The 56,454-nt window shown below is 70.4% G+C and carries 60 protein-coding genes (2 of these 60 running past the window's edge); 29 read left to right on the plus strand and 31 right to left on the minus strand.

The genetic code is table 11. From position 1 onward, the window contains the following. Positions 1–12, minus strand: the 5' portion of a protein-coding gene (locus tag VH914_18580; GenBank protein ID HEX4493215.1) for a class E sortase. Its footprint begins 744 nt before the window's first position; 12 of the gene's 756 nt are visible here — the first part of the coding sequence; the start codon lies at positions 10–12; the stop codon falls past the left edge of the window. A gap of 51 nt (positions 13–63) precedes the next feature. Here VH914_18580 and VH914_18585 point away from each other — a divergent pair, with 51 nt between their 5' ends. Then, positions 64–747, plus strand: coding sequence for a HEAT repeat domain-containing protein (locus tag VH914_18585; protein ID HEX4493216.1), 684 nt, complete (start codon positions 64–66; stop codon positions 745–747). Between the two features lie 108 nt (positions 748–855). On the opposite strand, the gene VH914_18590 is transcribed toward VH914_18585, so the two are convergent. Genes VH914_18590 through VH914_18600 form a run of 3 tightly spaced genes read right to left on the minus strand, consistent with a single transcriptional unit; the run spans position 856 to position 2,532 of the window. Continuing rightward, complete coding sequence (locus VH914_18590) at positions 856–1,869, minus strand: rod shape-determining protein (protein ID HEX4493217.1); 1,014 nt, start codon at positions 1,867–1,869, stop codon at positions 856–858. Further along, complete coding sequence (locus VH914_18595) at positions 1,862–2,053, minus strand: hypothetical protein (GenBank protein HEX4493218.1); 192 nt, start codon at positions 2,051–2,053, stop codon at positions 1,862–1,864. The genes VH914_18590 and VH914_18595 overlap by 8 nt, the downstream gene beginning before the upstream one ends. Beyond that, positions 2,041–2,532, minus strand: coding sequence for a molybdenum cofactor biosynthesis protein MoaE (locus VH914_18600; GenBank protein ID HEX4493219.1), 492 nt, complete (start codon positions 2,530–2,532; stop codon positions 2,041–2,043). Before VH914_18600 ends, VH914_18595 begins: the two co-directional genes overlap by 13 nt. A 142-nt stretch (positions 2,533–2,674) precedes the next feature. Here VH914_18600 and VH914_18605 point away from each other — a divergent pair, with 142 nt between their 5' ends. Both VH914_18605 and VH914_18610 read left to right on the plus strand, forming a co-directional pair. Next, complete coding sequence (locus tag VH914_18605; GenBank protein ID HEX4493220.1) at positions 2,675–3,868, plus strand: trypsin-like peptidase domain-containing protein; 1,194 nt, start codon at positions 2,675–2,677, stop codon at positions 3,866–3,868. 38 nt (positions 3,869–3,906) lie between these two features. Further along, positions 3,907–4,956, plus strand: a complete 1,050-nt coding sequence (locus VH914_18610; protein ID HEX4493221.1) for an Lrp/AsnC family transcriptional regulator — start codon at positions 3,907–3,909, stop codon at positions 4,954–4,956. Here VH914_18610 and VH914_18615 read toward each other — a convergent pair. After that, positions 4,937–5,986, minus strand: a complete 1,050-nt coding sequence (locus tag VH914_18615; GenBank protein HEX4493222.1) for an NAD-dependent epimerase/dehydratase family protein — start codon at positions 5,984–5,986, stop codon at positions 4,937–4,939. The two genes, VH914_18610 and VH914_18615, sit on opposite strands and share 20 nt — an antisense overlap. 17 nt (positions 5,987–6,003) lie before the next feature. On the opposite strand from VH914_18615, the gene VH914_18620 reads away from it, so the two are divergent. After that, positions 6,004–7,242: a zinc-dependent metalloprotease gene (locus tag VH914_18620; GenBank protein ID HEX4493223.1), complete on the plus strand. Its 1,239-nt coding sequence runs from the start codon at positions 6,004–6,006 to the stop codon at positions 7,240–7,242. Between the two features lie 62 nt (positions 7,243–7,304). On the opposite strand, the gene VH914_18625 is transcribed toward VH914_18620, so the two are convergent. After that, positions 7,305–8,516: a GNAT family N-acetyltransferase gene (locus VH914_18625; GenBank protein ID HEX4493224.1), complete on the minus strand. Its 1,212-nt coding sequence runs from the start codon at positions 8,514–8,516 to the stop codon at positions 7,305–7,307. 53 nt (positions 8,517–8,569) lie between these two features. Next, positions 8,570–9,904 (minus strand): MFS transporter, encoded by a 1,335-nt coding sequence (locus VH914_18630; GenBank protein HEX4493225.1) that lies wholly within the window; start codon positions 9,902–9,904, stop codon positions 8,570–8,572. Between the two features lie 332 nt (positions 9,905–10,236). Here VH914_18630 and ppk1 point away from each other — a divergent pair, with 332 nt between their 5' ends. The 7 genes from ppk1 (at position 10,237) to VH914_18665 (ending at position 15,703) form a co-directional block, all read left to right on the plus strand. Beyond that, a complete protein-coding gene (gene ppk1, locus VH914_18635; GenBank protein ID HEX4493226.1) occupies positions 10,237–12,351 on the plus strand; it encodes a polyphosphate kinase 1 in 2,115 nt (704 codons plus the stop codon). After that, positions 12,348–13,250, plus strand: a complete 903-nt coding sequence (locus VH914_18640; GenBank protein ID HEX4493227.1) for a CHAD domain-containing protein — start codon at positions 12,348–12,350, stop codon at positions 13,248–13,250. The genes ppk1 and VH914_18640 overlap by 4 nt, the downstream gene beginning before the upstream one ends. Continuing rightward, positions 13,241–13,645 (plus strand): NUDIX hydrolase, encoded by a 405-nt coding sequence (locus VH914_18645; GenBank protein ID HEX4493228.1) that lies wholly within the window; start codon positions 13,241–13,243, stop codon positions 13,643–13,645. The genes VH914_18640 and VH914_18645 overlap by 10 nt, the downstream gene beginning before the upstream one ends. Continuing rightward, positions 13,642–14,115, plus strand: a complete 474-nt coding sequence (locus tag VH914_18650) for a phosphoglycerate mutase family protein (protein ID HEX4493229.1) — start codon at positions 13,642–13,644, stop codon at positions 14,113–14,115. The genes VH914_18645 and VH914_18650 overlap by 4 nt, the downstream gene beginning before the upstream one ends. Further along, complete coding sequence (locus VH914_18655) at positions 14,112–14,639, plus strand: HD domain-containing protein (GenBank protein ID HEX4493230.1); 528 nt, start codon at positions 14,112–14,114, stop codon at positions 14,637–14,639. Before VH914_18650 ends, VH914_18655 begins: the two co-directional genes overlap by 4 nt. Positions 14,640–14,805: 166 nt before the next feature. Then, positions 14,806–15,270 carry a peroxiredoxin gene (locus VH914_18660; GenBank protein HEX4493231.1) on the plus strand — a complete coding sequence of 155 codons (465 nt, stop codon included), beginning with the start codon at positions 14,806–14,808 and terminating at the stop codon, positions 15,268–15,270. Between the two features lie 22 nt (positions 15,271–15,292). Further along, positions 15,293–15,703, plus strand: coding sequence for a hypothetical protein (locus VH914_18665; protein HEX4493232.1), 411 nt, complete (start codon positions 15,293–15,295; stop codon positions 15,701–15,703). Between the two features lie 23 nt (positions 15,704–15,726). Here the strand turns inward: VH914_18665 and VH914_18670 are convergent, their stop codons facing one another. The 7 genes from VH914_18670 to pstS are packed head-to-tail and all read right to left on the minus strand — an operon-like array spanning position 15,727 to position 22,904. After that, entirely contained in the window at positions 15,727–17,019 is a 1,293-nt protein-coding gene (locus tag VH914_18670; protein ID HEX4493233.1) for a PQQ-binding-like beta-propeller repeat protein, read from the minus strand. 58 nt (positions 17,020–17,077) lie between these two features. Further along, the gene (locus VH914_18675; GenBank protein ID HEX4493234.1) at positions 17,078–17,791 is read right to left on the minus strand and encodes a response regulator transcription factor; all 714 of its coding nucleotides are present in this window, start codon (positions 17,789–17,791) and stop codon (positions 17,078–17,080) included. After that, positions 17,791–19,005: an ATP-binding protein gene (locus tag VH914_18680; protein ID HEX4493235.1), complete on the minus strand. Its 1,215-nt coding sequence runs from the start codon at positions 19,003–19,005 to the stop codon at positions 17,791–17,793. Before VH914_18680 ends, VH914_18675 begins: the two co-directional genes overlap by 1 nt. 16 nt (positions 19,006–19,021) lie before the next feature. After that, positions 19,022–19,873, minus strand: a complete 852-nt coding sequence (pstB, locus tag VH914_18685) for a phosphate ABC transporter ATP-binding protein PstB (GenBank protein HEX4493236.1) — start codon at positions 19,871–19,873, stop codon at positions 19,022–19,024. A 14-nt stretch (positions 19,874–19,887) separates the two neighbouring features. Further along, positions 19,888–20,787 (minus strand): phosphate ABC transporter permease PstA, encoded by a 900-nt coding sequence (pstA, locus tag VH914_18690; GenBank protein ID HEX4493237.1) that lies wholly within the window; start codon positions 20,785–20,787, stop codon positions 19,888–19,890. Then, the gene (gene pstC / locus VH914_18695) at positions 20,784–21,758 is read right to left on the minus strand and encodes a phosphate ABC transporter permease subunit PstC (protein ID HEX4493238.1); all 975 of its coding nucleotides are present in this window, start codon (positions 21,756–21,758) and stop codon (positions 20,784–20,786) included. The genes pstA and pstC overlap by 4 nt, the downstream gene beginning before the upstream one ends. A gap of 51 nt (positions 21,759–21,809) precedes the next feature. After that, on the minus strand, positions 21,810–22,904 hold the full coding sequence (gene pstS / locus VH914_18700; GenBank protein HEX4493239.1) for a phosphate ABC transporter substrate-binding protein PstS: 1,095 nt from the start codon (positions 22,902–22,904) through the stop codon (positions 21,810–21,812). A gap of 292 nt (positions 22,905–23,196) precedes the next feature. Between pstS and phoU the strand changes: the two genes are divergently transcribed. Beyond that, entirely contained in the window at positions 23,197–23,892 is a 696-nt protein-coding gene (gene phoU / locus VH914_18705) for a phosphate signaling complex protein PhoU (protein HEX4493240.1), read from the plus strand. A gap of 12 nt (positions 23,893–23,904) precedes the next feature. On the opposite strand, the gene VH914_18710 is transcribed toward phoU, so the two are convergent. Beyond that, complete coding sequence (locus tag VH914_18710) at positions 23,905–24,177, minus strand: hypothetical protein (GenBank protein ID HEX4493241.1); 273 nt, start codon at positions 24,175–24,177, stop codon at positions 23,905–23,907. 49 nt (positions 24,178–24,226) lie between these two features. Next, positions 24,227–25,663 carry a trypsin-like peptidase domain-containing protein gene (locus VH914_18715; GenBank protein HEX4493242.1) on the minus strand — a complete coding sequence of 479 codons (1,437 nt, stop codon included), beginning with the start codon at positions 25,661–25,663 and terminating at the stop codon, positions 24,227–24,229. Positions 25,664–25,848: 185 nt separating this feature from the next. On the opposite strand from VH914_18715, the gene VH914_18720 reads away from it, so the two are divergent. Beyond that, positions 25,849–26,100 carry a WhiB family transcriptional regulator gene (locus VH914_18720; GenBank protein ID HEX4493243.1) on the plus strand — a complete coding sequence of 84 codons (252 nt, stop codon included), beginning with the start codon at positions 25,849–25,851 and terminating at the stop codon, positions 26,098–26,100. A gap of 104 nt (positions 26,101–26,204) precedes the next feature. Here the strand turns inward: VH914_18720 and tatA are convergent, their stop codons facing one another. After that, positions 26,205–26,381: a twin-arginine translocase TatA/TatE family subunit gene (gene tatA, locus VH914_18725; GenBank protein ID HEX4493244.1), complete on the minus strand. Its 177-nt coding sequence runs from the start codon at positions 26,379–26,381 to the stop codon at positions 26,205–26,207. A 74-nt stretch (positions 26,382–26,455) separates the two neighbouring features. Next, on the minus strand, positions 26,456–27,445 hold the full coding sequence (locus tag VH914_18730; GenBank protein HEX4493245.1) for an LLM class flavin-dependent oxidoreductase: 990 nt from the start codon (positions 27,443–27,445) through the stop codon (positions 26,456–26,458). 67 nt (positions 27,446–27,512) lie between these two features. Here VH914_18730 and VH914_18735 point away from each other — a divergent pair, with 67 nt between their 5' ends. Next, on the plus strand, positions 27,513–28,358 hold the full coding sequence (locus VH914_18735) for a glutamate formiminotransferase (GenBank protein ID HEX4493246.1): 846 nt from the start codon (positions 27,513–27,515) through the stop codon (positions 28,356–28,358). A gap of 49 nt (positions 28,359–28,407) precedes the next feature. Here the strand turns inward: VH914_18735 and VH914_18740 are convergent, their stop codons facing one another. From VH914_18740 to VH914_18755, 4 genes are all read right to left on the minus strand, one after another. After that, on the minus strand, positions 28,408–28,695 hold the full coding sequence (locus VH914_18740; GenBank protein ID HEX4493247.1) for a WhiB family transcriptional regulator: 288 nt from the start codon (positions 28,693–28,695) through the stop codon (positions 28,408–28,410). A 163-nt stretch (positions 28,696–28,858) separates the two neighbouring features. Further along, positions 28,859–29,272 carry a peptide-methionine (R)-S-oxide reductase MsrB gene (gene msrB / locus VH914_18745; protein ID HEX4493248.1) on the minus strand — a complete coding sequence of 138 codons (414 nt, stop codon included), beginning with the start codon at positions 29,270–29,272 and terminating at the stop codon, positions 28,859–28,861. 73 nt (positions 29,273–29,345) lie between these two features. Continuing rightward, positions 29,346–31,343: a VWA domain-containing protein gene (locus VH914_18750; protein HEX4493249.1), complete on the minus strand. Its 1,998-nt coding sequence runs from the start codon at positions 31,341–31,343 to the stop codon at positions 29,346–29,348. After that, a complete protein-coding gene (locus tag VH914_18755; protein ID HEX4493250.1) occupies positions 31,343–32,740 on the minus strand; it encodes a magnesium chelatase in 1,398 nt (465 codons plus the stop codon). Before VH914_18755 ends, VH914_18750 begins: the two co-directional genes overlap by 1 nt. Positions 32,741–32,967: 227 nt before the next feature. Here VH914_18755 and VH914_18760 point away from each other — a divergent pair, with 227 nt between their 5' ends. The 3 genes from VH914_18760 to VH914_18770 all read left to right on the plus strand — a co-directional run bounded on the left by VH914_18760 (position 32,968) and on the right by VH914_18770 (position 36,552). After that, positions 32,968–33,768: a succinate dehydrogenase cytochrome b subunit gene (locus tag VH914_18760; GenBank protein HEX4493251.1), complete on the plus strand. Its 801-nt coding sequence runs from the start codon at positions 32,968–32,970 to the stop codon at positions 33,766–33,768. Between the two features lie 2 nt (positions 33,769–33,770). Next, positions 33,771–35,687 carry a fumarate reductase/succinate dehydrogenase flavoprotein subunit gene (locus tag VH914_18765; GenBank protein HEX4493252.1) on the plus strand — a complete coding sequence of 639 codons (1,917 nt, stop codon included), beginning with the start codon at positions 33,771–33,773 and terminating at the stop codon, positions 35,685–35,687. Between the two features lie 91 nt (positions 35,688–35,778). Continuing rightward, the gene (locus tag VH914_18770) at positions 35,779–36,552 is read left to right on the plus strand and encodes a succinate dehydrogenase/fumarate reductase iron-sulfur subunit (GenBank protein HEX4493253.1); all 774 of its coding nucleotides are present in this window, start codon (positions 35,779–35,781) and stop codon (positions 36,550–36,552) included. A 60-nt stretch (positions 36,553–36,612) separates the two neighbouring features. Here the strand turns inward: VH914_18770 and VH914_18775 are convergent, their stop codons facing one another. The 4 genes from VH914_18775 to VH914_18790 are packed head-to-tail and all read right to left on the minus strand — an operon-like array spanning position 36,613 to position 40,005. Beyond that, on the minus strand, positions 36,613–37,137 hold the full coding sequence (locus tag VH914_18775) for a DUF1697 domain-containing protein (protein ID HEX4493254.1): 525 nt from the start codon (positions 37,135–37,137) through the stop codon (positions 36,613–36,615). Next, positions 37,137–37,481, minus strand: coding sequence for a hypothetical protein (locus VH914_18780; protein ID HEX4493255.1), 345 nt, complete (start codon positions 37,479–37,481; stop codon positions 37,137–37,139). Before VH914_18780 ends, VH914_18775 begins: the two co-directional genes overlap by 1 nt. After that, positions 37,478–38,638, minus strand: a complete 1,161-nt coding sequence (locus tag VH914_18785; protein ID HEX4493256.1) for a cystathionine gamma-synthase — start codon at positions 38,636–38,638, stop codon at positions 37,478–37,480. Before VH914_18785 ends, VH914_18780 begins: the two co-directional genes overlap by 4 nt. Beyond that, on the minus strand, positions 38,635–40,005 hold the full coding sequence (locus tag VH914_18790) for a cystathionine beta-synthase (GenBank protein HEX4493257.1): 1,371 nt from the start codon (positions 40,003–40,005) through the stop codon (positions 38,635–38,637). Before VH914_18790 ends, VH914_18785 begins: the two co-directional genes overlap by 4 nt. 106 nt (positions 40,006–40,111) lie before the next feature. Between VH914_18790 and VH914_18795 the strand changes: the two genes are divergently transcribed. Both VH914_18795 and VH914_18800 read left to right on the plus strand, forming a co-directional pair. Then, positions 40,112–40,831: a response regulator transcription factor gene (locus VH914_18795; protein ID HEX4493258.1), complete on the plus strand. Its 720-nt coding sequence runs from the start codon at positions 40,112–40,114 to the stop codon at positions 40,829–40,831. A gap of 34 nt (positions 40,832–40,865) precedes the next feature. Beyond that, positions 40,866–42,236, plus strand: a complete 1,371-nt coding sequence (locus VH914_18800; GenBank protein ID HEX4493259.1) for an ATP-binding protein — start codon at positions 40,866–40,868, stop codon at positions 42,234–42,236. Here VH914_18800 and VH914_18805 read toward each other — a convergent pair. After that, positions 42,208–43,359, minus strand: a complete 1,152-nt coding sequence (locus VH914_18805; protein ID HEX4493260.1) for a trypsin-like peptidase domain-containing protein — start codon at positions 43,357–43,359, stop codon at positions 42,208–42,210. The two genes, VH914_18800 and VH914_18805, sit on opposite strands and share 29 nt — an antisense overlap. 127 nt (positions 43,360–43,486) lie before the next feature. Here VH914_18805 and VH914_18810 point away from each other — a divergent pair, with 127 nt between their 5' ends. The 10 genes from VH914_18810 to VH914_18855 all read left to right on the plus strand — a co-directional run bounded on the left by VH914_18810 (position 43,487) and on the right by VH914_18855 (position 53,946). Further along, positions 43,487–44,173: a hypothetical protein gene (locus tag VH914_18810; GenBank protein HEX4493261.1), complete on the plus strand. Its 687-nt coding sequence runs from the start codon at positions 43,487–43,489 to the stop codon at positions 44,171–44,173. 103 nt (positions 44,174–44,276) lie between these two features. Continuing rightward, positions 44,277–44,438, plus strand: coding sequence for a hypothetical protein (locus tag VH914_18815; protein ID HEX4493262.1), 162 nt, complete (start codon positions 44,277–44,279; stop codon positions 44,436–44,438). Between the two features lie 129 nt (positions 44,439–44,567). Further along, positions 44,568–46,175 carry an AMP-binding protein gene (locus VH914_18820; protein ID HEX4493263.1) on the plus strand — a complete coding sequence of 536 codons (1,608 nt, stop codon included), beginning with the start codon at positions 44,568–44,570 and terminating at the stop codon, positions 46,173–46,175. A 99-nt stretch (positions 46,176–46,274) separates the two neighbouring features. Then, a complete protein-coding gene (locus VH914_18825; protein ID HEX4493264.1) occupies positions 46,275–46,619 on the plus strand; it encodes a rhodanese-like domain-containing protein in 345 nt (114 codons plus the stop codon). A 100-nt stretch (positions 46,620–46,719) separates the two neighbouring features. Beyond that, entirely contained in the window at positions 46,720–47,103 is a 384-nt protein-coding gene (locus VH914_18830; protein HEX4493265.1) for a rhodanese-like domain-containing protein, read from the plus strand. A 9-nt stretch (positions 47,104–47,112) separates the two neighbouring features. After that, on the plus strand, positions 47,113–48,735 hold the full coding sequence (locus VH914_18835) for a glycerol-3-phosphate dehydrogenase/oxidase (protein ID HEX4493266.1): 1,623 nt from the start codon (positions 47,113–47,115) through the stop codon (positions 48,733–48,735). Between the two features lies 1 nt (position 48,736). Continuing rightward, positions 48,737–50,239 (plus strand): FAD-binding oxidoreductase, encoded by a 1,503-nt coding sequence (locus tag VH914_18840; GenBank protein ID HEX4493267.1) that lies wholly within the window; start codon positions 48,737–48,739, stop codon positions 50,237–50,239. Between the two features lie 75 nt (positions 50,240–50,314). Beyond that, positions 50,315–51,757, plus strand: a complete 1,443-nt coding sequence (locus VH914_18845; protein HEX4493268.1) for an FGGY family carbohydrate kinase — start codon at positions 50,315–50,317, stop codon at positions 51,755–51,757. Between the two features lie 88 nt (positions 51,758–51,845). Continuing rightward, the gene (locus VH914_18850) at positions 51,846–52,952 is read left to right on the plus strand and encodes an LLM class flavin-dependent oxidoreductase (protein HEX4493269.1); all 1,107 of its coding nucleotides are present in this window, start codon (positions 51,846–51,848) and stop codon (positions 52,950–52,952) included. Between the two features lie 79 nt (positions 52,953–53,031). Further along, the gene (locus VH914_18855; GenBank protein HEX4493270.1) at positions 53,032–53,946 is read left to right on the plus strand and encodes a hypothetical protein; all 915 of its coding nucleotides are present in this window, start codon (positions 53,032–53,034) and stop codon (positions 53,944–53,946) included. Here the strand turns inward: VH914_18855 and VH914_18860 are convergent, their stop codons facing one another. The 4 genes in view from VH914_18860 to VH914_18875 are tightly spaced (at most 1 nt apart) and all read right to left on the minus strand, a layout consistent with a single transcriptional unit that may run on beyond the window. Further along, positions 53,947–54,339 carry a hypothetical protein gene (locus VH914_18860; GenBank protein HEX4493271.1) on the minus strand — a complete coding sequence of 131 codons (393 nt, stop codon included), beginning with the start codon at positions 54,337–54,339 and terminating at the stop codon, positions 53,947–53,949. Then, positions 54,339–54,989 carry a hypothetical protein gene (locus VH914_18865; protein ID HEX4493272.1) on the minus strand — a complete coding sequence of 217 codons (651 nt, stop codon included), beginning with the start codon at positions 54,987–54,989 and terminating at the stop codon, positions 54,339–54,341. Before VH914_18865 ends, VH914_18860 begins: the two co-directional genes overlap by 1 nt. Beyond that, positions 54,986–56,116 (minus strand): hypothetical protein, encoded by a 1,131-nt coding sequence (locus VH914_18870; GenBank protein HEX4493273.1) that lies wholly within the window; start codon positions 56,114–56,116, stop codon positions 54,986–54,988. Before VH914_18870 ends, VH914_18865 begins: the two co-directional genes overlap by 4 nt. 1 nt (position 56,117) lies before the next feature. Continuing rightward, positions 56,118–56,454: the 3' portion of a PEP-utilizing enzyme gene (locus VH914_18875; GenBank protein ID HEX4493274.1), read on the minus strand. Its footprint extends 11 nt past the window's final position; the window shows 337 of its 348 coding nt (coding positions 12–348); the start codon falls outside the window, past its right edge; its stop codon occupies positions 56,118–56,120.

Genomic DNA, 56,454 nt, shown 5'->3' on the forward strand with positions numbered 1-56,454 from the left:
GTCGCGAATCATCATCCTCCTCCATCGACAGCTCGGGCTGCGGCTGTAGGTTTCAGGGGCACGATGGCCGTTCCACCGGAAGACGGTGTTGAAACGCACGCGTCACACGACAACGCGCGAGAACGAGCGGCCGAAGCGGCGTCGAAGGGACTGGGACCCCGCCTCGACACCAACGGTACGCGCGCGTTGCTCGAGGCTGTCGAGTCGGACCCCGACGCGCGCGTGCGCGCGACCGCGCTCGCGGCGCTCGTTCGACGCGCGCCGAAGCCGCGCGCGCGGGTCGCGTGGCAACACGCGGCGCGGGACGACGACGCGTCCGTTCGATTGCGCGCGGTTGAGCTTGCCCCACTGCTCTCCACACCGTCCACGCGCGCAACATTGACGGCCGTCGTGCTCGTGTTGCTCGACGACCACGCACCGCTCGTCGCGGAGGCGGCGGCGTTCGCGCTCGGCGAGCTCGGTGCCGCGCGCGCGTCAGACGTCGACGTCGTCGACGCGCTCGCGCGCGTCACCACTGGCCACGACGATCCGCTGGTGCGTGAGGCCGCGGTCGCCGCACTCGGCTCGATCGGCGACGACCGCGCCCTACCCGCGGTGCTCGCGGCGACGCGCGACCGTCCCGCGATCCGCCGGCGCGCGGTGCTCGCGCTCGCGGCCTTCGACGGTCCCGAAGTCGAGGCCGCGCTCACACGCGCCCTCGAAGACACCGACTGGCAGGTCCGTCAAGCCGCCGAGGACCTGTCCTGATGGTCGCGCTCGCTGCGCTCGCCGCTCCGAGGCGCGAGATGGGAGCAACACGAGGCCGCCCTGCTCGCTCCGCTCGCGGGCTCAGCCGCTCACGGCTGCCGGCGCGTCTTACGTCCTCGCGTCCGACCGGGCCATGAACATCTCCTTGAGGCTGTCGAAGCTCTCGAGGCAACGGCCGGCGCCGAGGACCACGCACTCGAGCGGCGCGTCGACGAGGTGCACGGGCAGATCGGTCTCCTGCGCGATGCGCCGGTCGAGACCCTTCAACATCCCACCGCCGCCGACGAGGTGCACGCCGTTCGCGATGAGGTCCTGCGCGAGCTCGGGCGGCGTGCGCGCGAGACACGCGACGACCGCATCGCAGATCGCGCGCACCTGCTCCTCGATCGCGGCGCGCACTTCTTCGGGCACGAGCATGATCGTCTTCGGCAACCCGGTCATGAGATCGCGACCGCGCACTTCGGCCTTCCACTCCTCCTCGACCGGATACGCGGACGCGATCGCGAGCTTGATCTCCTCCGCGGTGCGCTCACCGATCGCCATGCCGTACTCGCGTCGCACGTAGGCCTGGATCGCGGAGTCGATGTCGAACGAGCCGACGCGCACGGCTTCGAGCGCGACGACGCCGCCGAGCGAGATCACGGCGACCTCGGTCGTGCCGCCGCCGACGTCGACGACCATGTTGCCGAGCGGCTCGTGGATCGGCAGCGACGCGCCGATCGCCGCCGCCATCGGCTGCTCGATCAGGTACGTCTGCGCCGCACCCGCGCGGCGCGCCGCCTCGAGCACCGCGCGCTGCTCGACGTGCGTGATCGCCGACGGCACGCAGATGAGCACGCGCGCCCGGTACAAGCGGTTGACGCCGGCGCGCTGGAACAGCAGACGGATCAGGCGCTGCGTGATCTCGAAGTCGGTGATCGCGCCGCCGCGCAGGGGCCGCACCGCGACGATGTAGCCCGGCGTGCGCCCGATCATCTGCCACGCGTCGTGCCCCATCGCGAGCACTTCCTGGCTGCGACTGTTCAGCGCGATGACGGTCGGTTCGTTGAGGATGATCCCCTGGCCGCGCGCGTACACGAGCGTGTTGGCGGTACCGAGGTCGATGGCGAGGTCCCTAGCCAGACCGGCGCGCTCCCCGACCGTCGGGACCTTCGGGTCCCGAGTCCTCCGGTCGCGGCGCGACCGCGCGCAACCCGCGTTGGAACTCGTCGATGCTCGCGTCCATCCCGGTGCGCGGACGGTTGCGCAGGACGACGACGGTGATGCCCACCGCGCTCGCGACGAGCACGAAGATCAGGAACTGCATCCGACGTCCCCTGCGAGCGCGCGGATCGGTTCCGCGTCCGTGCCCCAGTCGGAGCCTGCGGACCAGTGCTCTTGCTTCCAGATCGGCACGCTCGCCTTCACGCGGTCGATCGCGGCGTGCGCGGCCGCGAACGCCTCGGCGCGATGCGGGCTCGACACGACGACTGCGACCGCGGTGTCGCTGAGCGCGAGCCGCCCCAGGCGGTGCACGATCGCCACCCGGTCGATCACCGGCCACTCCTGCCGAAGCTGCGCGACGAGCTCGGCGAGTCGCCGACGCGCGGGCTCCTCGTACGCCTCGTAGGTCAGCGCGACCACGTCGCTGCGGCCTTCGGCGTGATCGCGCACGACGCCGAGGAACGCGACGACCGCGCCACAACCGGGCGTGGTCGCCCACGAAACCAGCGCGTCGAGCGGAATCGGCGCCTCGTCGAGGCCGATCCACTCGCGCGCGTCGGCAACCGGAGGCAGGACGGGCACGAAGGCCATTGTACGAACGAAGGGCTCGGAAACATCCAGCCCGACATGAAAGCGACCTCACGCGTCGAGCCGCGGTCTCCGGGAAACAAGCCGTCGTTACACTCCGGCCGGTGAATCCGGGTCGTCCCGACACCGCGGCGCCGTGAGCGTGCCGCCCCTCGACGACGGCGGAGTCGGCGACGACGATCCCGATTCCGCGCCGCCCGGCCCGCCACCGCACCCGATGGATCGCGTGTGGCGGCACCCGAGCGAGCTACCCGCGGACCCAGCGCCACCCCGCTCGGGCGCGGGCGCCTCGGTCGGCTCGACGTTGCGGCGCTCGATCCTGCTCTGCGTCGGCGCGGGCGCGGTCGGCGCGCTCGTCGCGGTCGGGATCCTCGCCGCCGCCGGGGCCTTCGACCAGCAGAGCGGGCCGGGCCCTGCGACCGCGAACTCGCCGCGCCCGACCGATGCCGTTGCCGCGGTCACGGCGCGCGTCGCCCCGGCGATCGTCGCGGTCCGGGTGACCACGAAGGACGGCAGCCGCACGGGATCCGGGGTCTGCATCCGCCACGGCGGTCAGGTCCTGACCAGCTACCGCCTGCTCGGCGGCTCGCGCTCCGTCGCGATCGTCACCTCCAGCGGCGCCACGCGCACCGCCCACGTGATCGGCGCCGACCCGTCGAGCGACCTGGCCCTGCTCTCGACGAAGGGCGACCTCGACACCGCCGACCTCGCAGCCGACCCGCTGCGGATCGGCGACCCGGTCTACGCCGTCGGCACCGACTCCGCGGGCTCGCCGTGGGTGAGCTCGGGCATCGTGTCGTCGCTCGACGGGCGGGTCACCGGTGACGGCACCACGATGAGCGGGCTCATCGAGATCGACTCGATCGCGGAGTCGTTCGCCGCGGGCGGCGCGCTCCTCGACGGCGGCGGCAACGTCGCCGGCATCCTCATGACCCCCGTGACCGGGCACCCGACCGCGGTCGCGGTGCCGATCGGGTTCGCGAGCAAGGTCGCCGACGGCCTGCGCGCCGACGGCCACGTCGACCACGGCTGGCTCGGTGTCGCGGGCCGGGTCGCCGGTGGTCACCTCGTGATCACGCAGCTCGCGAAGGGCGGACCCTCACAACGGGCGGGGATCAAGGTCGGCGACGTGATCGTCGCCGTGGACGCGGCGCCGATCGGCGACATGGGCGACCTGATGGCGGCCGCGCGCGGTCACTGGCCGGGCCAGCACCTCGAAGTCGTCGTCTCGCGCGATCGCAGCGATCTCTCGCTCTCGGTCAAGCTCTCGCGCATGCCGGTCCCGGCGACCACCGTCGCTGCCGCGACCACGACGACCAGCACCCCCTGAATCGTCGGGGGCGTCCTCAGCGCGCGACCATGGGACCGATGGCCGAGCTCGAAGACCTCGACAAGGAATTGCTGAACGCGGTCCAGTGGGACTTCCCGCTGGTGGCCGCGCCGTTCGCAGCATTGGGCGAGCGCCTCGGGATCTCGGAAGCCGACGTGATGGACCGGCTTCGGGCCGCGAAGGCCGCCGGTGTGCTCCGGCAGCTCTCGGCGATCTTCGACACCCGCGCCCTCGGCTACCAGTCGGCACTCGTCGCCGCGAAGGTCGATCCCGACCGCGTCGACGAGGCGGCCGCGGTGATCAGCGAGCACCCGGGCGTGAGCCACAACTACAAGCGCAACCACGCCTACAACCTCTGGTACACGCTCGCGGTGCCGCCCGGTGACGACATCGACGAGCACCTCGCAGTGCTGCACCACGACTCCGGCTCGCTCGTCACCCGCAAGCTCCCGACGCTCACGCTCTACAAGATCGGCGTGAAGCTCGACATGACCGGCGCGACCGCGGCCGACGCGCGCACCGAGGTGCTCGAGCACGAACGACCCGAGCGCAGAGCCGAGATGCCCGCGCCCGACCTCAGCGACCTCGAGCGCGCCGCGATCGAGATCGTGCAGCAGGATCTGCCCGACGATCCGCGACCGTTCGCGGTGATGGGTGCGACGCTCGGCATCGACGAGGACGCGATGCTCGCGCTGCTCGAGCGGTTCAAGGCGCGCAAGCTCATGCGCCGCTTCGCGGCGGTGATGAACCACCGCACCGCCGGTTTCAAGGCGAACGCGATGGGCGTGTGGGCGGTGCCCGAAGCGCGACTCGAGGAGATCGGTCCGCAGATGGCGAGCTTCGCGGCGGTGAGCCACTGCTACCGCCGCCCGACCTACGAGGACTGGCCCTACACCGTCTTCACGATGGTCCACGGCCAGAGCGCGCGCGACTGCGAGGCGACGATCGAGGCGATCCGCGACGACACCGGCATCGCCGAGTACGCGCTGCTGTGGTCGATCAAGGAGTACAAGAAGGTGCGGTTGCGCTACTACACGCCCGAGTGGCAGGCGTGGAGCGACCGGCACCTCACGCCCGCGTCCGCCTGACGTGCACGCGCCGCGCGACTCGCGTGGCACCGATACCGGCACCTACGGTGCCGACGAGTGCCGCGGTTGCAAACGCGACGCGCTTCGGCGTGACGGCCGGCGCGGCGAGCCGCGGTGACGTGAGGATCGCCGACTCGTTCGTGTGCTCCGGTCGCCAGCCCGCGGCGCGCATGCGGTCGTTCGCGACGACCCACGAGTGACGGAGATACGGCAACAGCTCGGGTGACGCCTCACCCAGCCCGCTCGACGAGAGCGCGCGCAGGACGCGGCGCGCGAGGTCGTCGGGCAGCGCGGGCGCGCCCGCACCGACGAGGCCTCGCACCGAGTCGGCAGAGAGCCAGCCGTCGGCCGCGACGTTGCACGCGCCGTCGACCTCGCCGCGCACCGCGAGCGCGAGCGCGCTCGCGACATCGTCGACGTGCACGACCTGGATCTGGCGGTCGACACCGCGCACCGAGACGGGAGGGCGCCCGAGCGCGGCGCGGGCGAAGACACCGTGCGCGCCGGGACCGACGACCGGGGCGAGCCGCAGCGTCGTCGCGCGCGCTCCCGGATGTTCCTCGCACCAGCGCGCGACGCGGCGCTCGTTCTCCGCGTCGTGGAGCGCGGGCAGGAAGCCGGGGTTCGGCCGCAGGGGCGCCGCCTCGGTGATGGGCACCGGATTGTTCGGCCACGCGCCGTACACCGCGGCGCTCGACGTCTGCACGAAGCGGCGCACCCCGACGGTTCCCGCCGCCGCGAGCACGCGCCGCGTGCCGTCGAGGTCGACGTGCCGCAGCAGGGCACGGTCGGACGTGCTCTCGACGACGCCCGCGAGGTGCACGACCGTGTCGACGCCGTCGAGCAGCGGCGCGAGGTCGTGTGACGCGATGTCGACGCGATGGAACTCGAAGCCGCGGATCCGGCGCGCCGGCTCGCGTACGTCGAGACCGACGACACGCGTCACGTCGTGCATCGCGTCGATCTGCAGCAACAGCCGTTGCGCGAGCAGACCGGCGACGCCGGTGACGGCGATTGCGGCGGGGGGCACGTCCATAGACTGATCGGGTGAGCGACGATCCACAAATGGGCCCCGCGGGGTGGCCGTTCGGGCCCGGTTTCGACTTCAACGAGCTCATGCGCATGCTCCAGACGCCCGGTCCCGTGAACTGGGAGCTGGCCCGGCGCGTCGCCGCGGAGACGAGCACGACCGACCGCGAGACGCACCAACCGATGATCGAAGCACCCGTCGACGCGTCCGAGCGCGCGCAGATCCTCGACCTCGTGCGCGCCGCGCAGACGCACGTCGCCGGCGCGACCGCGTTGAGCCACGCGCTCACGCTGCCCGCCGATGTCGTCGACCGCACCGGTTGGGCGCACCGCACGCTCGACGGACTGCGCCCGGTGCTCGTCGCGCTCGCGGAGGCGGTCAGTCCCGACGTCGAGGATCTGCAGATCTCACCCGACGATCCCGAGATCGCGAACAACCCGTTCGGACTCGGTCCCGACATGCTCTCGGGGATGATGTCGGCGCTGTCGCCGGTGCTGCTCGGCTGGCTCGCAGGCTCGCTCTCGGGATTCCTCGCGCAGTTCGCGCTCGGGCAGTACGACCTGCCGCTGCCGCTCGAAGGCGAGCCCGCGCTCGCGTTCGTCGGATCGAACGTCGACGCGTTCGGAAACGACTGGTCGCTCGACACCACCGACCTCCGTTTCGCGCTCGCGCTCCGCGAGGTCGTGCACGGCGCGCAGCGATCGGTGCCGTGGGTCCGGGATCGGCTCGTGCGACTCTCGAGCGCGTACGTCCGCGGCTACGAGCTGCGCCCCGAAGCGCTCGAGCAGCAGTTCGAAGCGCTCACGAACTTCGACCCGTCGACGTTCGATCCGACGAACCCCGGCGCGTTCGCCGACATCGAGCTCCCCGATCCCGGTGCGTTGCTCGACGCGATGCAGACGCCCGCGCAACGACCGGTGCTCGAAGAGCTCCAGCGGTTCTCCTCGGTGCTCGAGGGCTACGCCGACACCGTCGTCGACGCGGTCGGCGAGCCGCTCGTGCCGTCGCTGCGGCAGATCGAGGAGGCGCTGCGGCGTCATCGCGTCGACCGCGGTCGCGCCGCCGAGTTCGTCGATCGGATGCTCGGCCTCGAGCTCGGGCGCGAGCACTACGAGCAGGGCCACGCGTTCTGCCTGGGTGTCGTCGAGCGCGGTGGTCAGGAAGCGCTCGACCGGCTGTGGGAGTCGGAGGCCATGGTGCCCACTCCCAACGAGATCACCGCCCCCGGCCTCTGGCTCGCGCGCATCGAGCTGTAGGGCGACGCGACGACGCGCTCGTCACACGCTGCCGAAGCCGCGAGCGGAGCGAGCGAGAGAGCTCAGAACCACGTAGGGCTGGCGGGCGCGGGATAGGACGCGAGCATCGCGTCGACGCGCGCGACGGCGCCCGGCGTGTGCTCGACGATGCGACCCGCCGCCGCGTGGAGCTCGGCGCGGGTGCCGCCGAGATAGATCGAGCCGAGGGTCGCGATCCCGAGCTCGAGATCCGCGTCGGCCGTCGTCGCCCGGCAGGTCGCGCCCTCGGGACCACCGTCGAGCTCGACGCGCGTCGTTCGGTCGTCGTGGCGAACTGCGAGCACGAGCGTGTCGGAGGTCGTGTACCGGCGAGCTTCGAGCGCGCGCTCGACGTCGAGGATCTTCAACCAGAGGTGGTCGAACAACGCGTGGATCCGAAGCTTGCGGGAGTCGGCGAGGAGGAAGCGCAGCGGTTCGTCGATCGGGAACCGCGCGCCGGAGATCGTCTCGATGAGGTCGACCGAGCAGGCGAAGTCCCACAGCGCGGCGCGCGCCGACGGCGTGGTCGTGATCAGGTCGACGACGTGGAGCGTCGTGTGGTGGGTGCCGTGCTCGAAGTCACCCGACACCTCGTACGCGAGGAAGCCGTCGTCGACGCCGTCGCGATCCTCGTGCACGACGAAGAAGCTCGCCTTGTCGGCCGGCAGGAACTGCGCGAACGACTCCTCCCACCACGGCTCGGGACGCGACACCATGCCCGCGCGTTGCGTGCACGCGCGCGCGTACACGAGCGGGAAGCGCTGCAGCGCGTCGTCGCGGTCGACGTACCGAACCCGCCCCTGGTCGAGCGGTGCGGTCGCGAGCGCGGCGTGGGCGCGCGCGACGGAGAAGTTCATGCGCCAGGTGGCGATGCCGTAGCCGAAGCGCTCGTAGATACCGGCTTCCGACGCGGTGAGGATCGAGATCGCCTCACCGTGCTCGATCGCGTCCGCGTCGAGCGCAGCCATCATCTTGCGCAATGCGCCCCGGCGGCGGAACGTCGGCGCGACCGAGATCCAGCTCACGCCCGCGGCGGGCACGATCACCCCGCCCGGCAGCGTCAGCTCGAACGAGTAGTTGCGGCCCGACGCGACGATCTCACCGTCGGCGACCGCGACGCGCGATCGGTCGAGCTCCGAGCTCGCGAAGCCGAGGGGCGTGTCCGGCGGGAGCGGCGGCTGACTGAACGCCATCGCGCCGACGCGCACGACCGCATCGAGCTCGCTTTCCTCGAAGGGCCGGAGCTCGAGGTCCATCGGGGCAGTCTGCCGGGCCCGCCCGTCGCGCCGGTCCGAATTTCGGCGGCCGCCTACCCGCCGGCCGGAAAGGCGTCGGGCGGATCGTCGCGGCGAGCGCGGCTCGCGCGCGCCCGCCGATCACGGACGCGCGCACCGAGGTGGCGGCGCACCGCGCGCGCGGGCACCGCGAGGAGGTCGACGGGTTCCGAGGCCTCGTGCAGCCGGCCACTCCGCGCGAGCGACACCGCGCGCCGCGCGGTACCGAAGTACGAGAGGCCGGCGAACAGCAACACGAGCGCAAGCAGGAACAGCCCGCCGCGCTCGCGACCGGGAAACAACACCGCGAGCAGACCACCGAGCACCCACACGAGCTGGAACCGCGTCTCGAAGCGCGCGAACGCGCGGCCGCGCGCGGCGTCCGGCGCGTCGCGCTGGACGAGGCTGTCGAACACGAGTCGTCCGCACGCGGCGCCCGACGCGATCGAGAACGCGGCGATGCACAACGACACACGGCCCGCGCCGCGCGCCGCGAACACCAGCAGTACCCCGGGGATGAGCAACGATCCGCTGAGGATCCACTCCTCGCGGATCTTGCGTCTGAGAAACGGCGCAAGGATGACGCCGATGCCGTTGCCGCTCGCGCTCATCGACAGCACGAGCCCGTACACCCACGCGGCCTCGTGCTGCTTCTTCAACAAGAGCGCGACGAAGAACGTCATGAATCCGACCGCGCCGCGCAGCAGACCCATCGCGGTGCCCGCGACGACGATCGTCGCCGCCTGCAGCTCGCTGCGCTGCTCCGTCGTCTCCGGCGCCGCGACGTGAGGCGCGCGCTGGATACGGAACGCGGCGAACGTCGCCGCGATGAACACGAGCGCGCCGACGCGCAGCACCCATGAGCCGCCGACCGTCTTCAAGAATGCGGCCGCGATCGACCCGCTGAGGATGCCCGCGAGCACGGAGATCAATTGGAGGCGCGAGTTGGCGCGGACGAGCTCGGCGTCGTCGGTGACGACGGTCGGCACCAACGAGCTCTTGGCGATGTTCTGGCCCTTCGACAGCACCAGCGAGCCGAACGCGAGCGGGTAGAGCGCCAGTCCTTTGATGTTGTTCGCCATGAAGACGCACAGCACCGCGCGGCCGACGCACGCGAGCACGAACATCATGCGCCGGCCGCCACGCGAGCGATCGAGGAGTGGGCCGAGGATCGGCGCGACGACAGAGAACGGCGCCATCGTCAGCACCAGGTAGAGGATGACCTTCCCGCGCGCCGCGCTCGCGGCGACGTTGAAGAAGATCGAGTCTGCGAGCGCGACCGTGACAAACAGGTCGCCACTCACCGCGAGCGCGTACGCGATCGCGAGCTTCGAGAACGGCGAGGCGGAGCTCTCGATCTTCGTACGCACGTCCGTCCGGCACACGGTAGCGGTCAGGTGTCGGGGATTGCTCACGAGGCGCAGGCGCGACGGCGACCCGAACGAGTTGGTGACGTCGCCACCTGTCGGCAACGCGTTCGCAAGGTGACGGCCACGTCACTCACTTACCGTGATTCGTGCAGCAAAGAGCTGCCCGGCCCCCCTCAGCCGGAGCCCGGTCCCACCCACCGGGCGCACCCGGCGCCGACGAGTCGTCACGGCCCGGCGCCAACCACCTGCGGCGGCCGCCCGTCCCGCCTCCCACGGGAACCGGGCGGCCGACCAGGTGGCAAATCGAGCCCCCTCTTCTACGATGACGTGAGATGAGCCTGACGGACGCGGTGGTCGGAGAGCCCGTCGAGCCCGATGCCCGCTATGTGAACCGCGAGCTTTCGTGGCTCGACTTCAACGCACGCGTGCTCGCGCTCGCCGAGGACCGCGCGCTGCCGCTGCTCGAGCGCACGAAGTTCCTGGCGATCTTCTCGCAGAACCTCGACGAGTTCTTCCAGGTGCGCGTGTCGGCGCTCAAGGAGCAGATCGAGAGCGGCCTGCGCATCACCGCGCCGGACGGGCTCGATCAGGTCGCGCAGCTGAAGGCGATCCGGAACAGCGTCGACGAGCTCGTCACCCGCCAGGCCGCGCTGTTCACGAAGGAGATCGCGCCCGCGCTCGAGCACGCGGGCATCCGCTTCGTGAGCTGGGACGATCTCGACTCGTCCGATCGCCAGCAGCTGAGCAAGGTGTTCGACGACCGCATCTTCCCGGTGCTCACCCCGCTCGCAGTCGACCCCGCGCATCCGTTCCCGTACATCTCGAACCTCTCGTTGAACCTTGCGATCAGCGTGCGCGATCCCGCGTTCGGCGAAGATCTCTTCGCGCGCGTGAAGGTGCCGCCGTTGCTGCCGCGCTTCATCGCGCTCCCCGACGGCGAGCGCTTCGTGCCGCTCGAGCAGGTGATCGCGGCGCACCTCGACGCGCTGTTCCCCGGCATGCAGGTGCTCGGCCACGCCGTGTTCCGCGTGACGCGCGACGCCGACTTCGAGCTCTCCGACGAGTCCGAAGATCTGTTGAGCGCGATCGAGGTCGTGCTGCAACAGCGCACGCGCTTCGGCCGGTCGGTGCGGCTCGAGGTCGACACGTCGATGACGGTCGAAGTGCTCGACCTGCTCTGCCGCGAGCTCGAGCTCGGTCCCGACGCGGTGAGCGTCCTCGACGCGCCGCTCGACCTCGGCGGGCTCTGGGCCCTGTTCGACCTCCCGCGCGACGACCTGAAGTACCCGCCGTGGCGCGGCGTCGTCCCACCCGGGCTCGAGGGCGACGACATCTTCGCCGACATCCGCGCCGGCGACGTGCTCGTGCACCTGCCGTACGAGTCGTTCGCGGCGAGTGTCGAGGCGTTCGTCGCGGCCGCCGCGCGCGACCCGAAGGTGCTCGCGATCAAGCAGACGCTGTATCGCGCGGGCGGCGACGAAGCCGGCATCGTCGCGTCGCTCGCGAAAGCCGCGCGCCAGGGCAAGCAGGTCGTGACGCTCGTCGAGCTCAAGGCGCGCTTCGACGAGCAGGCGAACATCGAGCGGGCCCGCAGCCTCGAGCAGGCGGGCGTGCACGTCGTGTACGGGCTCGTCGGGCTGAAGACGCACTGCAAGGTGCTGCTCGTCGTGCGCCAGGAGGCCGACGGCATCCGCCGTTACTGCCACATCGGTACGGGCAACTACAACCCGAAGACGGCGACGTTGTACGAGGACCTCGGCGTCTTCTCCGCCGATCCCGCGCTCGGCGCCGACCTCTCCGAGCTCTTCAACTACCTCACCGGCTACGGGCGACCGCGCGCGCTGCGCCGGCTGATCGTCGCGCCGTCGTCGTTGCGCCCCGAGGTGATGCGCCGCATCGAGGAGCAGGGTCGCGCCGGCGGTCGTATCACGATGAAGATGAACGCGCTCGTCGACCCGGAGCTCATCGACGCGCTCTACGACGCCGCGCAGCACGGTGCCCAGATCGATCTGCTCGTCCGCGGCATCTGCTGCCTGCGGCCCGGTGTGCCGGGGCTGTCGGAGCGCATTCGCGTGCGCTCGATCGTCGGGCGCTTCCTCGAGCACTCGCGCATCTTCCGCTTCGGCGGCGTCGACGGCCCCGCGGAGTACCTCATCGGGTCGGCCGACCTGATGCCGCGAAACCTCGATCGCCGCATCGAGGCGCTGCTCACCGTCACCGGGCCCGAGTTGCAGGCGCGGCTCGACGAGATCCTCGAGGTCGGCATGACCGACGACGTCGGCGCGTGGGAGCTCCTCGCCGACGGCACCTGGCGCACGGTGCGTACCGAGCACGGCATCGACCTGCAACGGCGGCTCCAAGAGCTCGCGCTCGCGCGCGTGCAGGCGCGCGCGGCGGAACGAGCGTCGTCGGCAAAGGACTCGCGCGCCGCCGCCGACGACACGTGAGCGGAAGCGCCGTCGCGGTCTCGGCCGTCCGCGACGCGCTCGACCGCGCGGTGCAGCGTCTCCTCGCCGCCGATCCCGTCGCCCGCATCGGCGACGACCCCGAAGGTGTGCATCAGGCGCGCGTCGCGACGCGCCGGCTGCGGTCGGATCTGCTCACGTTCGCACCGCTGCTCGATCCCGAGTGGGTCGAGTCGTTGCGCGCAGAGGCGAAGTGGTTGGGCACGGAGCTCGGCACGGTGCGCGAGTCGGAAGTGCTGCTCGGACACTTGCGAACGCGGTCGCGCGCGCTGCCGAGCGACGCCGAGCGCGCGGTGTGCAACCTCGTCGAGCACGCGGCCGGTGACCGCGAGGCCGCGTACGCGCGCGTCGTCGGGATCATGCGCAGCACCCGATATCTCGAGCTCGTCGACCGATTGGTGCAGGGCGCGATCGCGCCTCGCGTGCAGCCCGAGGCCTTCAGGGCGGGTCGGCCCGAGCTCGCGCGCCTGGCGCGCCGACCGTGGAAGAAGCTCGAGCGCGACCACGGGCGGCTCGGATCGAACCCACCCGACGAGGTCCTGCATGCGCTCCGGATCCGCGCCAAGCGCGCCCGGTACGCGGTCGAAGCGGTCGCCGACTTCTTCGACTCCGACGCACCGCACGAGCTCGCCGCCGCGCTCACGAACCTGCAGGACGTGCTCGGCGCGCATCAGGACGCCGTGGTCGCGCAAACCTGGCTGCACGACGAGCTCGCGCGCGAGCACGCCGCGCGTCGCAACGGCGACCGCCCCGGCCCCGCGCAGACGTTCGCCGCGGGCATGCTCGCCGGCCTGCTGCGCATCGACGCGCTGGCGGCGCTCGAGGAGCTGCCCGAGGCGTGGCGCCGGACCGACCGAAGCCGCCTGACCTCGTGGATGTAACGGTCGCAGCCGCAGGCGGGATCGTCACGCGGCGCGCGGCGGACGGGCGCGTCGAGGTCTTGCTCGTGCACCGGCCGAAGTACGACGACTGGACGCTCCCGAAAGGAAAACTCGATCCCGGCGAGCGCGACGAAGCGGCCGCGCGTCGAGAGGTGTACGAAGAAACCGGATACGAGTGCGCGCTCGGCGCGCGCGGACCGACCGTTCGCTATGTCGATGGCAAGGGCCGACCGAAGCGCGTGCGTTACTGGTTCATGACCGTCGTCGGCGGAAGCCCGGTCGTGCCGAACGCCGAGGTCGACGAGTTGCGTTGGCTCTCGGCCTCCGACGCGAGCACACTGCTCACGTATCCGCACGACCAGCCCCTCGTCTCGCGCCTCGGAGTCGCCCCATGACGATCTATCTCGTGCGCCACGCGAAGGCGGGTGATCGGAGTCAGTGGCGCGACGAGGACTGGTTGCGCCCGCTGAGCCGCGCCGGCAGCGCCCAAGCGCGCGATCTCGTCACCGTGTTGCGGGACGCGCGCGTCGATCGCATCCTCAGCAGCCGGTACGTGCGCTGCATGGAGACGGTCGTGCCGCTCGCCGGTGCGCGCGGACTGCCGATCGAGGTCGAGGAATCGCTCGCGGAAGGCGGCGACACCGACGCGGTCCTCGCGCTCGTCCGCAAGCATCTGACGCCCGGCGCGGTGATGTGCAGCCACGGCGACGTCATCCCCGCGGTGCTCGCGAGTCTCGCGACGAACGGTGTCGCCCTGGGCCCGGACCCGCGTTGCCCGAAGGGCTGCATCTGGATGCTCGACGGCGACGGCTCCGATGTCACCCGCGCCACGTACCTTCCTCCGCCCAACGCGCCGGGCGAATGATCACTTCGGTCGACGAGCTGTTCGCGGTGCTCGCGGCCAGCACCGCGCACGCCGACGAGGAGGACGTCGACCTCCTCGCGCACGCGCTCCAGTGCGCGACCGGGTTGCGTGCGTCCGCGCCCGACGACGTCGAGCTGCAGGTTGCCGGGCTCGTACACGACATCGGCACCGCGCTGGTACCCGACGCGCCCGACGTGCACGCTCGCATCGGCGCCGACGCGGTCCGCACCCTGCTGGGCGCGCGGGTCGCACGGCTCGTGGCCGGTCACGCGGAGGCGAAGCGCTATCTCGTCTCCGTCGACACGGCGTATCGCGATGCGCTGTCGGCGCGCAGCGTGGTGACGCTCGCGGCGCAGGGCGGTCCGCTCGACGAGCGCGCCGCCGCGGCGTTCGCTCGCGGTCGCGACGCCGACGCCTTGGTCGCGCTCCGGCGCGCCGACGACGCCGCCAAGGTGCCCGGCGCCGACGCCGGCACCCTCGACGCCTGGAGGGCCGCAGTCACGGCGCTGACCGCGTCCCGCTGACCTCGGCGTTCTCACCGAATCGTCAAGGTCCGGTGGGATTCGTGCCGATGGAACGGTCATAAGCTGCGCTCTTCTGTCCACGGACCGGCACCGCCCGACCGGTCGGCACGCTTGGTCGTGTCGGCGCGGGCTGACCCGGCACGTCCCCATGAGGAGCAGCAGCAGCATGCCCGTGCAGGTCGGCGATCAGGCCCCCGATTTCACGCTCAAGGATCAGACCGGAAACGACGTCACGTTGTCGAGCTTCCGCGGCGAGAAGAACGTCGTGCTCGTCTTCTATCCGTTCACGTTCACCGGCGTGTGCGAGGGCGAGCTGTGCTCGCTGCGCGACGACATCGGCGCGTTCGACACCAACGCCGCGCAGGTGATCGCGCTGTCGTGCGACACGCGCCACGCGCAGGCGCAGTGGGCCGAGCGCCAGGGCTTCACGTTCCCGGTGCTCTCGGACTTCTGGCCGCACGGTGCGGTGGCACAGGCGTACGGCGTCTTCAACGAGGCGCTCGGCTGCGCGAACCGCGCGACCTTCGTGATCGACAAGGCGGGCACGGTCGTCGACACGTTCGAATCGCCGAATCTCGGGACGCCGCGCGATCGCGAGGCGTACGAGGCGGCACTGGCAAAGCTCGGATAGAGCGAACGAGGAGTGGGTGGCGATGCGGTTCTCTGACTTGATGGGCTCTGGCGACGACCGCGAGCCGAAGCCCTCCGACAGTGCCATCGACGCCGCGATCGCGCCCTACCTCGACGACCACGCCGAGGTCGCGCCGTCCCCGTTTGCGGACCACGCGGTCGAGCCGGTCGAGGTCGCGGCCGCGAGTGCGCCAATGGCTGCACCCGCGCCCGACCTCCCGGCTCCACCCGTCGTGCCGGCGGGCATCGCCTCCTTCGACGTCGCGACTCCGGTCGATGCCGCGCCACCGCGGCGGGCGTGGCAACCCGAACGTCCGGTCACGGGGGCGGTCGAGACACCGACCGCAGCTCCCGATCCGGTCGCGGCGATCGCCACCGCCGTTGCCGACCTCACCCCGTTCTCCGACGACCTCCTGCCGTCCCGCCGCCGCTAGTGCGGCCGATCCTCGCCGACGGGTCAGGGACTGAGCACGATCAGCTCGTAATCGAGGCACGCCGAGATCGCGTACAGGCGACCGTTCGCGATCGCCGGCGCACCGAGACAGGGTGAGTCGATCGAGGTCGGGCTCGCAGGCGCGATCGTCGCTCCAGTCGCCTCTGCGTAGTAGGTGATCGCGGAGGCGCCGTTCACGTATTGCGTCGTGAACATGATCCCGTTCGCGAGCGCAGCCGCCCCGGCCGCGTTCAAGTCCTTTGACCACACGGTCACGCCGGTCGTCGTATCGAACGCCGTCGTGATGTCGTGTCCTCCGTCGTTTGGATTCAACACGTTGTCGAACAGCAACCCCGCCCCGCTGTCGAGCGACAGATAACCGCCGTCGGATCCAAGGTCGTCGCTGGCCCAGAGCCGATCGCCGGTCTTCGTATCGAATGCTTCGACGTCCTGGTTGGTGGCGTTCATCGCGTACACGACCGTCTTCGTCGCGACCGGAGCATCCATGTCACTGATTCCCGCGATCCCTCCGTTCGCGAAGGTCTTCGTCCAGATTTGTCGCCCGGTCTTTGCGTTCAGCGCCGTGAGACCGCCTCCGCCGCCGTTGTTCGTCACGAACACCCGACCGCCCGCGACCGCGACCGCACCCCACCCACCGCCACCGCTTCCCGCGACCGGCGCGCGCCAGAGGCGGGTGCCCGAAGCGAGCGCGAACGCCGTGACATGAGTCTCGAGACTTCCGTAGTCGGCGACATAGGCGACTCCGCCGCTGATCGTCGGGGAGGCCTCGGAGTAGCCGGTGAGAAGGTGCTTCCACTGAACCGCACCCGACTTCGTGTTCAACGAAATCGCCGAGCTCGGTCCGGAGTGCTTCGGCTGAGTCACGACGACGACGTGATCGCCGGAGACCGCGGGTGTCGTGTAGTTCTCTCCACCGACGGACAGCTTGTGGCTCCAGCGAACGGCGCCATCCGCCGTGTACGACGTCACCGACGATCCGACGACATACACGTTTCCGCCGCTCACCGCGGGCTGCGACCCGACCGCAGGAAGCGGAATCGCGGCGATCTGATGAACCTGGGCGACGCTCGAAGCTGTCAGCGCAGTGTCGGTCGCGTTGAACGCGCTGTGCGACGCATCTCTCTGGAGCTGCGGCCACGCATCGGTCGATACCAGAGAGGAGCGGGAGCGCGAAGGCGCCGCGGTTGCGCTCGTCGAGCTCACGATCGGCGCCGCGATCAAGACCGCGAGCACCACCAGCCCACATCGACGCACGCGCCGCATCTGCCCTCCCGATCGACGGACCAGGCGCCACATCGGCCCCGACCATCCCAGATCGCGGACGCTAGCAAGCCCTTCCTCGCGCCGCCGACGCTCAGACGCGGGGCTTCTCGTAGCGGTAGCCGACGCCGCGCACGGTCACGATGCGCGTGGGACGCGCGGGATCGCTCTCGACCTTCGCCCGCAGCCGCTTGATGTGCACGTCGAGCGTCTTGGTGTCGCCGAAGTAGTTCGGGCCCCAGATCCGGTCGATGAGCACGTCGCGCGTGAGCACGCGCCCCGCGTTCGTCAGCAGGAACTCGAGCAGCTCGAACTCCTTCAGCGGCAGCGCGGCGATCTCACCGCGCACCCAGACCTCGTGGCGCGCGGTGTCGACACGCACGTCGCCGATCTCGAGCTGGTCGGGGCGGTCGACCTGCTCGACGTCGACGTCGGTCGGCACGCGCCGCAGCGCGGCGCGCACACGCGCGATGAGCTCGCGCAGACGGAACGGCTTCGACACGTAGTCGTCGGCGCCGACCTCGAGCCCCACGACCGCGTCGATCTCGCCGTTGCGCGCGGTCACCATGATGATCGGCACGCGCGATCGCGTGCGGATCTCGCGGCAGACGTCGATACCCGAGATCTTCGGCAGCATGACGTCGAGTAGCACGAGCGCGGGCTTCGTCGCGTCGAAGCGCTCGATCGCCTCGGCGCCGTCGGCCGCGGTCACGACGAGGAAGCCCTCGCGCTGCAGCGTGACCGACAGCGCGTCGCGGTACGACTGCTCGTCGTCGACGACGAGTACGAGCGGCGGATCGTCGGCCATCAGGATGCCTCGGACAGGTCACGGGCGGCCGGCGGGGTCGCGGGCAGCAACAGGGTGAACGTGGTGCCTTCGCCCTCGTGCGACTCGACGGTGACCTCACCGCCGTGCGCCTGCGCAGTGTGGCGCACGATCGCGAGCCCGAGCCCGGTCCCGCCGGTCTGGCGGCTGCGCGCGCGGTCGACGCGGTAGAAGCGCTCGAAGATCCGTTCGAGATCGCGCGACGGGATGCCGATGCCGTGATCGCGCACGACGATCGCGGCGCGGTCACCCTTCCGGACGGCCGTCACCTCGACCGGCTGGCCCGGCTCGGAGTACTTCACCGCGTTGTCGAGCAGGTTGAAGATCGCGCTCACGACCTGGCGCCGATCGCACTCGATGCGCAGGTCGGGCGGAACGCGCGTCGCGTCGATCGAGATGCCGCTCGTGTCGGCCGCGCCGCGCACCTGATCCACCGCGTCGGTGACGAGCGCAGCGACGGGGAGGGGCTCGCGGCCCGAGCGCTCCTGTGCCTCGAGCAGGCTGAGATCGAGCAGGTCTTCGACGATGCGCGCGAGCCGTTCGCTCTCGCGCACCATGCGCTCCGCGAGCTGCGCGGTGACCTCGCTCTCGCTCCCACCCGCGATGGCCTCGGCCAGCACCGCGAGCGCACCGATCGGTGTCCGCAGCTCGTGACTCACGTTGGCGACGAAATCGCGGCGCATGTTCTCGGTGCGGCGCGACTCGGTGACGTCGCGCACGAACGCGACCGCACCGCTCGCCGCGCCGTGCTCGGGAAGCGGCAACGCGCGCAGCTGCAAGGTCTGCCGGGGCGGGCCGAACAGGATGAGCTCGCGCTCGACCGGTTGACCGGCGAGCGCCTGGTCGAGCAGCTCGCTGATCGCCTGCTCCGCGACCGCGTCGGAATGCCGCGCGCCGGTGAAGCGACTCGCGGCCGAGTTGGACACGAGCACGCGCCCCTCGACGTCGACGACCATGAGCCCGTCGGTGACCGCCTGGAGCGCGGCCGTCAGCCGGTCGCCGTCGACCCGCAGCTGCTCGGCGTCGAGACGCAGCTGGGCCAGCATCGCGTCGGCGCCGTCCTCCCCGACCGCCGGCTCGGCTTCCCGCGCGTCGGCGAGCGACGCGACACGACGGTCCAACCGGCGCGCGGCCACGAGCACCGCGACGAGCAGCGCGAGCGCGCAGCCGAAGAAGACGACCGCGAGCGCGGTCATCGCCCCACCCTCGCCGTCATCCGAACCTGCCGGTGATATAGCCCTCGGTACGGGGATCGCTGGGGTTCGTGAAGATCACGTCCGTGCGGTCGTACTCGACGAGCCGGCCACGTCGGTGACCGTCGACGACCTCCGCCGTGAAGAAACCGGTGCGGTCCGAGACGCGTGCGGCCTGCTGCATGTTGTGCGTGACGATCACGATCGTGTACTCGCGCTTGAGCTCCGTCATGAGGTCCTCGATGCGCGCCGTCGCGATCGGGTCGAGCGCGGAGCAGGGCTCGTCCATGAGGATCACGTCCGGCTGCACGGCGATCGCGCGCGCGATGCAGAGCCGTTGCTGCTGACCACCGGAGAGCGCGAGCGCGCTCTTCTTCACCTTGTCCTTGACCTCGTCCCAGAGCGCGGCGCGCGTGAGCGCCGACTCGACGAGGTCGTCGAGCTCGCCGCGCTTCACCCCGTTGATGCGCGGCCCGTACGCGACGTTGTCGTACACCGACTTCGGGAACGGGTTCGGCTTCTGGAAGACCATGCCGATCCGCCGCCGCACCTCGGCCGCGTCGACCTTGGGTCCGTACAGATCTTCGCCGTGGTAGCGAACCGTGCCGCTCACACGCGCACCGGGAGTGAGGTCGTGCATGCGGTTCAGCGTGCGCAGCACGGTCGTCTTCCCGCAGCCCGACGGACCGATGAACGCCGTGATCTCCTGCGCGGAGATCTCGAGGTCGACCTCCTCGACGGCGAGCACGGGGCCGTACGACACCGACAGCTGCGCGAGGTCGAAGACGGTCACGCGTACATCGTCGTCGATCGCGGCCGGCGCCGGCGCGGTGGCCTGGAGACGGGGCATCACGGTGGTGGTCTCGGGCACGGCTTCCTCCGAGGTCATGACGCGGTGGTTCGGCGCGAGTACACGGCGGTCACGACGCGGGCGATCACCGTGAAGATGAACACGATCCCGACGAGCGTGAGCGCGGCCGCCCATGCTCGGTCGGTCGATGCGGCGAAGGGCGAGTTCGTGCCGCGGAAGATCTGGAGCGACAGCGTCGTGTTCGGGCCGTTGAACAGTGAGTGGTTGGTCTTGTAGACGATGCCGACGACGAAGAGCAGCGGAGCGGTCTCGCCCGCGGCGCGCGCGATCGCGAGGAGCGCACCGCTGACGATGCCCGGTGCGGCGGCCGGCAGGACGACGCGCACGATGGTGCGCGCCTGCCGGCTGCCGAGCGCCACGCTCCCCTCGCGCAACTCGCCCGGAACGAGGCGCAGCATCTCGTCGGTCGTGCGGATCACGATCGGCAGCATGAGGCACCCGAGCGCGATCGCGCCGGCGAAGGCATCCGCCTTTTGCGTGTGCAGGACGATCGCGGTGTACACGAAGAGTCCCATCACGACCGACGGCACACCCGTCATGATCTCGGCGAAGAAGCGCAGGATGCGGGCGATGAATCCCTCGGCGCCATACTCGTTCAGGTAGACGCCGCCGAGCACGCCGAGCGGCACGGCCATCGCCGACGCCGCGCCGGTGACGAGCAGCGTGCCGTACACCGCGGGCCCCATACCCGGTCCCGCCTGTGTCGGGATCGGGATCTCCTTCGTGAGGAACGACCAGCTGAACACGGAATGGCCGCGCAGGACGATGGTGACGACGAGCCAGACGAGCGGCACCGCGACGACGAAGAACGACAGCACGATGCACGCGGTCGCGATCCCGTTCTTGATCGCCCGCGCGCGGTGCTTCGCGGCCGGACCGAGTCGGATCGCCGGCGTCGTCGTGACGGCGGTCATGCGCCCGTGCTCCGTTGCTCGAAGCGGGCGACGAGTCCACGCGCCGCGACCCCGATCAGGATCGTGAGAAAGAACAGCACGACTCCGAGTCCGACGAGCGCGGCGCGGTAGTCGCCGGTTGCCTCACCGAACTGGCTCGCGATTCCCGCGGCCATCGTGTTCCCCGGCGAGAACAGGCGCCCGGTGAGCGAGGTCGCCGATCCGATGACCAGCGTGACCGCGATCGTCTCGCCCATCGCACGGCCGAGCCCGATCAGCACCGCGCCGACGATCCCGCTCCGGCTGTGGGGAAGGACGGCGCCGCGGATCATCTCCCACCGGGTCGCGCCGAGCGCCGTCGCGCCCTCCTTCTGCGCGACGGGAACCGTCGCGAACACCTCACGCGTGATCGACGTGATGATCGGCGTGATCATGAGCGCGACCACGAGGCCCGCGGTCATGAAGCCGAGACCCGTGATCGGACGTCCCGAGAACATCGTGCCGATCAACGGAATCGAGTGCGTCCAGTGGCTCACGTCGGTGTAGAGGCCCGTCAACTTCGGCGCGACGTAGAGGAACCCCCAGAGGCCGAACACCACCGACGGCACCGATGCGAGCAGGTCGATCACGTACACGATCGAGTTGCGGAGCCGCCGGGGCGCGATCTCGGTGATGAACAGCGCGATCCCGATGCTCACCGGCACCGCGAACACGAGCGCGATCGCGGAGACGACGATCGTGCCGTAGAGGAACGTGAGCGTCCCGAACCGGTTGTGCGGTGGATCCCACGTCGTCGCGGTGAAGTACGAGAGTCCTTGATGGGTGAACGCGGGCCACGCCTGCTGCGTCGTCGAGAACGCGATCAGCCCGAGGATCACCAGCACCGACAAGCCCGCGAGCAGCGCGACGGCCCGGAACGCACGATCCGCGAGGAGACCGGGTGCGCGTTGACCGTCGGCGAGATGGGAGACGGGCGGTGAGGCAGCGACCATGAAGGCAGCGAGTCCGGGCGGACGAACGGGTCGTCCGCCCGGAAACGAAGACTAGGGGACCTGGATCTTGTCGACCTGGGCCTTGGCCTTGGCGAGCAGCGCGTCGGGCAGCGGTGCGAAGTCGAGCGCCGTCGCCTTCTGCTGACCGGGGCCGAGCACATACTCGAGCAAGGCCTTCACCGCGAGACCCTTGGCGTGGTTCGACTGCGTCGAGTACACGATGAGGTACGTCGGCGAAGTGATCGGATACGCGTCCGCGCCCGGCGCGTTCATCGGCGACACCGTGACGTCGGCGGTGACCGTCGCCGACGCCATCGCCGCGGTCGCACCGTCGAGCGTCGGCGCGACGACGCTCCCGGCCGAGTTCTTGATCGACGCGAACTTCAAGCCGGCCTGCGTGGCGTCGGCGAAGTCGACGTATCCGATGGCGCCGTCGGTGCCCTTGATCTTGCTGGCGACGGCGGGGTTGCCTTCCGCGCCGACCGTCGAGCTCGCCCAGGCGACGGTCTTGTCGCTGCCGAGCGTCCAATCACTCGGCGCCGCGGCGGCAAGGTACGACGTGAAGTTCGACGTCGTGCCCGAACCGTCGCTGCGGTGCACGACCGTGATCGAGGTCGATGGCAGATCGACGCCGGGGTTGTCGGCCTTGATCGCCGAGTCGTCCCACGTCTTGATCGACGTCGAGAAGATCTTCGCGAGCGTCGACGCCGACAGCGTGAGCTTGTCGACCCCGTTCACGTTGAACGAGATCGTGATCGGAGCCGACGCGATCGGGATGTAGAGGAACGAGCCCTTGAACGACGACTTGTCGGCGTCCTTCACGAGGCTGTCCGAGCCCGCGAAGTCGGTGACGCCACCCGCGAGGTCGGTCTGGCCCTGACCGGAACCCACGGGGTTGTAGTTGACCGTGACGTTCGGCTGCGCCTCACTCGTGAAGTCACGGAAGACGGCTTCGTCGAACGGGTCCTGGAAGGTCGAGCCGGAGCCGGACAGCGTCGTCTGCGACAACTGCGCTCCGGTCGATCCGGTCGATCCGGAGGTGTTGCTCGCGCCGCCATTGCTCGAGCTGCTCCCACACGCGGCGGCGAGCACGACGATCAGAACAGCAAGCGGGGGGAGCGCATGACGGCGGATGAACTTGGTCATCGGGTGGAGGGCCTCCTCGAGGGGGCTGGGTACAGAACGCAGTCTGCGACCCGCGTGCGGACGCCTCCTGGACGACGAATGACGAACGGGTGAACAAAGGGCGACTTCTCGGTACGCCCGCGTTGACCAGGCGCGATGCGCGCGCCAGGTGTACGTGAAGTGACATCGAGGCGAACGCAACGGGAACATCGCCACGAAATCGCGGCACGGATCTCAACGGCGGCGCCTCCGCGGCGCATGATGGAACGCAGGCCGAACGCCGGGCGACACGACGCAGGAGAACGGGTTGACGATGACCGAAGCGGGTGGGAGACACGGTTTCCAGGAGGCGCTCGGCGACTTGCGCGGCGACGTCATCAAGCTCGCCGCGCTGGTGACCGAAGCAATCGGCGCGGGCACGCACGCGCTCCTCGACGCCGACCTCGCGCTCGTCGACCAGCTCATCGCGGACGACCGCCAGATCAACGAGCTCAACCACCACATCGAGCTGGGCGCGTACCGGTTGCTCGCGATGCAGCAACCCACGGCCGGCGACCTGCGCGCCGTCCTCGCGGTGTTGCGCATCCTCCACGAGATCCAGCTCAGCGCCGACCTCATGGTGACGACGGGCAAGGCCGCGCGTCGTCTCTATCCGCAAGAGCTCCCGCCACGCGTGCGGGGCATCCTCGAGCGCATGGGCGACCAGGCCCAGGTGCAGATGCGCGCCGCGGTCGACGCCTTCGCCGACCTCGACCTCGCGCTCGCCGCCGCGTTGCCCGACATGGACGACGTGATGGACGACCTGCAGAAGGACCTGTTCCGCGCCATCCTCGTCGCCGATCCGAGAGGACTCGACGAGAGCGTGCTCCAGCGCGCGGTACAGATGGCGTTGGTCGGGCGCTACTACGAACGAGTCGCCGACCACGCGGTGCAGATCGGCCGCTGGGTCTCGTTCATGGTGACGGGCGATCTACCGCGTCCCGGCGACGACTCGACTGTCACCGTCTAGCGCTCGCGGGCGCTAGGCGCCTTCGTCGTAGCCGAGGTCCCAGTCGAGGATCAGATGCTCGCGCTCCGCGTCGCGCGCGACCCGCTCGCGGTTGCGGCGGAACTGCGGGTCGTGCGGCGGGAGCAGCTGGAGGCGCGCCTGCGCGCGCTGCGCGAACTCGTCGATCGCCTTCGGGTCGCCGAACACCCGGTGGATCTCCCAGTGCGGCGCGACCGGACCGAGGTAGACGACGCGCACGTGTCCCTGCGGCGGGACGTTCTCGAGCTCCTCGGGGTCCATTGCCATGGGCCCCGACACTACCGGCGGCGCCGCCGGCGGCTCGGATCCCCCGTGATCAGCCCGCCGAACGGGTCGCGAGCGTGATGCGGAACGTGCGGGACGCGCCCGCGCGGTTGACGACGACCGTCACCTTCGTGCCCGGCTTGAGCGCCCCCACCGCGTCGGTGAGCTCCTGCGCGGTGTCGATGACCGTGGAGTCGAGCCGCACGATCACGTCGTTCGGTCGGATGCCCGCCGCGCTCGCGGGCGCGCCCGACGTCACCTTGATGACGAATGCACCGCGGTTGATCGAGAGATGCTCGGCCTGCGCGACCGACGCGTCGACCGACTCGACCTCCACACCGAGGTAGCCGGTCGTCGCGGGCGCGCCCTGGCCCGCTTCGAGATGCTTCAACGTCGGCTCGGCCGACGAGATCGCGATCGCAAAGCCGATGTTGTTCGCGTCCGCCGGCGACGCGATCGCGGTGTTGATCCCGATGACCTTGCCGCTGGAGTCGACGAGCGGACCACCCGAGTTGCCGGGGTTGATCGCGGCGTCGGTCTGGATGACGTCGCTGAGCTTCGTGCTCTCCTCCGTCGAGATCGTGCGGTGCAGCGCGGAGACGATGCCCGACGTGACCGTCGGCGTGCCTTCGAGCGCGAGCGCGTTGCCGATCGCGACGACCGAGTCGCCGACCTCGAGCGCGTTGGAGTCGCCGAGCTCGACGATCGGCAGGTTCTTCAAGCCGATCTTCAGCACCGCGAGGTCGTGGGTGCGGTCGAGCCCGATGACGGTGCCGCTCGCGGTGCGCGAGTCGGCGAGTGTCACCTTGATGTGCACCGCGTCCGCGGCCACGTGCGCGTTCGTCACGATGAGCCCGTTGCTGCCGACGACGAAGCCGGTGCCCGTGCCGCTGCCGTCGGGCGACGTGACGTCGATGCGCACGACGGCCGGCTGCACCTTCGCGAGGATCGACTGGATGTCGCCGTCGTGCACGATCACCGACGCCGGTCGCAACGGTGCATTCGTCGACGACGCGGAGTCGTGATCGCGTCCGAAGACCAGGAACGCACCCGCGGTCACGAGCGACGCGACGAGCGCACCGACGATGCCGCCGATCAGCGCCGACTGCGACGCGCCCCGGCGGGTGCGCGTCGCGACCGGCGCCGGTGGTGGCGTCCACTCGGAAGTCGACGACGACGGGGCCGGCGGAGTCCAGCTCGCGGGCTCGTAGCGGAAGGGGTCGATGCCGGGCGGAGCCCAGGGGCTCGACGCCTGGCTCCACCCCGGCGGCTCGCCGATCGGGGGTACCGGCGAACCGGCCGAGGGGACACCCGGGTCGCCCGGGGGGGCGGTCGACGACCCGGGGTGGGTGGAGGTGACGGGGCCAACGGCTCCGGTGGGTTCGTCATTCCCGCTCGCGCCGGGGGTCGCGCTCACGGGCGTCTCCGACGTCGGTACTTCCGACTCGGGTCCGACCACCGGCTCGTCGTGATCGTCGTGCTCCGTCATTCGTCCTCCGTTCGCGGGAGCCGGATCAGCCAACCGCGATGAACCAATGCGATCCTTTGGGCGTCTGAGAGGGTGCTGAGAGTGTCCCCACCGGCTGAGTCGCCGCTGAAAGAATTCGACTCGTTCGTTCGACGGCCTGAACTCGGGGAACCAAAGATCCGTACCTGGCCTTTGGAGGCGAGCGCATGGAAGAGTCCCCGGACGACTACAGCTGGATGCTCCGAGCCAAGTGTCGCGGCGCCAGCCCCTCCGAGTTCTTTCCGTCCGACGGAGTCGGTGTCGACTTCGCGCAACGCATCTGCGGCAACTGCCCGGTGCGCATGGAGTGCCTCGAGTACGCGCTCAAGTTCCGCATCGAGCACGGCGTGTGGGGCGGCGCATCGGAGCGCGAACGCCGCCGCATCCTGCGTCGCCGCCGGCAGCTGAACCCCACCTGACTGCGCTGTCTGCTCGCACTCGCTGACGCTCGCCGCTCCTGACGCCTCAGCATCACGACGGACGGGCCGCAAGCGACCCGTCCGCTCCGGCCGATCCCGCGAGCTCAGCTCGTGGTCTTGCCGTCGCCGGTCTTCTCGTCCTTGTCCTTGTCGTCCACGCCCTTCTTGAACTCACGCGACGCCTCGCCGAGCGAACGGGCGAGCTTCGGCAGCTTCGCTCCTCCGAACAGCAGCAGCACGATGAGCAAGATGATGATCAGCTCAGGAGCGCCCAGACTCATGGGTGGCACCTTTCCGGTGGCCGAGGTCTTTCCAGGGTAGCCCCGGCATTTCCGGGTCGAGTCGGCCGCCGCCCCTACCGGCCGAGCGCCTCGCCCAGGAGGGCGACGTCGTCGAGGTCGCCGACCTGGAACGGCAATGCGCCCGCGCCGACGATGATCGTCTCGATGCCGAGCGACTCCCACTCGTCGAGCTGCGCGCGCACCTCGTCGACGGTGCCGACGAGCCGGCCCTTGCGCCAATCGTCGAGCGACACGCCGTCGAGCACACCCTTCGGCGTCGCCGCGCGCAGCCGTTCGAACCGACGCGCGAGGTCGCGCTCGTCCTCGCCGCACAGCGCGTAGAGACCGAGCGTCCGCCAGATCGTCGCGGGATCACGATCGACGCGCGCGCACGCGGCGTCGAGCACGGCGAGTCGCTCGCGGTAGTCGTCGGGAGTCCACGCCCAGCACGTGTTCCAACCGTCGCACCGTTCGGCAACGAGTTGGAGGAGTCGATCGCCCTTGCCGCCGACGAACACGCGCGGGCGCGGTGACTGCAACGCGGCGGGCAGGTTCACCGCGCCGCGCGCGACGTGATGGCGGCCTTCGTACTCGAGCGGTCCGCCGCCGAGCAGTCCCGTCACGACGTCGATCGCCTCGCGCAGTCGCTCGAGCCGCTCGCCCGGTCGCGGCATCTCCATCCCGAGCGCGCGGTACTCGGGTTCGTACCAACCCGCACCGAGCCCGACGTCGAGCCGTCCTCCCGAGATGCGATCGAGCGACGCGAGCGCCTTGGCGAGCACCGCGGCGGGACGCAGCGCTTCGAGCAGGACCAGCGTGCCGAGGCGCACGTCCGGTACGACGCGACTCAACGCCGCGAGCGTGACGAGTGGTTCGTACACACCTTGTGGCTCCGGCGGTCCGCCGTACTTCGCGATGTCGAGGAAGAGATGGTCGCTGAGCCACAGCGACGTGAACCCCGCGCCGGCCGCAGCCTGCGCGTGACGCACGATCGTCTCGAATTGCAACGGTCGCTCGCCCGCGACCGAGTAGTCGTACTGAGGGAGCGCCAACCCGAACTGCATCCCTCGCAGGGTACGCGGTGCGCGCGAGTACGCGCACCGCCTCGAATTGCGCAACACTCACTGCTTCATGCTCGAGTGCGTGGTGAACGTCTCGGAGGGGCGCGTCGACGGCGCGGTCGACGGGATCGCGCGTGCCGCGGGCGCGGCCCTGCTCGACGTGCACCGCGACGGCGACCACAACCGCAGCGTCGTCACGGTCGCAGGCGGCACGCACTCGACGCTGACGGCGACGCGGCGGATCGCCGCCGCGACGGCAGCGGCGCTCGATCTGTCGAATCACGACGGCGTGCACCCGCGTCTCGGCGCGCTCGACGTCGTGCCGTTCGTCGCGCTCGGTGCAACCGCCGGCGGTCGCGCGGTCGCGTCGGCGCGTGCGTTCGCGACGTGGTGGGCGAAGGTCTACAACGTCCCGTGTTTCTTCTACGACGACGCGGATCCGCGCGGGCGCGACCTGCCGTCGCTGCGACGGGAGGCGTTCGTCGAGCGCGAGCCCGACCTCGGACCGGCGAAGCCGCACCCGCGTCTCGGTGCGACGGCCGTCGGCGCGCGCGCACCGCTCGTCGCGTTCAACTGCGTGCTCGACGGCGGAACGACCGACGACGCGCGCGCGATCGCGCGTGAGGTCCGAGCGCGCGACGGCGGTCTACGCGGCGTGCGCGCGCTCGGCTTCTGGCTCGAGAGCCGGGCGCGCCCGCAGGTGTCGATGAACCTGATCGACCTCGAGGAGACCGGGGTCGACGCGGCGTGGACCCGGGTGGTCGAGCTCGCCGCGGCGCGCGGCCTCGGACTCGAAACGGTCGAGCTCGTCGGATTGCTCCCGGCGGCCGAGCTCGACCGCTGCGGACCCCGCGTCCGAGCGGCGGCGGGCCTCGACGAACGCCGGACGATCGAAGGCCGGTTCGCCCGACCTTGATGGTCGAGCGCTTCGTTCGCGCGCTCGGCCGCGCCCGTCGCTCGGGCTGTTAGGCGGAGACGATCCCCCGGCGGGCCAGGGCCCGCTGCCGGCGGAGGCGCCGGCGCTCCCGCTCGGACATCCCGCCCCAGATCCCGAACTTCTCGCCGTGTCGTAGGGCGTATTCGAGGCACTCGGGCCGGACCTCGCACCCGTGACAGACCGACTTCGCCTCCTTGGTGGAGGCCCCGCGCTCGGGGAAGAAGAGGTCGGGGTCGACGCCGAGACAGTTCGCTCGCTCCTGCCAGCGCCGATCTTCCTGGATGTGGGTGTCGAGCATCTCGACGATGTCCCGCATCGGCTGCTCCCCTCGTTCAAATGCCGCCGATGGAATTACAACGGTGAGATACTGACCGCGGCGACCGGCGGGACGCAAGGGGGAGGCCGACTTTTCCCAGAAACCCTGCTTTTTCGCGCGCGAGCGCGGCTGTTCGGCCACGCTGCGCGCGAAGAGCGGGCGGTTACGACGCTTCCGGCTCGAAGCGCAGCGACGCCGAGTTGATGCAGTAGCGCTGGCCGGTCGGACGCGGGCCGTCGGGAAAGAGGTGCCCGAGGTGCGCGCCGCAGTGGTCGCACCGAACCTCGGTCCGTACCATCCCGTGACCGCGGTCGACCTCCTCCTCGATCTCGCCGCCCTCGGCGGGTTGCCAGAAGCTCGGCCAGCCGGAGCCCGAGTCGTACTTGTGCTCGGACGTGAAGAGCGGCGCACCGCAGCACACGCAGACGTAGGTGCCGTCGTCGTGATTGTCCCAGTACTCGCCGGTGAAGGCCCGCTCGGTGCCCGCCTTGCGGGCGACCTGGTACTGCTCGGGCGTCAGCTTCGCCTTCCACTCGTCGTCGGTGGTCGGCAGCTGCTCACGCGGAATGACCGTCATGGTTTGCCTTTCTGGTCGCTGCCCCGCTCAACGCGCGCCGATCGCGCTTTGGTCCCGATCGGCAGGGAAATCCCTACCCGGCGCGGCGGTGGGCGCGGCGCTGGTCGAGGAAGTCGACGAGGACGTAGTCGCCGAGGTTCTCGGGCGTGGTGATGAACGTGCGGCCGCGGTTCATTCGCATCATCCGCTCGACGAACTCCTGGAGATACGGGCTCTCCTCGAGCATGAAGGTGTTGATGCGGATCTGCTCGCGCGTGCAGCGCTGCACCTCACGCAACGTCGCCTCGATCGTGCGGGGGTCGGGCGGGTAGTCGAAGAAGGTGCCGTTGCCCTCGATGTGGGCGGTCGGTTCGCCGTCGGTGATCATGATCACCTGCTTGCGGCCGTGCTCGTGGGCGAGCATCTTGCGGGCGAGCAGCAGCGCGTGCTGCATGTTCGTGCCCCACTCGAAGTCCCACGTCGCCTCGGGGAGGCGTTCGGGCTTCACCTCGCGCGCGACGCGCCCGAACGACACCATGCCGAGGTAGTCGCGCGGAAACTGGCTGGAGATGAGCGCGTGGAGCGCCATCGCGACCTTCTTCGCCGCGAGGAAGCGACCGCGCATCTCCATGGAGAGCGACACGTCGAGCATCAGCACGGTCGCGGTGCGCGTGAGCACCTCGGTGCGCTCGACCTCGAAGTCGTCGGGCGTGAGCCGCACCGGCGTTCCCGAGCCCTGACGCGTCACCGCGTTGCGGATCGTCTGGTTCACGTCGAGAAGGAACGGGTCGCCGAACTCGTAGGGCTTGTGCTCGAAGGCGCGCTCGTGGCCGTAGCCGCCGCGCTCGATGTCGTGGTTGCCCGAGCGATCCTGGAGGAGCCGCTTGAAGAGGTCGCCGAGCGCGCGCTGGCCGATCCGGCGCACACCCTTCGCCGTGAGCTCCATGCGCCCCTCGCGCTGCTCGATGAGCCCCGCGTCCTCGAGCATCTTGGCGAGCTTCGCGAGCTCCTCGAGCGACGCCGCGGCGTCTTCACCGAGCAGCTCGCGCGCCTGGTCGAGGTCGACTTCCGCGAGCTGGCCCGGTTGCGTCGCGTTGCGGAGCAGGTGCTCGAGGGAATCGATGTCGCCGAGCTGGTCGAGCAGTGAGCCCATGCTGCCGAGCGGCACCGGCTCGTCGCCGCGGAAGTTCATCCGCTGGCCCCAACCCATCTGCGGAAACGCGTTCTGGAGGTTGCGCGACAGCTCGTCCATCTGCCAGCGCAGGTCGAGATCCTCGAGCAACGAGTTGGCGAGCTGCTGCAGTTGCGCGCGCTGCTCGGGCGACATCGAGTTCAGCATCTGCTGCATCGCGGCCATCGAGCGCGCCATCTGCTCGAGCAGCTCGTCGAGCGACTGCGGGTTGTCGGGGAAGAGGTCGCCGTACTTGTCCATGAACCCTTGGAAGTCGGGTTCCTCGCCCTGCTCGCGCTGCTCGAGCATGCGGTTGAGGTCGGCGAGCATGTCCTTCATGTGCTGCAGCTGCTCGGGTGACATGTTCGACATGCCCTCCGACAGCTGGTTGAACATGTTGTCGAGCAGCTGCTGGCGCAGCTCCTGCATCAGCTCCTCGAACTGCTGACGCGCGGCGTCGTCCATCCAGTCGTATTCCTGGAGCGATTGCACGCGACCCGCGAGGTCGGGTGGAAGCTCGTCGAGCTCCTGACGCCGTTGCTTCGCGAGATCGTCGAGCAGGTCTTCGCGTCGTTGGTCGCCGGACTGACGCGCTTCGTCGACGCGCCGATCGATGCCTTCGCGCTCCTGCTCGACGACCTCGTCGAGCCGGCGTGCGATGTCGTCGTACACACCGCCGAGGTCGTAGCGGTCGAGCAGCTCGCGGCGTTGCTGGCGCAGCTTCTCGAGCATCTCGCGCAGGCCCTCCACGTCGCGGCCGTCGCGATCTTGGAAGCCCTGCTGGAGCGCGCGCCGCAGCGCCGCGTTGAGGTCGCCGTGGTACAGGAGGTCGTCGGTGAGCTCGGAGAGCAGATCGTCGGCGTCGAGGTCGAAGCCGACCTGGGTGCCGTCCCAGCGCGAGTAACGAAACGCGCTCGGCATCAGCGCGCGCGGTAGGACGCGCGGCCGCCGAGCGAGTCCTTGTTCAAACGCTTCGTGAGGTGCAGACCCTCGAGCACGAATTCGAGCGCCGACGCGACTCCGGCGGGCGACTCGCCGACGCCGAGGTCCGCGAGCACCGCGGGCATCGCCGGCAACGCGGCCAGCGCATCCGCGTACTGGGACGCCGCGAGGTCGTCGCCGGTGTGCACGACGAGACCGCCCTCGAACGCGCCGACGACCTCGGGGAGCAGCTCGGGCTGCACGCGCGAGCGGAACACTTCGAGGACCGCGGCCTTCATGATGCGGTCGATGACGAGGCCCTCGCGTCCGTCTTCGAGCGTCTCGATCTCGATCTTGCCGGCGGTCGACGACGCGAGCGACTCGAGGTCGCTGATGCGGGGCACGACCTCGCGCTCACCCGACGCGAGCGCGCGGCGGGTCGCGTTGGCGACGAGCGTCTCGTAGTTCGTGATCGACATACGCGCGGAGACACCCGAGCGCTGGTTGACGTGCGGGGAGCGCCGCGCCATCTGGCTGACCTCGGCCACGATCTCGGTGATGAAGTCGGGCACGGACACGCTGAGGCCCTCCGCCTGCAGCGGCGTGCTCTCCTGCTCGATGATCGCCATCTCGAGCTCGGTCTCGAGCGGGTAGTGCGTGCGGATCTGCGCGCCGAACCGGTCCTTGAGCGGCGTGATGATGCGGCCGCGGTTCGTGTAGTCCTCGGGGTTCGCCGAGGCGAACAGCACGATGTCGATCGGCAGCTGGATCTTGTAGCCGCGGATCTGGACGTCGCGCTCTTCGAGCACGTTCAGCAGACCGACCTGGATCCGCTCCGCGAGGTCGGGGAGCTCGTTGATCGAGAAGATGCCGCGGTTCGTGCGCGGGACGAGTCCGTAGTGGATCGTGAGCTCGTCGGAGAGGTAACGGCCCTCGGCGACCTTGATGGGGTCGACCTCACCGATGAGGTCGGCGATCGACGTGTCGGGCGTCGCGAGCTTCTCGCCGAAGCGCCGGTCGCGGTGCACCCACTCGATCGGCGTGTCGTCGCCGCGGTCGTTGATCAGGTGACGCGCGTGCGCGGAGACCGGGTTGTACGGATCGTCGTTGATCTCGCTGCCCGAGACGATCGGCGTGTACTCGTCGAGCAGACCCGTGAGCGACCGGATGATGCGCGTCTTCGCCTGCCCACGCTCACCGAGGAAGATCACGTCGTGGCCGGCGAGCAACGCGTTCGCGAGCTGGGGCATGACGGTGTCGTCGTAACCGACGATGCCGGGTACGAGCGACCGCCCTTCGGACAGGCAGCGCACGACGTTCGCTCGCAGCTCGTCCTTCACCGGACGGGACTGCCAGCCGCTCGCGCGGAGCTCTCCGAGTGTTGCGGGACGGGACATCACGACTCCTCGCAGCCGGCGCGCGGGTACTCGGCGGAGTGTAGGTGGAGATGTCGAACCCCGATTCGGCACCCTCGAAGGGCGCGGAGGTAACGTCCGCACAAGAGCACGAGCGCGACAACACAGGCGTTCCGGGTGACGTCCGGGAGACTCGAATGGCGCAGACGATCGAGGGAGGCGACGCCGGGAGCGGGTCGTCTCCGCGGCTCCATACGGAAGCCGCGCCGGTGCAACCACGACCGCGCCGGCGCGCACCGTGGCCGATCGAGTTCTACCGATCGGCGGTCGGCAAGAAGTGGGTGATGGGCGTCACCGGCATCATCCTGCTGGGCTTCGTCCTGGCCCACATGATCGGCAACCTCAAGTTCTATCTGTCGAAGCAGGAGATCGACCTCTACGGCGAGGCCCTGCGCGACATGCCCGGCCATCTGCTGCCGCGCACGGTGCTGCTCTGGACGATCCGCGTCGTCCTCATCGCGGCGTTCGTCCTCCACATCCACGCCGCGTACGCGCTGACGCGGATGAACAAGCGGGCGCGGCCCGTTGGCTATCAGGCTCCGCGCGACTACGTCGCCGCGAACTTCGCGTCGCGCACGATGCGCTGGACCGGCGTCATCGTGCTCGCCTTCCTCGCGTTCCACCTCGCGGATCTCACGTGGGGCGCCGCGAACACGAGCCATTTCGTGCGCGGTGATCCGTACGACAACCTGGTCTACAGCTTCCGCCGCCCGATCGTCGCGATCTTCTACGTGATCGCCAACCTCGCGCTCGGCGTGCACATCTACCACGGTGCCTGGAGCCTCTTTCAGAGCCTCGGCGTGAACAACCCCCGCTACAACAAGGCGCGCACACGCTTCGCGCAGGGGTTCGCCGCCGTCATCGTCGTCGCCAACATCAGCTTCCCGATCGCGGTGCAGCTGCACGCGGTGACGCCGAAGTGCCCGAACGAGCGGCCGCCGACCGCGGAGTGCCCGGCGAGCACGAGCGCGCTGCCCGGCGTGCTCACCGTCCACGCGGCGAAGGGGTGACGATGACGCTCGAATCGCACGTCCCGGCCGGACCGCTCGCCGACAAGTGGGACGGGCACAAGTTCGCGGTGAAGCTCGTGAACCCGTCGAACAAACGCCGGTTCCGGGTGCTCGTCGTGGGCACCGGCCTCGCGGGCGCGGCGGCCGCGGCGACGCTCGCCGAGCTCGGGTACCAGGTCACGGTCGTCACGTTCCACGACTCGCCGCGGCGCGCGCACTCGATCGCCGCGCAGGGCGGCATCAACGCGGCGAAGAACTACAAGAACGACGGCGACAGCGTGCAGCGCCCCTTCTACGACACGATCAAGGGCGGCGACTACCGCTCGCGTGAAGCCAACGTCTACCGGCTCGCGCAGGTGTCGGTGAACATCATCGACCAGTGCGCGGCGCAGGGCGTCCCGTTCGCGCGCGAGTACGGCGGTCAGCTCGACAACCGCTCGTTCGGTGGCGCGCAGGTCTCGCGGACGTTCTACGCGCGGGGCCAGACGGGCCAGCAGTTGCTGCTCGGCGCGTATCAGGCGCTCGCGCATCAGGTCGCGCTGGGCACGGTGAAGCTCTACAGCCGAACCGAGATGCTCGACCTCGTCGTGAAGGACGGGCAGGCGTGCGGCATCACGTGCCGCGACCTCATCACGGGCGAGATCTTCGGTCTCTCCGGGCACGCGGTCGTGCTCGCGACCGGTGGTTACGGCAACGTCTTCTTCCTGTCGACGAACGCGATGAACTCGAATGTCACCGCGGCCTGGCGAGCGGCGAAGAAGGGCGCGTACTTCGCGAACCCCTGCTACACGCAGATCCACCCGACGTGCATCCCCGCGAGCGACGAGTTCCAGTCGAAGCTGACGCTGATGTCGGAATCGCTGCGCAACGACGGTCGCATCTGGGTTCCCGAGCAGATGGACGACGCGCGGTCCGCCGACCAGATCCCGGCCGCCGACCGCGACTACTTCCTCGAACGCCGCTACCCCGCGTTCGGCAACCTCGTGCCGCGCGACGTCGCGTCACGCGCCGCGAAGCGCGAGGTCGACGCGGGCCGCGGTGTCGGGCCGAAGAAGAACGGCGTGTTCCTCGACTTCTCCGACGCGATCGACCGTCTCGGTGAGCACGTCATCAAGGAGCGCTACGGCAACCTCTTCGAGATGTACGACCGCATCACCGGTGACGATCCGTACCGCATGCCGATGCGCATCTACCCCGCCGTCCACTACACGATGGGCGGACTCTGGGTGGATTACAACCTGCAGAGCAACCTGCCCGGACTGTTCGTGCTCGGTGAGGCGAACTTCTCCGACCACGGCGCGAACCGGCTCGGCGCGTCGGCACTCATGCAGGGTCTCGCCGACGGCTACTTCGTGATTCCGGCGACGATCAACGACTACCTCGCGCCGATGCTCGGCCAAGCCTGCGTCGCCGAGACGGACCCGGTGTTCCAGGAGTCGCGCCAGACCGTGATCGACGGTGTGCGAAAACTGCTCGGCAACAAGGGCACGAAGTCGGTCGACCACTACCACCGTGAGCTCGGCAAGATCGTCTGGGACAACTGCGGGATGGGTCGCACCGAGCAGAGCCTCACGAAGGCACTCAGCGAGATCCCCGCGATCCGCGACGAGTTCCACAAGAACGTGCGCGTGCTCGGCGAGAACGAGTCGTTCAACCAGTCGCTCGAGCGCGCGGGCCGAGTGAGCGACTTCCTCGAGTTCGCGGAGCTGATGTGCCTCGACGCGCTGCACCGCAACGAGTCGTGCGGCGGCCACTTCCGCGAGGAGTACCAGACGCCCGACGGTGAGGCGTTGCGCGACGACGAGCACTTCGCGTACGTCGGCGCGTGGGAGTTCACCGGCGTCGGGAACGAGCCCACGCTCCACAAGGAGCCGCTCGTGTTCGAGAACGTGCACCTCGCGACCCGCAGCTACAAGTAACGGAGCAGGCGAGCGATCAGCTCGAGAACCGCGTGGAAGGCCCGTGCCGCGACAAGCGAGCATGCGACCATGTAAAGGAACAGGATCGACGATGGATCTCACGCTGAAGGTGTGGCGCCAGGCCGGGCCCGACTCGGTGGGTGGCTTCGAGACGTACGAGGCGCCCGGCGTGAGTCCCGACATGTCGTTCCTCGAGCTGCTCGACATCGTGAACGAAGACCTGCTCGCGCAGGGGCGGGAGCCGATCGCGTTCGACAACGACTGCCGTGAGGGCATCTGCGGCTCGTGCTCGATGATGATCAACGGGCAGGCACACGGACCCGAGCGCGGCACCGCGACCTGTCAGCTGCACCTGCGCAAGCTCGAGCAGCGCGGCGTGCGCGAGGTGACGGTCGAGCCGTGGCGCGCCGCCGCGTTCCCGATCATCAAGGATCTCTCGGTCGACCGTTCCGCGTTCGACCGCATCGTCGAGGCCGGCGGCTACATCACCGCGCCGACCGGATCCGCGCCCGACGCGAACCTGATCCCGGTGCCGAAGGAAGCGGCCGACACGTCGATGGACGCGGCCGCGTGCATCGGCTGCGGCGCGTGCGTGGCCGCGTGCCCGAACGGCGCAGCGCAGCTGTTCACGTCGGCGAAGCTCGCGCACCTCAACCTGATGCCGCAGGGTCAGGCCGAGCGCTGGGAGCGCACGGTCTCGATGGTGCAGACGATGGAGTCGTTCTTCGGTTCGTGCACGAACCACCGTGAGTGCGAGGCCGCGTGCCCGAAGGAGATCTCGATCGACTTCATCGCGCTCATGAACCGCGACTTCGTGCGCGCGCAGCTCAAGCAGCGCCGTCTCGCGGGTCAGACCTTCCCGTAGGCCTTCACCGCGCCTCCGTGGTACTGCGTTATCGGCACATAGCCACTGAACGCAGTACCACTAGCGGTCGTGGAGCAGGGCGAGCAGCTTGGTGACGGTGTTCCAGTTGCGCACGGTCGTCGGCACGTTCAGCTGCCGGTCGACGTGGAGCGGGAGCTTCGCCCGGCCCATGCCGTTGGGCAGGTGGTAGTACACCTCGCAGCCCTTCACGACCACTGCTTCGGGCAGGAAGCGCTCGTGATCGATCTGCTTCAGGGCCGCCGCGGCCGGCTTCTTCGCCATGAACCCGACGTGCACGTTCGACCGTTCGACCTTCTTGAACGGGTCGCCCGACACGACCTTCGCGAGCTCGGTGCGCGTGCGCAGCACGACCGGGATCTCGAACCCGAACTCCGATCGCAGCGCCTTCTCGAACGCGGCCGGCGTGACCGCCTTGTTCGCGGCGAACACCACGTTGCCACTCTGGATGTAGGTACCGACCTCGGTGAGATCGAGCGACTCGCACAGGGCTCGAAGCTTCGCCATCGGAACCGCGTGCTTCCCACCGACGTTGATGCCGCGTAACAGCGCGATGTACCGCGGCATCAGCGAGGCCCTTCCGTCGGCCAGTATGGGCCGCTGCTCACGACCAGCACATCGAGCCCGTCACTCACCTGCTTCACGGCGGCAGCGACCTCGGGGTGACGCTCGTGATGCATCTGCAGCGCGATCGGCGGACCGAAGACGCGAACGGCGGAACCAGCGGTAGCCCATCGAGATCCCGAGCCCTCCATCACAGGTGAGACGCCGTCCGCAGCGCGCGCACAGGTAACCGGCGCCTTCGGACACGTCGGGCATGACCCGACGTTCAGGCGGTCGAAGAGCGACGCGTGCGGCAGCGCCGCGATGATGCGCGCGGCAAGCTCCCGCGCGGAGGTCGCGTCGCTCACGCCACCGAGTCGAGGGCCTGACGGAGGTCGGCGACGAGGTCGCCGATCGTCTCGATCCCGACCGACATCCGCACGAGCGCGGCCGGCACCTCGAGCGGTGAGCCCGCGGCCGATGCGTGCGTCATCCGGCCGGGGTGCTCGATGAGCGACTCCACCGCGCCGAGCGACTCCGCGAGCGTGAACAGCTCGGTCCGCGCGACGAGCGCGACCGCGGCGTCCTCGTCGCGCGCGAGGAACGACACCATGCCGCCGAACCCGCGCATCTGGCGCGCCGCGGCGTCGTGGCCGGGATGGTCGGCGAGTCCCGGATACAGCACGCGCTCGACCGCGGGATGGGCGACCAACAACTCGACGATCACCGCCGCGTTCGCACAGTGGCGATCCATGCGCACGCCGAGCGTCTTGAGGCCGCGCAACACGAGAAAGCAGTCGAACGGCGACGGCACCGCGCCCGCCGCGTTCTGCAGGAACCGCACGCGCTCCGCCTGCTCGTCGTCGTCGAGCGCGACGAAGCCGCCGACGACGTCGGAGTGACCGCCGAGGTACTTCGTCGCCGAGTGCACGACGATGTCGGCGCCCTCGCGCAACGGTTGCTGGAGATACGGCGTGGCGAACGTGTTGTCGACGACGACGAGCGCGCCGCGCGCGTGCGCGAAGGCGGCGACGCGCGCGATGTCGACGACGCGCAGCATCGGGTTCGTCGGCGTCTCGATCCACACCATGCGCGTCGAGTCGCGCCACGCACCGGCGAGCGAGTCCGCGTCGACGAGGTCGACCGCGGTCCACTCGACTCCCGCGGGCTCGTGCACCTTCGCGACGAGCCGGTAGGTGCCGCCGTACGCGTCGTTCGGGATGACGATGTGATCGCCGGGCGCGAGCAGCCGCAGCAACGCGTCCTCCGCCGCGAGGCCGCTCGCGAACGCGAGGCCGTGGCGCGCGCCCTCGAGCGACGCGAGGCACGTCTCGTACGCGCGCCGCGTCGGGTTGTCGCTACGCGAGTACTCGAAGCCACCGTGCTTGCCGACCTCTTCCTGCGCGAACGTCGTCGCGAGGCTGATCGGCGTGACGACCGCGCCCGTCACCGGATCGGGCGCCTGCCCCGCGTGGATCGCGCGAGTCTCGAATCCCGCCGGCTCCTCGGGGCTCGCTTCGCTCACGATTGCGTGCGCTCGCTGAGGAACGCGAGCACGTCGCTGCGCGTCAGCACCGCGCAGGGGCGGCCGCCGTCGAGCACGACGACCGCCGGGCCCTGGTCGAGCAGCTCGACGACGCGCGCCAGCGGTTCGCCGACACCGATCGTCGGCAGCGGCGGGCTCTGCACCTCGCTCACCGGCCGGTCGAGCACATCGGGATCGCGGGAGATCTCGTGCATGAGCTCGAGCTCGCGTATCGAGCCCTCGACCTCCTTCGCCTGCAGCGGCGGTTCCTGCGTTGCGACCACGAGCTGCGACACGTCGATCTTGCGCAGCAGCTTGATCGCCTCGCGCGCGGTCGCGTTCGGATGCACGCGCACGAGCGGAGGAAGTGTGTCGCTGCGCGCCTCGAGCAGGTCGCGCGTCGTCGGACGTTCGGCTTCGAGGAAGCCGTTCTCGAGCATCCAGTCGTCGTCGAAGATCTTCGACAGGTAGTTGCGCCCCGAATCCGGCAGCAGCACGACCACGACCGCGTCGGGTCCGAGCTCCGCGCCCACCTCCAACGCCGCGTGCACCGCGGTGCCGCACGAACCGCCGATCAGCAGTCCTTCTTCACGGGTGACGCGCCGAGCCATGAGGAACGACTCCGCGTCGCTGACCTCGACGACGCGGTCGACGATCTTCGGATCGAACGTCGTCGGCCAGAAGTCCTCACCGACGCCTTCGACGAGATACGGGCGGCCCGATCCGCCCGAGAAGACGGAACCCTGGGGGTCGGCGCCGATGATCTGCACGTCGGGGTTCTGGCGCTTGAGGTAGCGGCCGACACCGGTGATCGTGCCGCCGGTGCCGATGCCCGCGACGAAGTGCGTGATGCGACCGGCGGTCTGGCGCCAGAGCTCGGGACCGGTCGACAGCTCGTGCGCGCGCGGGTTCGCCGGGTTCGAGTACTGGTCGGGACGGAACGCGCCCGGCGTCTCGCGAACGAGCCGCTCGGCCGTCGAGTAATACGAGCGCGGGTCCTCGGGCGGCACCGCCGTGGGGCACACGACGACGTCGGCCCCGTACGACCGCAGCAGCGCGACCTTCTCGTTGCTCATCTTGTCGCTCATCACGAAGATGCAGCGGTACCCGCGCTGCGCGGCGACGATCGCCAGGCCCGCCCCGGTGTTGCCCGACGTCGGCTCCACGATCGTGCCGCCCGGCTTCAACAGCCCGGCTTCCTCGGCCGCGTCGATCATCGCGATCGCGGGCCGGTCCTTCACGCTCCCACCCGGGTTCACCGTCTCGACCTTGGCGAGCAGCTGGCACGAGAGGTCGCTGCCGACCCGGCGCAGGCGGACGAGCGGTGTGTTGCCGACGAGATCGAGGATCGAGTCCGCGACCTCCATCTCCGGCGAATTCGGCGGCGGGGACATGGCGTCGACGGTAATCCCCGCCCGGGCCCGCGCCGTGCTCTCATCTCGCTCTCATCCCACCGCAAATACCCTGCTGAGCATGCGCATCCTGGTCGTCGAGGACGAGCCCAAGATGGCGGCGCTCGTCCGCCGGGCCCTGGAACGCGAGGGCTTCGCGTGCGATCTCTCGATCAACGGCACCGAAGCCCTGTGGGCCGCGGGTGAGGTGGCGTACGACGCGATCGTGCTCGACGTGATGATCCCGCCGCCCAACGGCTTCGACGTCTGCCGCCGGCTGCGCGCCGACGGCAACTGGACGCCGGTCCTGCTGCTGACCGCGCGCGACGCCGTCGATGATCGCGTCGCCGGACTCGACGCCGGCGCCGACGACTACCTCACCAAGCCGTTCGCGATGGGCGAGCTGTTCGCGCGGCTGCGCGCGATCACGCGCCGCGAGCCCGCGGCCCGTCCGGTCGCGCTGCGCGTCGGCGACCTCGTCCTCGACCCCGCGCGCCACGAGGTGCACCGCGGCGGCAACGAGATCCGGCTCTCGCCGAAGGAGTTCGCGCTCCTCGAGTACCTCATGCGCCACGCGGGCGAGGTGCTCGGCCGCAGCCAGATCCTCGACCACGTGTGGGACTTCGCGTACGACGGCACGTCGAACGTCGTCGACGTGTACATGCGCTACCTGCGCGCGAAGGTCGACCGTCCGTTCGGTGTCGAGACGATCGAGACCGTGCGAGGCGTCGGCTACCGGCTGCGCGCCGAGCGCTCCGACGACGAGGACGCCGAGGAGACCGCCGAGCCCGCTCGGCAATAGGTCCCGGCACGCACCTGCCTAGGCTCCCGGGCCTGTGACGCTGCCGGCTGCGTTCCAATCGCTGCGGGCCCGCCTCGTGGCCCTCGCGTGCGTCGGTGCCGCGCTCATCGTCGTCACGACGAGCGGCCTGCTCGCCTTCAACCTCGACCACGCGCTCAACCGCGCCGTGAACGACGGCCTGCGCGCGCGGCTCGAGGACATCGAGGGCGTGCTCGACCAGGGCAGCCTCCAGCTCAGCCAGGAGGAAGCGTTCGCGCAGATCATCGCGTCGAACGGTGAGGTGCTCTCGTCGTCGGCGAACATCGACGCCAACCGACGGCTGCTCACGCCCGACGAGCTCGCGCGCGCCAACCAGCACGGCGTGCGCATCGACCGCGCCATCCCCGGCATCGCGTCGACGGGTCGTCTCGTCGCGATGCCGGACACCTTCCAGGGCCGGCACGTCGTCGTGGTCGTCGGCGCGTCGCTCGAGACCGAACGGCTGGCGCGCCGGCGCGTCGAGGTGTCGTTGCTGGTCGGCGCGCCGCTGCTCGTGCTCGCACTCGGTGTCGTGGTGTGGATCGTCACCGGTGCCGCGCTGCGTCCGGTCGAGCGCATGGCGCAGGAAGCCGAGGCGATCTCGATGTCGGAGCCGGGCCGGCGGTTACCCGAACCGGTCGGCGATCACGAGCTCGCCAACCTCGGCCGGACGCTCAACGCGATGCTCGAACGCATCGAAGCGGCGTTCGCGCGCGAGCGCGCGTTCGTCGACGACGCGAGTCACGAGCTGCGTACACCGCTCGCGATCCTGCGCGGCGAGCTCGAGCTGACCGCGGGCGACGCCGGCGATGCCGAAGCGGTACGGCTCGCGATGGCGAGCTCGCTCGAAGAGGTCGACCGGCTCGGGCACATGGCCGAGGACCTGCTCACGCTCTCGCGCGCGAACGCCGGCGCGCTCGCGCCGCGCCTCGTGCAGACCGACCTCTTCGACGCGGCGCAGAGCGCGATCGGCCGCATCCCCACCCCGCCGCCCGAGGTGTCGATCGAGGTGCGCGGCGAACGCGTGCTCGCGCTCGCGGATCCGCGCCTGCTCGAACGCATGCTCGTGAACGTGTTGACGAACGCGACCCGCTTCGCGCGCACGCGGATCGTCGTCGACGTCGAGCCCGCCGCGGGCAACGGTGCTGCGACCGTCACCGTCGCCGACGACGGACCCGGCTTTGCCGACGAGCTGCTGCCGCGCGCGTTCGACCGGTTCGCGCGCGCGTCGGGACCGCGCGGTCGCGACACCGGCGGCACCGGTCTCGGGCTCGCGATCGTGTCCGCCCTCGCGAGCGCGCAGGGCGCGTCCGTCACCGTCGGCAACGGGCCGCCGTTGTCGGGGGGGATCGCGCGCATCACCCTGAGGACGGAAGCTTCACGGTGACGACGAGTCTTCGAGTACCGCGCACCACCTTGAGCGGCAACGTCGTGTTCGACGGTTCCCGCGCTTCGCGCGAGAGATCCTCAGCGGTCGCGACGCGTTCGCGGTCGGCCTGCACGACGATGTCGCCCGACCGCACTCCCGCGGTCGCGGCCGGCGAGTGCGGCACGACCGCGGCGACGAACGCGCCCGACTGCACGGGCAGGCCGTACGCGTTCGCGAGCGCGGGCGTGACGTCGATCGCTTCGACGCCGAGACGGTCTGCCGTCGCACGACCCTGCTCGAGCGCGCGGATCGCGTCGCCCGCGCGGTAGACGTCGACCGCGAAGCCCGGCGCCTGCTCGCCGTCGGCCGCGGTCGCCACACCGACCACAGCGCCGTGCGCGTCGACGACGGGACCACCGGCGTCGCCCGCGCCGAGCGGCTCGGTCACCTGGATCAGCCCGCTCAGGCGCGACGGAAGTCCGGTCGCGACATCACTCGCGGGGAGTGCGATGGTGCGGTGCAACGCGGCGACGACCCCACGACCGACGGTCGGGCCTCCGGGCAGCGACAGCGCGTCGCCGAGCGCGACCACGTCGTCGCCGACGCCGAGCGCGTCACTGGTGGTGAGCCGCGCGATTGGGAGCGCGTGGGCCGAGACCTTGAGGAGCGCGAGGTCGGTCGCGAGGTCGCGCCCGAGGACCGTCGCTCGCAGCGCCCGCCCGTCGGCGAGACGAACCGAGATCGGCCGCCCGCTCGCGACGACCCCCGCCGACGTGAGGATCACGCCGTCGGAGCGGATGACGACACCCGTCGCGCTTCCCGGCGTCGCACGGGGCTGCTCGATCTGGCTGATGTCGACGGGCTCGGTACGGATCGACACGACCGCCGGGCCGACGGCCGCGAGCGCGCCCGCGACGGTCGAGGACGCCGACGGTGGGAGCGACGTCGACGGGGTCGCGGCCTTCGATCGGTCGTGGGCGACGACGGCACCGGCCAGGGCGCCGCTGAGCGCGGCCACGACGACGAGGACGAGGGTGCGCAGCGCGGGCGCGCGCGTCACCGTCGTCGGATCAACCGTCTGCTCGCCCGTCCCCTCCGCCGCGCGAGTCGACGCCGTGGGCCGCTCCTGCGAAACCTTCACGTCCATCGTCCAAGCCCGGGGCGGGTGCAGGGGGGGCGCGTCACCGCGGGACGCCGAGGGTGCGCCGCGTCAGATGAAGCGACGGTGAGAACCCGGGTCGCGATGCGTGCTGCCTATGCTCCGCACCGTGATCACAGAGGCCGACCGCCAGTCCTCACGGCCCGCGGATCGGCTCCGCCTCGCGTGGCAGCGGCGGCACGAGACCGACTACATCCTGCGGTTCCCGAGCGCGCTCGGATGGTTCGTGATCACGGGCGGCGGCTACGGCTTCTACGTCCTGTACCAGCTGCTGCGGCGCGGGCACGCACACAACCGCCGGCGGATCGAGCTCCTCGACGCCGCCACCGAGCTCGCGTGGGATCAGGCCCGGGCGCGCGGTCTCAATGAGGAGCTCCGCCCGCACTTCGAGCGGATCGCGGAGCGGGCACGCGCGCTGCAGGAGCTCAACGCCGAGTTCCGCGATCCGGCGCTGTGGGTGGTGCTCGCGGCCGCGACCCTCGGCCTCGCGCAGCTGGCGGCGTGGACCGCGGTCGACGGCGATCTCGCGCGCCACGACGACGCCGAGCGCGCGATCGAGATCGAGCTCGCCGCGATCTACTCGCGCATGGGCGCGTACCTCGCGGCGCCGAACGCGTCAGCGTCGACCCCGCGCCACCGCGCCCGGCGCCGGATCGCGGCGACGATCGCGACGGCCGGCCTGTACGCGATCTGGTGGGTGCGCGACCTGATGCGCGAAGGCAACGACCACTTCCGGGACAACTGGCGCTTCGAGGACGACCTCGCCAACGCCTCGCGCTCCATGCTGCAGCTCTGAAGCGCGCAATCTGCGGTCGTGAAATCGCGAACCGTGACGGAACGTCGGATGTTGACAAAACCGGGTTGTTTCAACCGCCCCGTGAACGGCGCATGATCACGATGTGAACACAGGGCTGTTCGTGCTGGTGATCGTGCTGGCGTGGTCGGTGTTGTCGGTCGTCGTGGCGCTGGCCGTCGGGGCGATGGCCCGGGCCCGGGATCTGGTGGGCGCCGCGCCGCCCGGCTTCCGGGCCCGCGACGAAGGCGTGCGCTCCGCCGTCTGAGCTTCCGGTCGCGCTCGCTGCGCTCGCCGCTCCACGACGCGGGGTGGGAGCGAGCGAGGTCGCGTGCTCGCCCCGCTTGTCGCTTGTCGCTTGTCGCTGAACGAGGCGCTCCCCCTACATTTTCCGGCCGTGACTGACGAATCGTTCGGCGGCGCGTGGGCGACGGTGGCCGAGCTCGCGCCCGAGCGGCTCGCGATCGTGTGCGGCGAGCGGCGGTTGACGTTCGGCGAGCTGGCGGCGCGGGCCCGCGCGCTCGCGAGCGCGCTGCACGCCAACGGCCTGCGCGCGGGCGACAAGGTCGCGATCGAGCTCGTGAACTCACCCGAGTACCTCGAGACGTTCTTCGCCGCGCAGCTCCTCGGGTGCGTGCCCGTCAACGTGAACTACCGCTACGTCGAGGACGAGCTCGCGTACCTGCTCGACAACTCCGACGCCGCCGCGATCGTGTTCCACGACGACTTCGCGTCGACCGTTGCGCGCGCGATCGAGGCGCGCGTGACGCCGATTGCGATCGCGCGGTATCAGGTGCGCCACGCCGGCGCCGAGCTCACGCGCGGCGCGCGTTGGTACGACGACGTGCTCGCGCACGGCGACGCCACGTTCGTCTCCGACCACGAACCCAACGGCGACGACCTGGTCTTCATCTACACCGGCGGCACGACCGGCGCGCCGAAGGCCGTGATGTGGCGCAGCGCCGACCTCGCGACCTCGTTGTGGCAGATGGCGCGACCCGGAACCGAGCCGCCGACCGCGCGGTCGACGATCGAGCGCGGCCGCGCCGCCGCGACCGTGCTCCCCGCGTGTCCACTCATGCACGGCACCGGGTTGTTCATCGCGCTGTCGACGTTGTCGGGCGGCGGCACGGTCGTGCTCGTCGACTCGCCGCGACTCGACCCGGTCGCGGTGTGGGACGCGGTCGAGCGCGAGTCGGTGCGCGTGCTCACGATCGTGGGCGACGCGTTCGCGCGCCCGCTGCTCGAGGCGCTCGAACGCGAGCCCGATCGTTGGGACCTCGGTCGGCTGTCGGCGATCACGTCGTCGGGCGTGACGTGGAGCCCGGAGACGAAGCACGGTCTGCTCGCGCGGTTACCGGGCATCACGCTCATCGACTCACTCGGCGCGTCGGAAGGTTTGATGACGCGCAACGAGGCGCGCGAAGCGGGCGACGTGAAGCCCGCGGGCTTCGCTGCGAGCGACCGACTCGTCGTCGTCGCCGACGACGGCACCCGGTGCGAGGCCGGCGACGGCCGGATCGGCATGCTCGGCGTCGGCGGTTCGATCCCGCTCGGCTACTACAAGGATCCCGAGAAGACCGCGGCGACGTTTCGCACGGTCGAGGGCCATCGCTATTCGATCCCCGGCGACTACGCGCGCATCGAAGCCGACGGCATGATCACGCTGCTCGGCCGCGGCAGCGCGTGCATCAACACCGGCGGCGAGAAGGTGTATCCCGAGGAGGTCGAGCTCGCGCTGCGCTCGCACCCGTCGGTGTTCGACTGCGTGGTCGTCGGCGTGCCCAGCACGCGCTGGGGCGAGATGATCGTCGCGCTCGTGCAACCCGACACGGCGAGCCCGTTCGACGACGACGCGGTCGCCGCGCACTTGCGCACGCGCATCGCCGCGTACAAGTGCCCGAAGCGGTACGTGAAGCTGGCGTCGCTCGAGCGCTCGCCCGCGGGCAAGGCCGACTACACGCATCTCCGCCGGGTCGCGTCCGAGGCCGTCGGCGAGGGCTGACAGACTGAGCCGTATGGCCAGCCAGGCGCAGATCGAAGGCGCGGTCCGCCTCGCGTACGCCGTGAACCATCCGGTTCGAGCGCCGGAGATCGGAGCCGCATGAGCGATGTACCCCAAGTCGAACCGGACGACGCGCACACGATGCTCGAGGCCGGCGGCTTGCTCCTCGACGTGCGCGAGCAGGACGAGTGGGATGCCGGGCACGTGCCCGACGCGCAGTTCATCCCGCTCGGCGAGGTGGGCGCGCGCTTCGGTGAAATACCGCGCGACCGTCGCATCGTCGTGATCTGCCGGTCCGGCGCGCGCTCGGATCGCGCCGCGCAGTTCCTCGCGAGCCAGGGCTTCGACGCGGTGAACGTCAGCGGCGGGATGCGCGCGTGGGTCACCGGTGGTTACGACGACGAGGTCGTCGCGACCGACGGCCTCCCCGGCACCGTCATCTGAACTTCATGGTCGCACTCGCTTCGCTCGCCGCTCCCGACGCCTCAGTCGCCCAGTCGGGCGGGCCGTTGAGCGACCGGCCCGTTCCCGCGCGTTAGCTGTCGTGCTCTTTCGCAAGCAGCCGGTTCCGCACGTCAACCTCGGCAGCGGCACGACTCTCGACGCGAAGGATGTGCTGCTCGACGTGCGCGACGAGGACGAGTTCCTCGCGGGCCACGCGCCGGACTCGTGGTTCTGCCCGGTGAAGGAGCTCGACTCGATCCGGTGGGACCTGCCGATGATGTTCCGCATCGTGTGCGTGTCGCGCACCGGTGACCGCGGGCACGTCGCGACCGACCAGCTGCGGCAGTGGGGATTCAACGCCGCCAACCTCACCGGCGGCATGATCGCCTGGCGCGACGACGGCCGGCCCGTCGTGCGCGAGGACGGCTCACCCGGGGTCGTCGCCGGCGCGGACCCCGATGAGAGCGAAGTGACGGACGGGTAACCTCCGCCCGTGAGCTTCGACCGCGCCGAGAACATCCGGCGCCTCGGTGCCGAGTCGTTCGACGTCGTCGTCATCGGGGGCGGGATCACGGGCGTGGGCTGCGCGCTCGATGCCGCGTCCCGCGGGCTGCGCACGGCGCTCGTGGAGCGCGCCGACTTCGCGTCGGGCACGTCGTCGAAATCGTCGAAGCTCGTGCACGGTGGGCTGCGCTACCTCCAGCAGCGCGAAGTCGGCCTCGTGTACGAGGCGCTCGCGGAGCGCCAGATCCTGCGCCGCAACGCGCCCCATCTCGTGCGCACGCTGCCGTTCCTGCTGCCGGTGTTCACCTCCGACGGGCTCATCAACCGCCGGCTCGCGCGCGCGCTCGGCACCGTGATGTGGATGTACGACCTCACCGGCGGCCTACGCATCGGCAAGCTGCACCGGCGCGTCGGGAAGGACGCCGCGATCGCGCACATGCCGACGCTGCGCGCGTCGCGGCTCGCGTCCGCGTACATCTACTACGACGCGCGCGCCGACGACGCGCGCCTCACGCTCACGATCGCGCGCACCGCCGCGGAGACGGGTGCCGCGGTCGTGAACCGCGCCGCGGTCGCGGGATTCGAGAAGGACGACAGCGGGCGCGTCTCCGGTGTGCGCGTGCGCGTCGACGGCTCGGAGATCGTGGTGCGCACGCGCTCGGTGGTGAACGCGACCGGCGTGTGGGCCGACGACGTGCGCGCGCTCGACGAAGGCTCGCACCCCGACTCGATCCGGCCCGCGAAGGGTGTGCACATCACGGTGCCGTGGTCGAAGATCCGCAACGACATCGCCGCGGTCATCCCGGTACGCAAGGACCGCCGTTCGGTGTTCGTCGTGCCGTGGGGCGACTTCACCTACATCGGGACGACCGACACCGACTACGAAGGCTCGCTCGACGATCCGCAGTGCACGCCCACCGACATCGAGTACCTCCTGCGCGCGATCAACGACGTCGTCACGACGCCGATCTCCGAGGCCGACATCCTCGGCACGTGGGCGGGCCTCCGGCCGCTCGTGAAGCGCGCCGGCAGCGAGCGGACCGCCGACCTCTCGCGGCGGCACTCGGTGATCTCGTCGAAGAGCGGCGTCGTGACCGTCACCGGCGGCAAGCTCACGACGTATCGCCGCATGGCCGCGGACGCGATCGACGCGGTCACGAGCGCGCTCGACACGAAGGCGCGCAGCGCGACCGCGCGACTCGCGCTGTCGGGTGCCGCGCAGTGGGACGCGAGTGGCGTGTCCGAGCATCTCGCGAGTCGCTACGGCAGCAACGGCACGTTCGTGAAGGCAATCGAGTCGGCGCGGCCGGAGCTCGCGGAGCCGATCGTGCCCGGCCTGCCGTACTCGAAGGCCGAGGTCGTGTACGCGGCGAGCGACGAGATGGCGTGCACGGTCGACGACGTGTTGAGCCGGCGAACCCGGGCCCGGTTGCTCGGGCGCGACGCGTCGGCGGACGCGGCCGCCGAGGTCGCGCGGCTCATCGCGCCGATCCTGGGCTGGGACGAGGCGACCGCGGCCGCGTCGGTCGCCGACTACCGCTCGCTCGTCGACGCGGAACGGACGAGTGCCGCGCTGCCCGAGACCGCGCTCGACGCGGCACTCGGTACCTGACGTGCCGTTCACTCCCGAGCGCGGCGCGCCGACGCCTCCGATCACGCTCGACGACCCCGCGACGGCTGCCGCGCGACTGGGCGCAGAGCGGGTCGAGCTCGACGACGCGTTCCTGCACCGGCTCGGTGACGTCTGCGCGAGCGTGACGACCGACGCGGCGACGCTCGCGGAATCGAGCCGCGACTGGTGGCCGCTCGCGATGCACTGGGCGCTCGCGCACGAGGTGCCCGCGCTCGCGGCTGCGGTCGCGCGACCCGCGTCGGCGCCGGAGGTCGCGGCGGTGATCGGCGCGTGCACCGCCGCGCGCGTGCCGGTGACGGTCGCCGCCGGCCGCAGTGGGGTCTGCGGTGCGAGCATCCCCGTGCACGGTGGCGTGGTGCTCGACCTGTGCGGGCTCGAGGGCATCGTCGACGTCGACCAGGAGTCGAAGGTCGTCGACGTGCGGGCGGGAACGTTCGGCGACGTGTTCGAGGACCGGCTGCGCGCCGACCACGGTGTCACCTGCGGGCACTGGCCCCAATCCATCGCGCTGTCGACGGTCGGCGGCTGGCTCGCGTGTCGCGGTGCGGGACAGCTCTCCACGCGCTACGGGAAGATCGAGGACATCGTCGTCGGGCTCGACGTCGTGCTCGCCGACGGGCGCACGATCCACACCGGTGGCGCGCCGCGCGCCGCCGTCGGACCGGATCTCACACAGCTGTTCGTCGGCTCCGAAGGGACGCTCGGCGTGATCACGGGCGCGCGGTTGCGGGCACACACACTGCCCACGTCGGAGTGGCGGGGCGCGTACGGCTTCGACTCGTTCGTCGACGGTCTCGACGCGTGCCGGCGCATCCTGCACCGCGGCGCGACGCCGGCCGTGCTGCGGCTCTACGACGCGATCGAGGCGAACCGCAGCTACCAGACCGGTGAGCGCGCGGTGCTGCTCGTGATGGACGAGGCCGACGCGGCGTTGACCGCGGCGACGGCCGCGATCGTCGGCGACGAATGCCGCGCGGCCGAGCCGCTCGATCCGGCGCTGCTCGATCGCTGGTTGGAGCATCGCAACGACGTGTCGGCGCTCGAGGCGCTCACCCGACGCGGCATCGTCGTCGACACGATGGAGATCGCGGGCTCGTGGCGCGATCTGCCGCGCATCTACGAGACGGCGCGCGCGGCGATCCTCGGCGTCGACGGCGCGCTCGTCGCGTCCGCACACCAGTCGCACTCCTACACCGACGGGGCGTGCCTCTACTTCACCTTCGCCGGCCAGCCGGGCGACAACCCGCCCGACGTCTTCTACCGCGCCGCGTGGGACGCGGGGACGCGCGCGGTGCTCGCGGCCGGCGGCGCGCTGAGCCACCATCACGGCATCGGGCTCAATCGCGCGCGATTCGTGCGCGACGCGCTCGGCGACGCGTTCGACGTGCTCGTCGCCGCGAAGCGCGCGCTCGATCCGAACGGCATCCTCAACCCGGGCAAGCTCGGCCTGCCCGACCCGTGGGGCGGTCCCGAGTGGCCATGACCCGGAGCCGGTGCGCGTTCCGCTCGGCACTCGGGCGCACGTCCGTTCCGCGACGAGCGAGCAGGCGACGGTGACATGAGAGTTCTCGTGCTCGACATCGGCACCAGCAGCGTGCGGGCGTCGGTGCTGCGCGAGGACGGGAGCGTCGCCTTCGAGGTCGCGCGGGAGCAGCTGCCCGACTTCCCGGCTGACGGACTCGTCGAGTTCGACGCGCTCGCGCTCGCCGAGTGCACGCGCGAGCTCGCGCAGCACGCGATCGCCGCGGAGGAAGGTGTCGACGGCGTCGGCATCTGCAACCAGCGCGCGTCGACGATCGTGTGGGATCGCGCGACCGGTGAGCCCGTCGGCCCCGCGCTGGGATGGCAGGATCTCCGCACGATCGGTGCGTGCCTCACGTTGCGCGCCGACGGCATCCGCGTCGCGCCGAACCAGTCGGCGACGAAGCTGCAGTGGCTCGTCGAGCAGCACGACCCGTCGCGGTCGCGCGATCTCTGCTTCGGAACCGTCGACACCTGGATCGCGTGGAAGCTCTCGGGCGGCCACGTCTTCGTCACCGACCCCGGGAACGCGGGCCTCACCGGGCTCGCGCATCACCGGGTGACCGAGTGGGATCCGGACGTGCTCTCGACGCTCGGTGTGAGCCATGTCGCGATGCCGGCGATCGTCGACTCGGAGGGCGCGATGGGCGTCGCGTCCGAGCTCGACGGCGCGCCGCCGTTCGTCGCGATCCTCGGCGACCAGCAGGCGTCGCTCGCGGGCCAGTCGTGCGTGCGCGTCGGCGACGCCAAGATCACGTTCGGCACCGGCGCGATGCTCGACGTCAACCTCGGCGACCGGGCACCGGCGAAGGAAGAGCGCGCCGCGGCGGGCACGTTCCCGGTCGTCGCCTGGCGCGCCGGCGGCACGACGACGTGGGGATCGGAGGCGATCATGCTCGCCGCGGGCACGAACGTGCAGTGGCTGCGCGACGACCTCGGGTTGGTGAGCAGCGCGTCGGAAACCCACACGATCGCCTCGGAGTGCGACGACACCGGCGGCGTGTGGTTCGTGCCCGCCCCGCTCGGGCTCGGGACACCCACGTGGGACTACGGCGCGCGCAGCGGCTTCTTCGGACTGACGCGCGGCAGCGGTCGTGCCGAGGTCGTGCGCGCGGTGCTCGAAGGGATCGCGCACCGCGGTGCCGACCTCGTCGAGGCCGCGGAGACCGACACCGGCGTCACCATCGACACCCTGCGGGTCGACGGCGGGATGAGCGACAACCCGACGTTCGTGCAGGCCGTCGCCGACGCGACGCAACGACCGGTCGAGATCTCGCCGGTGCGGGATGCGACGACGCGCGGCGCGGCCCTGCTCGCGCTCGTCGGGCTCGGTGCGCTGCCCGGTGTCGACGCGCTCGCGGAGTTGTGGGCCCCGCGCGCGCGCGTCGAGCCCGCACGGACGCTCGACCGGGACCGCTGGCACGAAGCCCGCCGGCGGGTCGAGCACTGGATACCGGAGTTGTCCGGCATCGACTTCTGATTCCTGGTCGCGCTCGCACGGCGGGCCGCCCGCTCCTGCGGGAACGTTCTCTAGGATGCGAGGCTCCGGGCCCGAAGGAGCTCCCCGCATGGGTATGAAGTTCGCGCTCTTCTACGAGATCCCCGTCGCCCGGCCCTGGGACCCGGAGAGCGAGCACCGGGCCTACAAGAACACGCTCGAGCAGGCGATCCTCGGCGACCGCCTCGGCTTCCACAGCATCTGGACCGTCGAGCACCACTTCCTCGAGGAGTACTCGCACTGTTCGAACCCCGAGGTGCTGTACGGCGCGATCGCAGCGCGCACCGAGAACATCCGTCTCGGCTACGGCGTGCGACTGCTGCCCAAGCCGTACAACCACCCCATCCGCACCGCGGAGTCGGTCGCGGTGCTCGACCTGATCTCGGACGGGCGCGTCGAGTTCGGCACCGGCCGTTCGTCGACGCGCGCCGAGCTCGAAGGCTTCGACGTGCCGCCGCACGAGACGCGCGCGATGTGGAGCGAGGCGCTGCACCACATCGTCGGCGCGTGGACCGAGGAGTACTACCAAGCCGACGGCAAGTACTGGCACATGGGCGCGCCGCGGCGCGTGCAGCCGAAGCCGTTGCAGAACCCGCACCCGCCGATCTGGGGCGCGACGTCGAGCCCCGACGGACACCGCGAGATCGGCCGGCACGGTGTCGGCCTCTGCTCGTTCACCGTGGGCGTACCGCCCGAGGAGCTGGGTGAGCGGTTGGCGTTGTACCGCGGCGGTTTGGCCGAGTGCACGTCACCCGTCGGGAAGTTCGTCAACGATCAGGCCGCGACGTTCACGATGGTGCACTGCGCGCCGACGACGGAGGAAGCGGAGCAGGACGCCGCGGAGTCGTTCGTCTGGTACGTGAAGCACGGCGCCGCGTTGATCGGCTCGGTCGCGGAGCTGCTCGAAGGCAAGGACCTCGGCACCTACCAGTACGCGGCCGCGCCGCTGCAGATGGAGCGCGAGGGGATGTTCGAGCACATCACGTTCGACTTCCTGCGCGACTCGGGCTCGGCGGTCGTCGGCAATCCCGATCAGTGCATTGCGGCGGCGAAGCGCTACGAGGCGATCGGCTGCGACCTGCTCCTCTGCCTCGTGAATCCGTACAAGATCTCGCACGAGCGGGTCATGCAGTCGATCGAGCTCCTCGGCACGCACGTGTTGCCCGCGTTCGCATAGCGCGCTTCCTCCGCACTTCCCCTCTGTCGCGTCCGACGCGGCCATTCCCTTGGCCGTCAGTACTGCTCAGAGGGAGTCAATGCCAACGGAACCCGCGCTTGCTCTGATCTCCGAGCTGAGCCGCCCGACGTTCGGCGTTTTCCGTGGTCGGGATGCGGTCGCGCTCGACATCACGCGCAATCGACTCACGACGCTCTGTGCGAGCGGTGTTCTCCTGCGCGTGCTCCCTGACGTGTACCGAATGACCGTCGTCGCTCCATCACCGATGCAACGGCTCGTCGCGGCGCTCCTCTGGGCGGGCGATGCGTCTGCCGCCGGGACGCGATCTGCGGGTGAGGTCTACGGGCTCGAGGGCGTCCGCGCTCAGAAGCCGGAGATCGTCGTGCCCGGCGACAGCTGGCTGCGATCCGATCAGGTCGCCGTCGCCCGGCACCGCGACCGCGCGCACCTGATGATTCGCAACCACCGCGGGATGCGGGTGACGGGCGTCGAGGCGACGATCGTCGCGCTTGCGCACGCGCTCGACAGCGAATCGTTCGAGATCGCATGCGAGGACGCTCGTCGCCGGCGGCTCACTACTGTCGCCGCACTCCGCGCGTACCTGAACCGTCACGGACGTCGTGGCCTGCAGGGCGTACGCGCGACGCGCGCGCTGCTCGACGAGCTCGACCCGTTCACACCGTCGCGCTCGATGCTCGAGGTCAAGACTCGACGTCTGCTCGTTGCGAGCGGCTTCGGCGACTTCGAGCGCGAGCTCCCGCTCGAGTGGAACGGGCGCATCTACCGGTACGACTTCGCGTTGCGAGCGAGCCGCACGATCCTCGAAACGAACGGCCGCCGTTGGCACGACGACGCAGCCGACTACGAGCACGACAACGAGAAATGGAGTGTCCCCGCGCGCTACGGCTGGCGCATCGTGTTCGCGACATGGGACAAGGTCACGCGGCGACCCGAATCGCTGCTCGCAGAGTTGGCGGCCGTGTCGGCGGCGTGATCAGGATTCGGTGGCGCGGGCGGTGCGTTCGTCGGCGAGGTCGCGGGCGAGCTTGAGACCGAGCACGGCCGAGCCGAGCGCGGCGGGGCCGACGAGGCGCCCACGCGCGGGCACGCCCGGCGAGGTGAGCGACACGAAGCCGTCGACCGCGTCGGCGATGCTGCCCATGCCGACCCACTCCGCGTCCTGCGTCCGCTCCTTCACGCACGTCAGCGCGCCGGCGCCGAGAATGAGATCGCGTATCCCGACCATCCGCAGCAGCGCGCGCGTGCGGGGCGAATGATCACCGAGCCACAGGCGACCCGCGAGGCCGGGCAGGACGAGCAGCACGAGCCCGACGACGGCGCGGCTGCGCCCGAGGATCAGAGCCATCTTGCGCGCGTCGAGATCCATCAACCGATCCTCTCACGCGAGGGGAGGAACGACTCGATCCAGGCCGTGCCCCGGCGCCCGTCGACGCCGCCCGCCGCGCCGAGCGCGCGCGTCACGACACCCGAGTCGATCGGCACCAGCGCACGCGACCGCACGGCGATGTCGGCCCCGGCGCCGTCGGACCACGACCCGTCGTCCCACGCGACGATCGTGCGTTCACCGAACCCGACGACCGGCGCGTCCGCATGTGTGAACACGCCCGGCGTGTCGACGGGGATCGTGTCCCGACCGAGCAACACGTCGCCGCGCACGCGGCCGCCTTCGTCGGTCGTCTCCCATTCGAGATCGAGACCGAACGCGACGCGCTCGCCGATCTCTCCGTTGAGCGCGTCCTCGGGTGTGTCGAGCGCGACGGCGAACGCCTCGAGGCCGATGCTCCAGTGCTCGTCCGGCGTCTCGCACACGAGCTCGGCCCACAGCGAGTCGGCACGAATCTCGAGCGCACGCCCGCGCGGCAACGCGACCTCGTGATCGCGCACGACGACGGGCCCGAGACCCGGTCGCCACAGGTACGCCCAGTACCACGCGACCCGATCGTCGGGATGCAACGCGAGGCGTACGAACCCGCCGTCACCGTCGGCGGTCCCCCATTCGAACGACCAGGACCTCAAGGAATCGGCGGGTAGTACACCGCCGCGTCCTGCTCGATCTCGGGCGTCGACTCGAACAGCTCGAGCAACGGATACAGGTCGAGGCTGTCGCGCGGCATCGACCAGTCGAGCTGATCGGCAACGCCCGCAGCCTCCGCGAACGGGCGCAGGAACGTGAAGTACACGTACGCGCCCGCGTTGATCTTGTCGCGCCGATCCATGTCGGCGATGAGCCGGTAGAGCTTGCGCTGCGCGGCCTTCACCGACTCGCCGAGCGCGAGCGCGTCCGACTCGATGATCGGAACCGCGCGGCCGCTCGTCGGATCGAAGAGACCGAACGCGACGAGGCGATCGAGATAGTCGGACGGATCGGTGACCGACGTACCGAAGTCGGTGACGTGGAAGTCGACGCCGTCGAGCACGAAGGCCGCGAGCACTGTGGAGTACGGCAGCTCCGCCGCGATGTCGTGGCTCCACGCGAAGTCCGACACACCGAAGCGGTTGAACGCGCGCAGCAGCAGCACGCGCCCGTCCGGAAGCAGATACGGACCGGTGTCCTGATAACCGGCGCGCGTGTCGAAGTAGAGCAGGAAGAGATACGACGTCAGCAGCGCGTTGAGACGCGACAGGCGCGCGCGATGTTCGTCGTCGCGCACGGGCAGGCAGCCGGCGACGATCTCGTCGACGTGATCGGTATACGGCGTGACGACCCCGGCCGCGTCGGCCGCTTGCAGCGTGCCGTCGGCACGGAACTCTGCGGCGGCGCGCTTCCAGAAGTCGAGCACGACCGCGGTGCGCGAGATGTCGGCGTCGAAGTCGATCAAGCCGCCACCCGCGAGCACGGACCGGCCGACGAGGTAGATGTTCGCGATCGACCAGAGGTGCACGGTGTCGATCTGGTTGCCGAGCTCGCGCCCGCGCGCACCGAGCGACTCCGGCGTCGTCGCGGCCGCGATCGCGGTCATGAGCTCGGGGTGCCGGCGGTAGCACTCGACTCCCGAGACGAGGATGTACGCGGTCACCGGGATGAGCGCGGACTCGAGCGCGGTCCGCTGCACCGTGAGGCCGTGCGCGATCTCGCCGTGGTACCGCAACATGCGGTTGACCTCGTCGCGATCCCAGCCGTCGGGAAGTGCGAGCGCGGTCACGTCAGACGGTCCGAACGACGCCGGGCGTCGACGAGCAGTCGACCTCGACGAGCGCGTCGGTGTCGGGCTCGGCGTCGAGCGTCGCGGCCATGAGGCACGGCACGCGGTACTCGCGGCTCACGATGCCGATGTGACTCATCGGCGTGCCCGACAAACACACGACCGCGGTGAGATCGTCGAAGATCGGCGCGAGGAACGTCGCACCCGCGTCGACAACGCACGCGACCACACCCTCGGCCGAGTCGTCGAGCAGGTCGAGCACGTCGTCGGGATTCGAGAGGCGGCGCCAGCGACCGCGCACCGGTGCCGCTTCGAAGACGATCGTGCCGGTTCCGATG

It is taken from the genome of Acidimicrobiia bacterium, from assembly GCA_036271555.1.
Taxonomy (GTDB): Bacteria; Actinomycetota; Acidimicrobiia; order IMCC26256; family PALSA-610; genus DATBAK01.

Bases quoted from the DNA above. Each gene is read 5' to 3' on its own strand.
- VH914_18585 (HEX4493216.1), top strand. From the start codon at position 64: ATGGCCGTTCCACCGGAAGACGGTGTTGAAACGCACGCGTCACACGAC.
- VH914_18595 (HEX4493218.1), bottom strand. From the start codon at position 2,053: ATGCAGTTCCTGATCTTCGTGCTCGTCGCGAGCGCGGTGGGCATCACC.
- VH914_18610 (HEX4493221.1), top strand. From the start codon at position 3,907: ATGGCCGAGCTCGAAGACCTCGACAAGGAATTGCTGAACGCGGTCCAG.
- VH914_18625 (HEX4493224.1), bottom strand. From the start codon at position 8,516: ATGGACCTCGAGCTCCGGCCCTTCGAGGAAAGCGAGCTCGATGCGGTC.
- ppk1 (HEX4493226.1), top strand. From the start codon at position 10,237: ATGAGCCTGACGGACGCGGTGGTCGGAGAGCCCGTCGAGCCCGATGCC.
- VH914_18650 (HEX4493229.1), top strand. From the start codon at position 13,642: ATGACGATCTATCTCGTGCGCCACGCGAAGGCGGGTGATCGGAGTCAG.
- VH914_18655 (HEX4493230.1), top strand. From the start codon at position 14,112: ATGATCACTTCGGTCGACGAGCTGTTCGCGGTGCTCGCGGCCAGCACC.
- VH914_18660 (HEX4493231.1), top strand. From the start codon at position 14,806: ATGCCCGTGCAGGTCGGCGATCAGGCCCCCGATTTCACGCTCAAGGAT.
- VH914_18665 (HEX4493232.1), top strand. From the start codon at position 15,293: ATGCGGTTCTCTGACTTGATGGGCTCTGGCGACGACCGCGAGCCGAAG.
- VH914_18670 (HEX4493233.1), bottom strand. From the start codon at position 17,019: ATGTGGCGCCTGGTCCGTCGATCGGGAGGGCAGATGCGGCGCGTGCGT.
- VH914_18675 (HEX4493234.1), bottom strand. From the start codon at position 17,791: ATGGCCGACGATCCGCCGCTCGTACTCGTCGTCGACGACGAGCAGTCG.
- VH914_18680 (HEX4493235.1), bottom strand. From the start codon at position 19,005: ATGACCGCGCTCGCGGTCGTCTTCTTCGGCTGCGCGCTCGCGCTGCTC.
- pstA (HEX4493237.1), bottom strand. From the start codon at position 20,787: ATGACCGCCGTCACGACGACGCCGGCGATCCGACTCGGTCCGGCCGCG.
- pstC (HEX4493238.1), bottom strand. From the start codon at position 21,758: ATGGTCGCTGCCTCACCGCCCGTCTCCCATCTCGCCGACGGTCAACGC.
- pstS (HEX4493239.1), bottom strand. From the start codon at position 22,904: ATGACCAAGTTCATCCGCCGTCATGCGCTCCCCCCGCTTGCTGTTCTG.
- phoU (HEX4493240.1), top strand. From the start codon at position 23,197: ATGACCGAAGCGGGTGGGAGACACGGTTTCCAGGAGGCGCTCGGCGAC.
- VH914_18710 (HEX4493241.1), bottom strand. From the start codon at position 24,177: ATGGCAATGGACCCCGAGGAGCTCGAGAACGTCCCGCCGCAGGGACAC.
- VH914_18715 (HEX4493242.1), bottom strand. From the start codon at position 25,663: ATGACGGAGCACGACGATCACGACGAGCCGGTGGTCGGACCCGAGTCG.
- VH914_18720 (HEX4493243.1), top strand. From the start codon at position 25,849: ATGGAAGAGTCCCCGGACGACTACAGCTGGATGCTCCGAGCCAAGTGT.
- tatA (HEX4493244.1), bottom strand. From the start codon at position 26,381: ATGAGTCTGGGCGCTCCTGAGCTGATCATCATCTTGCTCATCGTGCTG.
- VH914_18730 (HEX4493245.1), bottom strand. From the start codon at position 27,445: ATGCAGTTCGGGTTGGCGCTCCCTCAGTACGACTACTCGGTCGCGGGC.
- VH914_18735 (HEX4493246.1), top strand. From the start codon at position 27,513: ATGCTCGAGTGCGTGGTGAACGTCTCGGAGGGGCGCGTCGACGGCGCG.
- VH914_18740 (HEX4493247.1), bottom strand. From the start codon at position 28,695: ATGCGGGACATCGTCGAGATGCTCGACACCCACATCCAGGAAGATCGG.
- msrB (HEX4493248.1), bottom strand. From the start codon at position 29,272: ATGACGGTCATTCCGCGTGAGCAGCTGCCGACCACCGACGACGAGTGG.
- VH914_18750 (HEX4493249.1), bottom strand. From the start codon at position 31,343: ATGCCGAGCGCGTTTCGTTACTCGCGCTGGGACGGCACCCAGGTCGGC.
- VH914_18755 (HEX4493250.1), bottom strand. From the start codon at position 32,740: ATGTCCCGTCCCGCAACACTCGGAGAGCTCCGCGCGAGCGGCTGGCAG.
- VH914_18765 (HEX4493252.1), top strand. From the start codon at position 33,771: ATGACGCTCGAATCGCACGTCCCGGCCGGACCGCTCGCCGACAAGTGG.
- VH914_18770 (HEX4493253.1), top strand. From the start codon at position 35,779: ATGGATCTCACGCTGAAGGTGTGGCGCCAGGCCGGGCCCGACTCGGTG.
- VH914_18775 (HEX4493254.1), bottom strand. From the start codon at position 37,137: ATGCCGCGGTACATCGCGCTGTTACGCGGCATCAACGTCGGTGGGAAG.
- VH914_18790 (HEX4493257.1), bottom strand. From the start codon at position 40,005: ATGGAGGTCGCGGACTCGATCCTCGATCTCGTCGGCAACACACCGCTC.
- VH914_18795 (HEX4493258.1), top strand. From the start codon at position 40,112: ATGCGCATCCTGGTCGTCGAGGACGAGCCCAAGATGGCGGCGCTCGTC.
- VH914_18825 (HEX4493264.1), top strand. From the start codon at position 46,275: ATGAGCGATGTACCCCAAGTCGAACCGGACGACGCGCACACGATGCTC.
- VH914_18845 (HEX4493268.1), top strand. From the start codon at position 50,315: ATGAGAGTTCTCGTGCTCGACATCGGCACCAGCAGCGTGCGGGCGTCG.
- VH914_18850 (HEX4493269.1), top strand. From the start codon at position 51,846: ATGGGTATGAAGTTCGCGCTCTTCTACGAGATCCCCGTCGCCCGGCCC.
- VH914_18855 (HEX4493270.1), top strand. From the start codon at position 53,032: ATGCCAACGGAACCCGCGCTTGCTCTGATCTCCGAGCTGAGCCGCCCG.
- VH914_18860 (HEX4493271.1), bottom strand. From the start codon at position 54,339: ATGGATCTCGACGCGCGCAAGATGGCTCTGATCCTCGGGCGCAGCCGC.